Origin of the sequence: Granulicella sp. L56, from assembly GCF_009765835.1 — a bacterium.
GTDB lineage: Bacteria > Acidobacteriota > Terriglobia > Terriglobales > Acidobacteriaceae > Edaphobacter.
Genome location: NZ_LMUS01000001.1, coordinates 57,672 through 115,342, shown reverse-complemented (window position 1 = coordinate 115,342; position 57,671 = coordinate 57,672). Strand labels below are relative to the sequence as shown.

Here is a 57,671-nt window from a genome sequence, read left to right as displayed (position 1 = left end):
CGAGTGAAAATTGAAGTGTCAGGGATGCCACAGCAGTCCAACGCTCTGGCGAAGAAGTATGACGAACCTGCGATATGACCAAACTATCCTCGAACATAAAAGCACCTCTCCAACATCAGCGGATCAGGTGCGCATCTGCGAGGAATGCGTACTTATTACGTTAGACACCTGCGCACGGAAAATGTTCCGGGCTCGATGCGTTCAAACTTCTTGCGCAGAACCCGTTACCATAGAACTGCGACCGTGGTGTGCCGCGGCAGGAGAGGGAATTGGCTTACAACGATCTTCGCGACTGGATAAAGCAACTCGAAAAGGCCGGAGAACTGAAGCGCATCACCGCGGAGGTCGATCCGATTCTTGAGATGGCCGAGATTGCGGACCGCGCCGCCAAGCTGGGACGAGGTACAGCGAAGGCTGGTGGGCCAGCTCTACTATTTGAGAACGTCAAGGGCTATCCCAAGGCACGTGTGCTGATGAATCAATTCGGCAGCGAGCGGCGAATGAAGCTGGCGCTTGAGACCGACTCGCTCGATGACATTGCCGACCGCATTCGCGAGTTACTGCATCCTGTCTCGCCGACGAGCTTCATGGACAAGCTCAAGATGTTGCCGAAGCTGGCAGAGGTCGGCGGATTCTTCCCGAAGCTCATCGCTGCAAAGGACGCCCCCTGCAAAGAAGTGATCCATCGCGGCGACGAGGTCAATCTTCTCGATCTGCCTATTCTGAAGACATGGCCGCAGGATGGTGGCCGCTTCATCACGCTGCCCTGCGTGATAACGCGCGATCCGAAGTCGGGCAAGCGCAACGTCGGCATGTATCGGATGCAGGTGTACGACGGCAAGACGACAGGGATGCATTGGCAGCGGCAGAAGGTTGCTGCCGAGCACATGCGCGACCGGCTGCGCGCGACGACCCCTGATCTTGCAAGCGGTGTCGATCTGATGGCATTGACGGCTGGTGGAACGACCTCGGCTGCTTCGCTCGATACATTGAATGCGACGACACTGACGAAGATTCGCAACGATCGCATGGAGGTCGCTGTGGCGATTGGCACCGACCCTGCGACAACTTTCTCTGCGATTGTTCCAGCGCCGCCAGAGGTCGAGGAGTATCTGATCGCAGGTTTTCTGCGCCAGAAGCCGGTTGAGTTGGTGAAGGCGGAGACGGTTGACCTTGAAGTACCCGCTCATGCGGAGTACATCCTCGAAGGGTACGTGCAGCTCGGTGAGCTGCGCACCGAAGGCCCGTTTGGCGATCACACCGGCTTCTACACCATGCAGGATGACTATCCAGTTTTCCATGTGACTGCGATCACGCATCGCAAGCAGCCTGTCTATGCAGCCACCATCGTCGGCAAGCCGCCCATGGAAGATGCGTGGATGGGCAAGGCGGTGGAACGGATCTTTCTGCCGCTGATGCAGATGACGCTGCCCGAAATTGTGGATGTCAACCTTCCGCCCGAAGGTGTCTTCCACAATTTAATGATCATCTCGATAAGAAAATCTTATGCAGGTCATGCGCGCAAGGTAATGAACGGCATCTGGGCGATGGGACAGGCGATGTTTACGAAATGCATCATCATTGTCGACGAGGATTGTGATGTGCAGGACTTATCAGAGGTCGTTCTTCGCACGACAAATAACATCGATCCGGAAAGGGACATTCAATTCACGCTCGGGCCCGTAGACTCTCTCGACCATGCAAGTCGGCTGCCAAATTATGGGAGCAAGATGGGCATTGACGCTACACGAAAGTGGCCCGCAGAAGGATTTACGCGAGAGTGGCCCGCAATGCTTACGATGGAGCCAGAAGTAAAGGCTCGTGTCGATGCACTGTGGAAAAAACTGGGAATTGAGTAGCAACTTTCTGATTAGTTTGCACTTTTTATCTATTTGCACTTACAACTATTATTTTGATGGCTCGCTCATCGACGTCAAAAGAGGCGTGTTTTTTTGTTCAAAACCGAACATGCTAATTGTTGCTGGGCAACGTGTTACCCCTACCTCGCTTCTAAGTTCTTAGCGGGTTCTCCCGGAATCTCTGTTTGGAGGCATCATCTTGAAACGACATCAATTGATTGGCTTATTTATTTCTGTGTTCGGCTTGTCTCTAGCTGCCCACGCCCAGGCCGTTCCTATGGCCACGCGTCTGGGATCGATCCAGGTCGGTGCAGGCTTCAGCTTCGCCATACCTGACTATGGTCAGACTTACATTAAAGGCTATACGATCTATGGCGATGCCGACCTATGGCGTCGTGTTGGCCTTGAAGCCGATGTGCATCAGATCAACGTTCTTACGCCGACGGATATTGGCGAGGACACTTATCTCATCGGCCCGAGATTTACTCTTCTACGTCGGGACCGTGTTCGCGCTTATGCGAAGGTGCTCGGCGGAATAGGCCGGTTTGAATATCAGTCTGGTGTTCATCCTCATCCCTTCACTGATACCTTCGGTGTCCTCTCTGTTGGAGGCGGTATTGAGTTTCGTGCTTCTCAGCACATCAATATTCGCGCCATCGATATTGAAGCGCAGAAGTGGCCTGGCTATGGAACACCCGGCTTTGCGGCACATGGATTGACTCCATTCGTCACAACGTTTGGCGCGGCATACGCCTTCTAACTACTCCTCAAGCAGACAACAGTTCTCTTTTGAAGAGAAAATAATGAGGCTCCTCGATACTGAGGAGCCTCATTATTTTAATGATTGCATTCTGAATTGAATAAGCTTTGAAGCGCCTGCATTGCTAATGCGGAGCGACGTATGACGGATCACGCAGGTCAGACCTGCAAGACGTCTCCATCGCGAGCGACCATCTCGTACAGCACAGGGTTGACGAAAAATCCGAGGAAGAGTCGAGAGACCAAACCTGCGACGATCACGATGGCAAAAGGCTTCTGCGTGTCGGAGCCGATGCCGGTGGAAAGCGCCGCAGGCAACAGGCCCAGGCACGCAACCAGGGCAGTCATCATGATAGGGCGAAGCCGCAGCAGCGATGCTTCGCGCGTTGCTGTACGAATGTCCTTGTTCTCAAGCCGCAGCTTGTTGATATACGAGACCAGAATTACCGCCGTCTCAACTGATACGCCCATCAACGCGAGCAATCCCAGTGCCGATGAAACGCTGAACGGCGTGTGTGTCAGCTTCAGGGCGATGAGCGCGCCGACAGGCTCGGTCAGCAATACCCCAAGAGCGATGGTCAAAGGGAATTTGAAGTTGCCGTAAAGCGCGAACAGAATCATGAAAATGATAAGCAGCGCAAGCGGGCCGATGAATTCCATCTGATGCTTCGCTTGCAGAAATTCTCCATACTCTCCACCCCATGCGAGCCGGTACCCGGGGGGCAGCGTCTTTGTAATGTCCTCGATCGATTTTTGACCGGCGCGGACAGCGCTCTCGAGATCGCGACCGTCGATGCTGTACTGCACGCCGATGTAACGCGCGTTGTCTTCGCGGTAGATGAACGATGCGCCGCCTGCCTCGTGAATGTTCGCCAATTCGCTCAACGGAATTTGCTGTCCGGAAGGCGTGCCGACAAGCAGATTGCCGATCTGATTCGCATCTTCGCGGAACTCAGGTTTCATGCGGACGACAAGATCGAACAGCTTCTCTCCCTGAATGACCTGGGTGGCGGCCTGGCCGCCTACGGCCGCTTGAACGATCGCCTCTACATCAGCTACGTTGATGCCGTAACGAGCGATCTTGTCACGATCGACATCGATCAGCAGGCTGGGTTGGCCAAGCTCGCGAACAACAGTCAACTCCGAGAAGCCAGGCACCTTAGAGAGTCGCCGCTTGATCTCAAGCGCCTTGCTCTGGAGAGTATTGAGATCGGGCCCGTAGATTTTTACCGCCAACGCACTCTTGAGGCCAGTGAGCGCTTCGTCGACCGCATCCTCAGCAGGCTGCGTGTAGTTGAAGATGACGCCGGGGAATGCCTGGAGTTGCTTTTGAATGTCCTCGGTCAGCTCCGTCTTGTTGTGTATCGAACCGGTCTTCCAGGAGGCGTCATTGTAAGGCTTGAGGCCCACATAGAACTCATCGTTGAAGAAACCTGTAGGATCGGTTCCGTCGTCGGGCCGGCCAAGCTCGGAGCCAACATCGGTCACCATGGGATACTTCATCAGGATGTTGCGAACCTGCGGAGAAAACTTACTTGCAGTGTCGAACGAGACCGTATAAGGCATAGTTGCACGCACCCATAGCGCGCCTTCGTCGAGATGCGGCATGAACTCTCCGCCGATAAATGGAATGAGCAGGAGCGTGGCGCCGAAGATCAGCGTGGCTCCAATCATAGTGGCCTTCGGATGGTCGAGGCACCATTCGAGCTGGCCCGCATAGATGTTGCGCATCCACTCAAATGGCTTGTTCTCGCGCTCGCGCACACCTTTTTTGAACCAGTAGGCGCACATGACGGGAACGAAGGTGAGAGTAAGAATCAGTGCACCGACGAGTGCAATTGAGACCGTGTCAGCCATGGGCTTGAATAATTTTCCCGAGGGCCCGGTGAGCGCGTAGATGGGGAGATAGCCCGCAATGATGACAGCGACGGAATAAAAGATGGGACGATCTACATCCTTTGCTGCTGCCAGGATGACCTCCTGCAGGTCATAGCTCTGGCCTTCGCGCATACCTAGTTCACGGAAGACATTTTCGACCATCACCAGCGTTCCATCGATGAGAATTCCGAAATCAATTGCTCCAATGGAGAGTAGATTTGCAGCGATGCCTTGCGCATGCAGGAAGGTAAAAGAAAAGAGCAGCGCCAGTGGAATCGTGAGGGCTACGATCACCGCGGCCCGAATGCTGACCAGAAAGGCCATCAACACAAGCAGCACAAGGCCCATTCCCATCAGCATATTGTGTTCGACCGTGTCGATGGTCAACTGAACGAGATCGCTGCGGTCGTAGTAGGCATGCACTTTTACATCGGGCGGCAGGACGCCCTCGTTAAGTTGCCGGGTCTTCGCTTCGACAGCCTTCAGGACGTTCTGCGTCTGTTCGCCGCGCCGCATCATGATGACGCCTTCGACGGCATCGTCTGTTTTATTAAATCCAAACTCGCCCAGCCGAGGAGCATTTCCTATGACTACTTCGCCAATGTCGCGAATGCGCACCGGCACGCCATTTTGCGTTCCAACGATGACGTTGCCGATATCCGATGTGTCATGCATGAGGCCAAGGCCGCGGACATAATAGATCTGGCCGCCCTGCGAATAAAAGCCGCCTCCAGCATTCGAATTATTGACGGAGAGTTGCTGGATCACGGTCGGCACCGTGAGGTGGTAGGCATACAGCTTTGCCGGATCGAGAAGCACTTGGTACTGCATGACCGTGCCGCCGAAGCCGGAGTCGTCTGCAACGCCTGGAACCTGTTTATATTCCCGTTCGATCACCCAGTCTTCAAAGGTCTTCAGCTCTTGTGGGGTACGATCGGGACTCTCTAGCACATAGCGATAGACGAGCCCGGAGGGACTCGCCAGCGGAGCGAGTGTCGGCGTTACGCCAGTGGGGTAAGTCACCTCGCTCAGACGTTCGAAGACCTGCTGCCGCGCAAAATAATTGTCGGTACCTTCATCAAACGTCAGAATGACATCCGAGAGCCCGTACAACGAGATCGAGCGCATCACGGACATCTTGGGTACGCCGTTCATCTCCACTTCGGTCGGTACGGTGACGAGGCGCTCGATCTCTTCCGCCGCATGGCCGGGCCACTGGGTGATGATTTCCACCATCGGTGGAGCCAGATCGGGATAGGCGTCCACAGGCATGTGGTGAAACGAGAGCACTCCGCCGATGACGATGAAGAGCACGAACAGCAGAATCAGCAACCGCTGCCGCAACGCGAATTGGACGACATGATGAATCATTCGAAGCCGCCTTCTCAGTGTTGCAGCGAATTAGCAAACTGAAGAAAGAGGCTGCCATCGCCGACAACCCTTTCTCCAACGGAAATGCCCTTCAGTATCTGTGTCTGGCCATTCTGGCTTTCGCCCAGCTCCACATCGTGCCGGCCAAATTGATTTTCGCCGTTGGCCACGTAGACGAATGGCTGGTTCTCGTCATCGTGCAGAACTGACGAGTTGGGCACCGCGATAACGTTCGGCAACAAACCCGCAGTCACCGTGACGGTGCAGTACATATCCCTCTTCAACTTCTCGCCGGGATTGTCCACCACGATGCGCGCTTGCAGCGTTCTTGTGCCGGGATCAAGCGCGGGAGAGACATAGGAGATGCGTCCATGGAAGCTGCCGGGATAGGCGTCCGTCTGTACGACAACGCCATCGCCGCTGCGGATGGAGGCAAGGTCCGCCTGGTAGACATTCGCGAGCACCCACACCGTACTCAGGTCCGAGATGGTGAAGGCCTGCGTTTGACCAGCCTGCACTACCTGTCCCGGTGAGACTAGACGCTCGACGACTTCGCCGCTGATCGGTGCGAGCACTGGAATCTGCGCCGACGAAGGCGCCTTAGCCAGATCGGCAGGATTTTTTATTCCGAGGATCTTCATCCCCTGGTCGGCTGAGTTCAAATCTGCCTGCGCCTGGTTGCGGTCCGATTCAGCCTGTTCCAGATCGCGTTCCGCGATAGCGTGGTGCTGATACAGGTCTTGCGCCCGGGCATAGCTTTTGTTCGCCAGACGGTATGAATCCGCTGCCTTCAAATAAGAGCCCAGCAACTGGGAGTAATCGGGGCTGCTGACAGCGAGCATCGCTTGGCCTTCTTTGACATGCTGGCCCGGCACTACCAGAATTCGACTGACAGGGCCGCCGACCTGGGTGATGACCGGCGTAGTTTTAAAGGCGTTGTATGCGACAGTGCCGGTGAGCCGCAGCGTGCGGGTCAATGTAGTCGGCTCAATGGTGACCACCTGCACATGAGACATCTGGTCTTGCGGAATAGTGAAGAGCTCCGGCGTCGCGGACTTCGAGGCCTTCGCTGAAAAAGAAGTCATCTGGCTTGCATGTTCGCGGTCGCCCGAGCTACATGCCGTGAGCATCATTGCGAGGGCGAGCGCCGTCGCACCTGAAATCCTGTAGCTGAGGCGCTTGATGGGTGCGGTCGTCATGGTAGGCTCCTGGTTCCAACCGCCTCGCGAAGCTGTTCGAGCGCGAGCAGATAAGATGCGAGCGCCTGGCGGTAGCCGAGTTGGGTGGTGCGGTAGCTGCGCTCCGCATCGAGAAAGTCGAGCAGGCTCGCCGCGCCGCGCTTGTAGGCATATTCGCTGATGTCGCGCGACTGCTGTGCCTCGTCGAGATAACCCGAACGATAGAGGCCGACGATCTCGTCATTGGTGTGCAGGTTCTCGAATGCATCCCGCACGTCGGTTAGCACTTGCCCATTCGCGAATTTTTCCTGTTCCTCGGCCTGAGCGATGGCGAAGCCGGTGCGCGCAATCTCACCCTGGTTGCGATCGAAGATCGGCAGTTCCATTTGTCCAAACAGAGAAATATTGTTGGTGTAACCCAGATGCGTATAGCTGACTTGTCCGGTGACGTCTCGCTTGCCGATTGCTTTTTGCAGATCGTGCTGGCTGTTCGCAGCGACGACTCCCAATCGCGCCGCCTGTAAATCCGGCCTGTTCTGCAATGCGTTTGCCTGAAAATCTTCGACGTTGCCTTTGACCGGCTGGTAGTCGAATGAACTGGCCACGTCGAAGTCGGGAACGATGGATTCATATCCCAGCAACTGTCGCAGGTCCGAAAGCCCCTGCACCCTGGCGAGCTTCGCCGTGGACACGTCAGTCTGAAACTGAAGCATCTGCAGCTTGATCTTTAGCAGGTCGTCCTGGCTGATGTCGCCGGCTTTGTAGCGCACCTCGCCGATATCCACTGTGTTCTGGAAACTCTTCAGGTCCTGCGTTGCCAGAGCAAGCGTCGATTCGGCGAGTTCCACATTGATGAACTGAGAGGCGACACTGAAGGTAAGGCTGCGTGCATTGTCAGCCACCTGCGACCGCGTCACGGCTGTCTGATCTTTGGCAGCTTCAAGCCGGTGCTGTCGTTTTCTCCCCCGCTCGAATAGATAGCTGACGCCAAGATCGAACTGCGCTGTGTTGTCCAGATAATCCGCCGTGAATTGATCTGGCTGAAAGATCGGCAGAAATTGCGAATCGCCCATCAGCACCGGGTTGGGGCGCAGATTAGCGGTTGTCTCTGCCGCCTGGTTCTGCTCGATCTGGGTACGCGCGGCCAGCAGCGTGTGGTTATGTTGAAGCGCCATCTGAATCGCGTCGTCGACTGTGATGATGACCGCACCCGGCTTCTGGGCAAGCGTGTTCGCTTGTGGGGCTGGCTGGCTTTGCGCGGCTGCCGCTCCGAAGAGAAATGCGGGGACGAGAATAGTTGAAAAACACAGACGATATGGATGCATGAACGGTCAGCCTTCTTCAGCAAGGCGATACACTGATTGGCGTGCTGGAGCAGCACGGAAGACATGTGAAGGCTATGCAGGTGGGGCGCGTGCAGGAATGTTTCGCGGGGAGGAATCGACCATGAAGCGAATGTTCAGAGGTTCCAGCCCAATGCCCGTGGAAGGCAGGACGGATACATGAATCGCTGGTACGGAAGGCTCCACGACCAGATGGCTGAGGTGGCATATCGGACAGTTGTCGGGAGCCGTGTTGACATGATGGTGCCAGACCATACCGAGCGTTGTGCACATCAATAGAGCGAGGAGCGCTATTGGGACAACCATTCGCCAGATTCTCTTTTGCTCAGACATGGTTGAAATACTCTGATGGCCCTGCATATCTATGGGGTAAGTGTAGTCCAGAAATCGCTTATCTGGATATTGGCCGTCAATTTTTAAATACCTGTGGAAGGGTGCCGGGACTGAATGACAGCGAAGCACCCCAGCGGGTTTGGATGATGTCGTTGCGGCTAACCCTGCTATGTTTTGCTCTGTTTGCAGACATGAGGCGACTCGATTTCCCAAGTTCTCAGCCTGCGGGTACGAGACGATACTTCGTAAAAATGTTGGCCCGAAGTCCCATTTATTTCTGATAAGACTTGTTAGAAATAGCTACTCTCTGTGACTACCTTGGTATGAGAGGAGTTCAGAACATCTTGACCGGAGACGAAAGCCAGGATGCCCGTTATCAGGAAGCAGCGGAAAAATACGGCGCCTCACTTGAGCGGCTCGCAAGGGCCTATGAGGCCGATCCGGATAGACGCCGTGACCTTATCCAGGACATTCATCTTCAATTGTGGCGTAGTTTTCTGCGCTACGATTCACGCTGCTCCATGAGGACTTGGGTCTATCGCGTGGCACACAACGTAGCCGCTTCCTATGTCATGCGTGAGCGAAGGGTGTTCTCAAATCTGGTGAGTCTGGAGCAACTCGAAATGGCTTCGGACAACGCCACGGGGCAGGTGGCTGCAGACCATCGAATTAACCTGGACCGCCTGTCCGCGCTCATTCAACAACTCAAGCCCATCGACCGCCAGGTCATCATCTCTTATTTGGAAGATATGGACGCAGCATCGATAGGAGAGATCACTGGCTTGTCGCCAGCAGCGGTTGCCATGAGGATTCATCGCACCAAGAACGTTCTGGCAAAACGGTTTCGAGAAGGAGGAAACAACCATGCCGGATAATTCTCCGAACGATAACCCCAAACAGATTTGGCAAACACAACCTACAGAGGCTCTGAAAATGACGTTAGAGACGATTCAGCAGAAGGCAAATGAATCAAGATCAAAGACGCGCCGCGAACTTTTTGGGAGCATCGCCATGACGTTGATCGTAGTGGCGATCTCGGCTTTCGGCATTCTGCGAGGATCCGGTATTGGCACCCGCCTCGTATTCGTTCTTGCAACTACCTGGGCTTTTGCCGGACAGTTTCTCTTGCATCGCGGAATGTGGTCAGCGAGCCCGCCACCCGATCCGACTCTAAGCACTGGACTGGAGTTCTATCGGCACGAGATCGACAAGCGGCAACGTCTCGTGCGCAGAGTCCTGCAGTGGTCTTTCGGGCCGGTGATTCTGTCTATTGGCGCCCTGATTGTGGTGCTGGGCAAAATTGCGAAGGGAAGTAGCCTTCCGATCAGTGCGGTCATGCCATTCATCGCACTGATCGGAATCTGGATCATCGCATTCTTCGTGCGAAGGCTGCGAGAGCAGAGAAAGCTCTTGCTGGAAATTAATGAAATGAATGATATCGGGAAAGTGGGGACTCATTAACTATCAGGTCGAGTCCTATTATTTCGAGGGCAGCGCAGCCAGCGCCAATTGCAACCTCGCTCAGCGAGCGAGGTTGCAATCTGGCTTAGGTGAACTGCACCTTCAGCGCCGCCGCATAGTCAACCGGCGGTTTGTATCTCTCAGGCAGCGTCACGTTCAAACCCGCCGCGGTCTGCTTCCACTTCACCTTCTCGTCGGTCCCCAGCAGTTGAACATTCGTTATCTTGCCCGGCTTCGTCGCCGCGGAGCTCCCCAGCGACTCCACCACAAACTCCGCCGTTGGCCAGCCCAGCACAATCGTATACACAACCGTATTGGCCTTGTTCCGCGTAAACCGGATGTCCTTTTCCCCCAGCTTGGTGACGCTCTTACCCTGAAAAGATCCAGCCGTCACAGCATTCGGCCCCTCGCCATATACCTTCCATGGCCGGGTCTCGTAGATCGCTTCGCTGTATGTTCCCATCCACGACGTGATCCCATCCAGAACCGCGATCTCCTTGCTGTCGATCGTCCCGTCCGGCCTGCCCGGAATGTCCAGAATGAAGATTCCGTTCTTGCTCACCGCATCCACCATCCAGTGGATCGCATCTCTCGGCGGCAGATACCCGCCATATTCGCCGGGCTTGTCGTACAGCTTGCGGTCGTAGTGCCAGTCCCCAATGCATGTCTCCGACTGCCACACATACGGCATGATCTTGCTTGTGATCCCGCGCTCGTAGTCCGCTACCACTGCCTTTGCCAGATTGTCGGGCACGCCCTTCACATTGAGGATGCCCTCCACCTTCCCGCCATGCGTCTGCAGACTGCGGTTGTAGTAGTACGCGGCAATATTCATCCCGCCCCACCCTAGCGGAAACAGCGTGTTATCGAAGTACAAAAGGTCCGGGTCATGCTGATCGATCAGGTCGCGTGTCCGGTCATAAAAGTTCTTCACATACGAGATGTCCGGCAGCGCATTCAGCGGGTGCTTCGGGCCATAGAGCAGTTGCGGATCGAGACCCTCCCACCATGTATTTTTCCCGTCGGCCGCCGTCAATCGACCATCGTACGGAGCCCCTGCCATCGGGCCGGCCTTGTTCGCGCCATGCGAGGTCTGAAACCACCACCAGTTCCGCGCCTGATGTACGGTCACTCCAAATTTCATCCCCTGAGCGCGCGCCGCAGCCGCCCATCCGCCAACAACGTCACGGTGCGGCCCAATCGCGCCCGAGTTCCAAGGATGGTGCTTCGAGTTCCACGCGTCGAACCCGTCATGATGGTTCGCCAGCGTGATAAACAGCTTCGCGCCCGCCTTCTTGTATCGCGCAATCAACTCTTCCGGCTGCCAGTTCAGCAGTGTCCACTGCGCGCACAGGTCTTTGTACCCGAACTTGGACGGATCGCCATAATGTGCGAGTTGGTTTTTGTAGTCGTCCGATCCTTCGATATACATGCTGCGCCCGTACCAATCCCCATACTCCGGCACGCACTGCGGGCTCCAGTGCGCCCAGATGCCGAACTTCGCGTCCTGATACCACTCCGGTGTCTCATACTGCTGTAGCGAATCCCAGTCTGGCTTGTAAGGTCCCTCGCCAGCTAGTCCCGCAATCGGCCCGGTCATCGGCACCCCGTCCAAAGACCCGCCAGGAACCGGCAGCTTCGGCGGATTGCCCCACTCTGCGGGCCGCCAGGTGGCCTCATCCAGCTTGTTCTTGACGAACTGCCCATCCTTCAGCTCGAAGAACTCTCGCTGGGCCGCCGGTGTCGCACAGAATGTCGCATAGTCTTCGGTCAAGGTGTCGAAGCTCTTGAACGACGGCGTCTCAGCAACCTTCGCTGCCTCCTCGGTCGAGACCTCCGGAGCCTCCTGCTTTGCCTGCCCCGCTTCTGCCGTCGTAGGTACCGCCGTCGCCGCTGCTGCTCCCGCGATCATCTTGCAAAAATCTCTGCGTTCCATCGGTTGCTCCTGGGAAAAGGCATGGTTGAAAGTCGGGGAATTATTTCAGTTCTAATCCATCGAAGCAAGGGAGTAGCAAGCAACGCCCTGCAAATTATATTCAGCTCTTGCGTAGAACGCTGCGCTCAGATGCGGAGGTCGTCTGCTCGCCAGTGTTCGATGGCCTGCTTGATGGCCTTAGGTTCGAGGTTCTGGGTCAGGGTGCGCCGCGCCAGGGCAGGGAGCTCAGCGTCCGAAGCAAAGCGCAGGGCAATAAGCTGTGCCGTCGTGAATTCGCCGATGTGCGCCCGCTCGTCAAGCGGCAGAAGCGTGGCCAGCCGCAGACGCTCTTCGAGGCGGATGATGCGGTCCTGCGCCTTGACCGCCTGCATTCTGCCCAGCAGTGCCATCAGCAGGAAGGCGATGGACATGACGATCCACCAGTGGAAAAGATATTTGTGCGCGGGGTAGCGGTGGACCGTGTCGTAGATGGAGAAGATAAGGTTAAACACAAGGATGGGCATCAGCACGAAGTGAAAGGGCGGAAAGCGGCGCTTGTGGTTCTTATAGCTCTGAGGCTTGGACATAAGAAGTCCTTTCGACGAGGAGAGTGAGTTCGATGCAAGGTCCGCAGCAGCCCAAGGGACGGATCAGAATAGCATCCGACTGTGCCGGTGAGATTGGCGTGGGTCGATGAGTGGGGAGCTGAGCACGGGGCTTGCAACCCATCGAGCCGCAATATTCACCTGTGGAAAACCTCTCAGCTCAAATCGCATAAACCTCGCCAAATGATTCCTCCACGACCGCAAGCTCAACTCAGCCCAGCAGACTCTTGTTATCCTGACCTAAACCATGTCAAACAAACCGATCGTTCTTACCATCCTCGACGGCTGGGGCTACCGCGCCGAGACCAACGGCAACGCCATCGCCCTTGCGCGCAAGCCCGTCTACGACAAGCTGCTGGCCGAATTTCCCAACACCCTTATCCGCGCCAGCGAGCACTTCGTCGGCCTTCCCGACGGCCAGATGGGCAACTCCGAGGTCGGCCATCTTAACCTCGGCGCAGGCCGCATCGTCCGCATGGACATGACCCGCATCGACACCGCCATCGCCGACGAGAGCCTCTTTCGCGATCCCGTTCTTACGCATGCATTTGATCTCGCCGCATCACGCCAAGCTGGCCTCCACTTCTTCGGCCTGCTCTCCGACGGCGGTGTCCACTCGCACCAGCGCCACCTCTACGCATTGCTGCGCATGGCCGCGAAACACGGCCTCACCCGCGTCTTCGTCCACGCCTTCATGGATGGCCGCGACACCATGCCCAACAGCGGTGTCGGCCATCTGGAGTCGTTGCAGCAGCAGTTCCGTGAGATCGGTGTTGGCCAACTAGCCTCTGTCTCCGGCCGCTACTACGCGATGGACCGCGACCTCCGTTGGGAGAAGGAGCTGCAAGCCTTCGACGCTATGGTCACCGGCACAGCGCAGGGCGGCAGCTATCACGATGCCGTCGCACGCGTGCGCGAGCTTTACAACAACGACATCACCGACGAGTTCATCCCGCCATTCACCGTGACGAATGTGAGTGGCGACGCCGTCGGCCTCATCCGCGATAACGACGTCTGTGTCAACTTCAACTACCGCGCCGACCGCGCTCGCCAGGTCACTCGCCTCCTCGCACGCAACAGCGATGTCCCCGGCGGCCTCACAACGAACGACGCCAACGATCTGCCCAAAGCCGCTGAACTCGAAGCAGAAATTCCACGCTCCCGTGCGCCCAAGAACATCCACTACGTCTGCATGACGCAGTACGACAAAAACTTCAAGCTGCCCATCGTCATCCAGCCCGAGTCGATGGACAACCTTCTCGCCAACCTTATGGCGCAGGCCAACCTCCGCAACCTCCGCGTCGCCGAGACAGAGAAGTACGCGCACGTCACCTACTTCTTCAACGGCGGAATCGAAAAGCCATTCCCCGGCGAAGACCGCGCACTCATCCCATCGCAGAAGGTCGCGACCTACGATCTCGCGCCCGAGATGTCGGCATCAGGCATCGCCGACGCTGTGGTCAAAGCCGTCAACGACACTGCCTTCGACGTCATCATCGTCAACTTCGCCAACGCCGACATGGTTGGCCACTCCGGCAAGCTCGAACCCACCATTCGCGCCGTCGAGACGGTCGACACGCAACTAGGCCGCATCTATCAAGCCATCAAACAGCGCGGCGGATCGCTCCTCGTCACCGCCGATCACGGCAACGCCGAGATGCTTATCGACCCCGCAAGCGGCGGCCCGCACACCGCGCACACGACGAATCCAGTACCGTTCATCCTCGTCAACGACGAATTGAACACCAGCCATCACCGCATCCTTCGCCCCGGCGGAAGCCTGCGCGACATCTCGCCGACGATCCTGACCTTGCTGGGTCTTGAAAAGCCGAAAGAGATGACCGGCACAAATCTAGGCAGCTAGAAAATTCCCACGGTTCCTACGAGAAGAGAAGGCACGTCATCTCGACCGAAGCAGCGCACAGTTTCATCGTGCGCTGCGCAGTGGAGAGACCCCCTGTATTAGCAGTTGCAGTTGCCTGTTTTAAATCGGTGTCATCGGTGCAAATCGGTGTTAAGCCGCTTCAGAACTCCCGCCGACCTTCCATGGCCCGCGTCATCGTAACCTCGTCGGCATACTCAATATCGCTCCCCGCCGGAACGCCGGTTGCAATTCGAGTCACCCTCACCTCAGGCCGCGTCCGGTGTATCTCTCCGGCAAGATAACCTGCGGTCGCTTCACCCTCGGTCGTAGGCGAGGTAGCAAGAATTACCTCATCGACCTCAGGCAGTCGAACCAGCAGATTCGCAATCCGCAACTGCTCCGGCCCAACGCCGCCAATCGGCGATAGCGTGCCATGCAGGATGTGATAAACCCCGCTGTAGCTCCGCGTCTTTTCAATGGTCGCGATATTAGTCGGCTCTTCCAACACGCAGATCAATCGCTGATCTCTTAACGTACTTGTGCAATAGACGCAAGGGTCAACGTCGGTAATATTGTTGCAGATCGAGCAAAGCCGAAGATGCTCTTTCAACTCGCGAATCGCCGCCGACAGCTTGTCCGCGTCCTCAGCCGGAGAGCGCAGCACATGAAACGCCAGTCGCTGCGCGCTCTTTGTGCCGATTCCCGGCAGCTTGCGCAGCTCCTCAATCAGCCGCGTCATAGGCTCTGCAAACTGCGCCACTTAGGTTAACCCCGGAAGATTCAATCCGCCCATCATTCCGGCAACGCTGGCCTTGATTGCCTCGTCGGCGCGTCGTCCCGCCTCGTTCACCGCAGCCATAATCAGGTCTTCCAGCAGCTCAAGATCGCTGCCCGCGCTGCCGATGGCGGATTGTTCGATTTTGATCCGCAGTACTTCTTTCTTCCCATTCATCCGAACGGTGACAACACCGCCGCCGCTCGAGGCTTCGACCACAGTCTCAGAGAGCTTCCGCTCCATCTGCTCCTGCATCTGCTTCGCCTGGCCCATCATCTCTTTCATCTTGCCCAGATCGGAAAAATCCATTAATCCCCCTCGCGCAGATCGATCACATTGCGAATCTCCGCATCGAACAGCTTCTGCGCCTGTTGCACAATTGGATGCTCCATCGCCTTGGCCTGCGCGCTGCCGGACTTCGCCGCGCGCGGCTTCTTGGCTGTGGCAGCCTTTGCAGCTCCCGGCAAAAGCACCAGCTTCAACGCACCAGAGCCAGCCTCACGCAGCGCGGCACGAACAATCTTCTCTGCCTCGGCATTGACCACCATCGGCAGCATCGTCTTCGACAGCTCCGTCTGCACTCGTAGCTCGCTGCCTTCGATGCTCCACTCGGCATCGGCCAGCGCATCCGCCGCCGAACCCTGACTCTTCGCATTCGCCAGCGCCTCGGTAGCAACCCGCTGCAACTCCGCAGACTCCTGCGGCGAACTCACATCAAGAGTTGCAGCCGAAGTCGCAATATCAACAGACGGTGCTTCAACCTTGGGCGGTTCAGGCACAGCTTCGACGACTGGTTTAGGCGCAACTTCTTTCACCACAGATACGACTTCATTTACAGGAGGAGCAGCGACCTCAAGCGGCTTGACCGCAGCAGGTGCAGGCTCTACTAGCTTAGGTGCAGCAAGCACAGGAGCAGGAGTTGCCACAGCAGGCCTCTCCGCATCGCCGCCCTCAAACCGTTTGCGGCTCTTGTCCACTTCAAATGGAGAGAACGCAGGCTTCACAATCACTGGCGCAGCAGCAGGCGCACTCATCACACGATTCGCCACCGGACTCGGAGCCGCGACCCTCGCCTGTGCCGACGTACTCTGCGTTCGTGGCTGCCCGGCATTTCCTGTAACAGGGAACTGGCTCAACACCTCTTCCACCGGCAGAAGACGTCTCAGATGCACAAGCTTTAGCAGCCCAAGCTCGAAGTGAAACCGCTGCTCCTGTCGATAACCCAGCTCATCAAACGTTCGCAGCATTACCTGTAGAAACCGCGTCAATTCCTCTTCACCAAACAGCGCAGCCGAACGCCCCGCACGCCGCTGCTCGTCTGCGGAGATCTGCAACAGCTCGCCCGAAATTCCATTGGCATCGGCGCCATCCGATCCAATCCCGGCGATCTTCGCAATCACGCAGTTGCGCAGATAACGCACAAATTGCCGCGCCAGTTGGGCCGGGCTGTTTCCGGCATCGAGCAACTGGTTTGCAACTGTAATGACCTCGGCGCTGCGGTTCCCATCCACAGCCTCAAGAATCTTTTCAAACACCGCATTCGGAACCGTCCCCATCAGCTCGCGAATCTGCGAAGCGTCGAGCACTGGTCTTCCGTCCTGCACCGGAGCACTGGCAATCGCCTGGTCCATGATGCTTAACGCATCGCGCATCGATCCATCGCCAGCCTCGGCCAACAACGAAAGAGCAGCCTCATCGGCGTCCACACCCTCGCGCTCCGCAATGCCGCGCAGTTCGCCGAGAATGTCCACCAGCTTCACCGCATGAAAACTGAAGTGCTGGCACCGCGACCGCACTGTCTGCGGAATGTCCTCCGGCTGGGTCGTGGCCATCATAAAAATCATGTGGTCGGGCGGCTCTTCCAGCGTCTTTAGCAGCGCATTGAACGCCGCGTCCGTAATCTGGTGAGCTTCGTCGAGGATGTAAATTTTGTACTTGTCTCGCGCAGGACGATATCGTGCCGCATCACGCAGCTCGCGAATCTCGTCGATGCCGCGGTTCGTCGCAGCGTCAATCTCGATCACGTCGACAGCGTTGCCGTTGCGAATCTCGGTGCAGCTCTCGCACACCTCGCAAGGCTCCGCCGTTGGGCGCAACTCGCTGCCAATTGCATTGCGGCAGTTCAGCGCCATCGCCAGAATGCGCGCGATCGTGGTCTTGCCGATGCCGCGATGTCCGCTGAAGATGTAGCCATGGGCGATCCGCCCCTGGGTCAGCGCGTTCATCAGCGTGACGGTCACATGGTCCTGTCCCGCAACATCCGCGAAACGCTGTGGCCGGTATTTCCTTGCAAGAACCTGATATGCCATAAATGATGAGTGCGCTCTCGTCGCCGCAGGTTTGATCGTCCCGATCGCCGCTGGTTTTATTGTATCGTCCGCAGCCGAGTCAGTTCCGCTTCCCCGCCCGTGTCGATCTCTGCGCCACCCGAGCACGCCGCTTCACCTCGGCATCGCTGAACATCGTCCCTCGGCACTTCGCCGCGCCGCAGTAGCAATCCGCCTCCGCGTCGTCGCTATCGTAGAGATTGTACTCATACGTCAGCTCCTCTCCAGCGGCAATATTGCGAATGGCGACAACGTAAACCCGCCCCTCATGGTCCTCGGTCTCGCAGTTCGGATCGCACGAGTGGTTAATGAACATCGCCGTACCAAAGCCGTCGATCACCATGCCGTCATCCCCGCAGCTGAACAGGTAGGTAATAAAGCGATCCTGGTACCGGTCGTCGGCAACTTCCTTCGTAAACCGCGGTCCCTCGTACTCGCACACGCGAGTCCCTTTTTTGAAACTCCGCGTCGTATAGCAGCCCGCCGCATGAATCGACGAAGAACGAATAATGAGACCTTTAGACATGAGTTAGAAGATTTCCATCAAAATAAAATAAGCGGCACAACCACCCGATGCTGACTATAACAAACCCTCCCGCCATATCGTCAAAGCATCAGGAGAAGTAATCTATAAAGCGTTAGGAGAAATAAACGATCAACTGATGTCCGCGCGCACTTCAATCCGACTTTTGCTGGCCGCCACGGCACTCTCCACTGCCGCGTGCCTGGCCCAAGCCGCCTCTGCGCCCTGTCCGGCGAACCAGCCCGCCGCCACGCCTTGCGCGCCTGCACCCTCTTCCCAGCAACAGCCCTCGTCTCCCGCGCCAGCCCCGCAGTTCCCATTTCCCGGCGAAACGAGTACTCCTGCCACTCCCGCGACCAACGCCCCCAATCCCGCAGCCTCTGCCGCGCACCCGTTCCCCACAGAGGCTGCTCCCGACATGCCGGGCGAAGCCCCCAGCAGTTCCAGTCCGGATAGGAGCTCAGGCTCTAGTTCCAGTAGCAGTTCAAGCGGCGACGATACGGCGGATACGCCGGACACGCCCACTCCGACGCCCACTCGTCGCAGGCTGCCAAAGGTCAAAGATCTCCAAACCCCTGACGAGCGCGTAGACGAAGACATCACCGTCGCCAAGTTCTACCTCAACCGCGGCAGCTATATGGCGGCTTATCTGCGGAGCAAAGACGCGGTTAAAACCGAGCCTAATTATGCCGAGACCCATTTCTCGCTCGCCCAGGCTGCAGAGAAGATGAAGAAGACGGACGAGGCGAAGGCTGAATACAACGCGTACCTCAAGCTCTCCCCCGGCGGCGATAACGCGAAGACAGCTCAAAAGGCGCTCGAAGCACTCAAATAGCTATAGGGATCAGACAACCCCGCGCCGTCTTGAAATCACAGGTCTCCTCACCCCAGAAGTACGTCATCTCGACCGAAGCGAAGCGCAGTAGAGAGACCCCTGTATTTGTTTTTCGTCTGCCCCACAAGCACTAAATCAACGAACCTGCAGCACCACCACGGTCTCATCGTCGAAGTGCTCGATGCCGGACTGAAAGTCCGAAACAGCCTTCAGGATTGCCTCAACCGTCGATGCCGCCGTCGGCTCAACCTGCGACTCCAGCACCTGCCGCAGACGGTCGGTGCCGAACATCTCCCCGTCAGCGTTCTCGGCGTCGGGAATACCGTCAGAGAAGAAGACGATCATGTCGCCCGGCTGCGTTGACAGCGTGAACTCCTCGTAAGAGACGTTGGGAAAGAGTCCCAGGGGAAAGCCCTCGGCCTTGATCGTCTTCACCGTCACGCCTTCCGACGTGCGCGAGACGAACACCGGCTGCACCGATCCCGCGTTGGCGATCTGCAGCGTCTGGTTCGAGTCGTCCCACACTGCCATCAGCATGGTCACGTACTGCGAGGCCAGCTTGCGCTCCTGCAACTGATCGTTCAGCGCTGCCAGCATTGCGGCAGGCGAAAGCTGCTGCGGAGCCAGCGAGCGCAGAATTCCGCTTACCAGCGCAGCATACAGTGCCGCCGGAGCGGCCTTACCGCTGACATCTCCTACGGCGAGAGCGATTCGTGCGGGCATCCCCGGCGAGCCGTAGTCGAGAAAGTCGTAGACATCGCCGCCAATAGATCGCGCCGCCAAAAACTGCACCGCAATCTCGGCCCGCTCCAGCTTCGGCGGGCGCGAAGGCATCAGCCTCAGTTGCACCTTCCTCGCCATCTCCAGGTCGCGTTCCATGCGCTGTTCTTCCTCGTGGATGCGCTGGTAGAGCCGTGCATTGGCAATTGAAATAGCCACCTGCGCCCCTAGCGTCGAGAGCGTTCGCTGATGGTCTTCGTTGTAGTAATTGACCCGCGTATGTTCGAGGTCCAGCACGCCGATGACCTGCCCCTTGTTCAGCAGCGGCACCGCCAACTCCGAGCGCGTCTCGGGATTCTCGGCGACATAGCGCGCATCTTTCCGCGTGTCGGGGGAGAGTAGCGGTTCCCTCTGCTGCGCGGCGATCCCGATGATCCCTTGTCCCAGCGCAATCGTGCGTTCGCGGGTGATCCGTTCCCCGTAACGCGAGGAGAAGCGATGCTCAAACTGTTGCGTGCGCTCGTTCCACAGCAGGATGCTGAACATCTGGAAGTCGATGACGCGCTTGAGCAGTTGGCCGATGCGCTCCAACAGGTCATCGAGGTCGAGGATGCTCGTAATCTCGCGCGAAATTTCATTGAGCACCGTCAACGTCTGCGCCTGTCGCGAGACCCGCGTATAAAGCCGCGCATTCTCAATCGCGATCGACATGCGCGAGGCCACCAGTTCCAGCAGCCGCTGATGCTCCGTCGTAAAGTACCCCAGCGTCTCCGACTCGATATCGAGCACGCCGATGACCTTGTTCTTCACCAGCAGCGGCACCGCCAGCTCCGACTTCACATTCGGGTTCGCGCTGATGTAGTGCTCGTCTTTGGATACGTCGTCCACCAGCAGCGACTTGCGTTGCAGAGCCGCCTGTCCGATGATTCCGCGCCCAATCTTGATGCGCAGGCGCTCCACCTCGGGAGCATGTCCGGTCTGAAAGCGCATCCACAGTTCGTTGGTGCGGTCATTGACCAGCAGGATCGCAAAGATCCGATAGTCGATGACAGCGCGGACCAGGTCGGCCACCCGGTGCATCAGCGTATTCAGGTCAAGCGTGGAGTTCAGCGCATCCGCGATATTGTGGAGAAAATCCACCTGCAGAGGCTCCACCCGAATATTCGTAGGCCGTGCAACGGGAGCGCCCTCCTCCGCCGTGGGACGGTAGTCTCCTTCGAACTGGTGCTGCGGGGTCTCAACCGGCGCTGGCGCAGCGGGGGGAGTGGTTCGGCGCGGCTTGTCAGCGGTAGGCATGGGAAGAGGCGATGATACTACGGTGAGTCAGGGGAAGTGGAGTTTCAACTTTGGTGCAGGACGCAGCGCCGAACCTGTTTCTAATCGGTGTCATCGGTGTAAATCAGTGTTAAGCCTTCCTGATTGCCAGGTTAAGCGACCCCACCGGCAAGTTCAGCGATGATCTTCACGCTGGCACTGGCCCCAATCCGCGAGGCTCCCGCCTTCAGCATCGCGGTCGCATCGGCCAGCGACCGGATGCCTCCAGAAGCCTTTACGCCAGCCCGTCGTCCGGCCTGCCCGCGCAGCAAAGCAATGTCGTCTACCGTCGCTCCCCCGGTCGAAAACCCTGTGCTGGTCTTCAAAAAATCCGCTCCCGCGCTCAACGCCAGATCGGCGGCGCGCAGCTTCTCTTCAAAGCTCAAAAGGCAGGTCTCAAGGATCACCTTCACAATCGCTCCAGCCGCATGGGCCAGTTCGACCACGCCACGAATATCCTGCTTTACCGCCTCATAGTCGGCGGTCTGCCCGGACTTCAACAATCCGATATTGAGCACCATATCCACGTCATGCGCGCCCTGCTTAATGACGCGGGTGGTCTCATCGCGCTTCGAGCTCGACAGCGTCGCTCCCAACGGAAATCCAACCACAACGCCGACCGGAATTCCGGTGCCGCTCAGCGCGGCTGCCGCCAGCGAGACCCAGGTCGGGTTGACCATGGCGCAGGCAAAGCGATATTCGGCGGCCTCATGGCAAAGCTGCAGCACCTGGCTGCGCGTGGCGTCCGGCTTCAGGAGCGTATGGTCCAGCACTGCCGCAAGATTCTGCGAAGAAGAAAGGGTATGGGCGGCAAACGCTGCCGCGTCGAAGTGCTCAGGCCCACTGGGGAGGGGTTCAGCGATAGACAAGGTGCTCAATCATGCTCCTTCGGCAAAGGGGGAAGTCTCCCTGCCGCGTAATTTCTATCATACCGGGATAAAAACTGGCCGGAGATCGCCTGTGGAAGCCGTATGCCGTATCACCGCGACATCTCATTGACGCTCATAAGGATAGAGTGTCACCAACGCAGACAAGCAGCAATGTGTCCTTCAGCACCTCGAGACCATCCAATACCCATGGCAAAGGCCTTACAGCTCTCTATATTGGACCAATCACCCGTCCCCGCTGGAAGCACCCCGGCACAGGCTCTTCAAAACTCCGTCGAACTGGCCCGCAAGGTCGATCAGCTCGGCTACCATCGCTTCTGGATGTCCGAGCATCACGCCATGGACACCCTCGCCTGCACGGCGCCGGAGATTCTGCTCGCCCGCATCGGCGCGGAGACAAAGCAGATTCGTCTCGGCTCCGGCGGCATCATGCTGCCGCACTACACTCCGCTGAAGGTGGCCGAAGTCTTCCGCACTCTCCACGCCCTCTATCCCGGCCGCATCGACCTCGGCATTGGCCGCGCTCCCGGCGGCGGCCCCATGGAAGCCCTCGCCCTCAAGCGCGACCGCAGCACCAAGATGCTCGATGACTTTCCCGATCAGGTCAGCGAGTTGCTCGCCTTCCTCGCGCAGGACTTTCCCCAGCAACACCCGTTTGCTCGTATCCGCGTCTCACCGCAGATGCCCGGCGGTCCCGACGTCTGGATGCTTGGCTCCAGCTTGTGGAGCGCCTCCGCCGCAGCCGAGTTCGGCCTGCCCTACGCCTTCGCCCACTTCTTCAGCGGCGAGTCCTCCCGCGCCGCCATCGAGACCTATCAGCACCGCTTCACCCCCAGCCGCTACCGCTCCGAACCAGAAGCAATGGTAGCCGTCGGAGCCATCTGCGCCCCTACGCAGGAGGAGGCCGACTACCTGGCCACCAGCGTCCGCCTGCTGCAATGGCGCATCCGCCAGGGTGATCGCAGCCCCATCGCCTCTCCCGAAGACGCCCAGCGCGAGTTGAAGCTCCTTGGAAATCCCACAACCGAGTCCGGAGAATGGCCGCGCTACTTCGCAGGCACTCCAGCAAAGGTGAAGGCCAACCTCGAACACATGGCGGACGCCCTCGGCATCGCAGAGATCGTGGTGAATACGATCGTCTGGGACCACCCCACCCGCTTGCGAAGCTACGAGTTGCTGGCAGCGGAATTCGGCCTTATAGCTACTTCTTCTCAGGCGTAGATTCCTTTGTTTGTCATTCCTCTCGGGTGCGGCTTTTTCTTGTTTGTCATTCCCGAAGGGAATCTGCGTTTTACTCGATCCAAGTGCCGTTTCCCCCACAAATACACGTCATCTCGACCGGAGCGCAGCGCAGTGGAGAGACCCCTGTATTTCGCTTTGCCCTGGAGTGTAATTTCGGATAAAGCCGTTGATTCATCGAGGATGAGCGAAAGGAACGAACTTCGCGCTGAAGGCGCGGTCTATACCAGCATGGGGCGCAGCCCCATGAAACCTAAAAGGCAGGAAATTCAAGGGCTGAAAGCCCGACCTATGCGCCTTCCAGACAAGCCACAAATTAATGCCCAACAGCCTCTTCCGGAAAAAGCCGAATATCTTCCACATTCCTGTAGTGCTCGGCATAGTCCATGCCATAACCCACTACAAACTGATTTGGAATCTTAAACCCCACGTAATCGGCCTCAATCGGCACCAGCCGCCGCTCCGGCTTATCCAAACAAGTCGCAATCTTCAGCGAAGCCGGCTTATGCTGCAGCATCATGCCGCGCAGATAGCTCAGCGTAAGTCCTGTATCAAGAATGTCTTCGACCAAAATTACATGTTTTCCTTCAATAGGATTGTCGATGTCCTTGATAAGGCGGACGACTCCGCTTGAAATCTTGGCAGGCCCGTAGCTTGAGACCGCGACAAAATCGAAGGTGTTGTTCACCTTAATAGCTCGTGCAAGATCGGAAAGAAAGATGGCCGCGCCCTTGAGGACGCCGATCAGGACGATGGAGGTGTCGGCATAGTCAGCAGAGATCTGCTCGCCGATCTGGTGAACGCGATCGGCGATCTGAGATTTCGAAAAGAGGACTTCCATTCCGGAGGCATGGGGAAAAGCAGGAAAACTGTTGGCCATAATCGTCAGGTTAGCGCGAATAGGGCATTAGGGAAAGGGTCGATATACTTGAACCAGCGAGGCGTATGTATCCCTATATTGATATTGGCCCAGTGCATCTGGGCACGTTTGGATTGTTGTTGTGGCTAGCCGCGGTTGTAGCGACAGTAGTGCTGCACAAAAACTTTGTGCGAAATAAAGTCGATGCCGACGCCTTGACGGTCGTGGCCTTCGTCGTGATCGCAGGCATCCTCGGCGCTAAAGCCTGGCACGAGTTGGAGAACGTCTCCGAGCTTCGCGCGGCGATGGCACAGATCGTGGCTCCCGGCTGGGGCCATCCGCTCGATATTCTGGTCGATTTTCTGCACTGGTTTCAGGCTGGTTTTGCATGGTTCGGCGGCCTCACCGCTGGAATCGCCATGCTGATGTGGCAGGGCTGGGAGGCCAAACCGAGCGGCGCGAAGAAGTGGTTCGCTTCGGTGCGGATGCTCGATCTGGCGACGCCAGCGGCAGCCATTGGCTACGGTGTAGGCCGCATCGGCTGCCTCACCTCGGGCGATGGCGACTACGGAATCAATACCACGCTGCCGTGGGGAGTTCACATGGCGAAGAATGCGCTGGTGCCTCCTACTCCGCCGAATGCGCTGGTGCAGCCGACTCCGATCTACGAGCTTTTATTCGGCTTGGCGTTGGCGTGGCTGCTATGGAAACTGGGCAGCAAGCTCCGTCCTATCGGCTGGCTGACCGGGCTGTATCTCATTCTGAGCGGACTGGGTCGCTTTTTGGTCGAGTTCGTCCGCATCAATCCCAAGCTGTATTGGGGCATGAGCAACGCCCAGATGGCGGCGATCGGATCGATGGTTGTGGGTGGGGTGGTGATGCTGATTGCTCGGCGCAGCGCACTGAGGACGACGCCGGTCGTCGAAGTAAGTTCGTAGAGATTAAAGACAGGCGCGGGTGCTGGCATCTGCATGTAACCACTAAAATAGCAGTGGAGCGGTTACATTTTTATTTCTGTAACCTCTCCACTGCTATTTTAACGGTTACGGACTGCTGTCGCCCATTGTCATGTGGTTTTAGCCGCTAAGGGATGGGCTCACTCAGCGGCTGACCTTTTCTACCCTCGTGCCATCTCTTCGCGCACTGGCTCCTGCGGCGTGGCGAAGAAGAAGTTCGAGATAAGCCCGCCAATGATAGCCCCAAGGATCGGCGCTACCCAGAACAGCCAAAGCTGGCTGGTCGCCCATCCGCCGACAAACAAAGCGGGCCCCGTGCTGCGAGCAGGGTTGACCGAAGTATTGGTGATGGGGATGCTAATCAGGTGGATCAACGTCAGGCACAGGCCAATCGCGATGGGCGCGAAGCCTTTGGGTGCGCGTTCGTCGGTCGAGCCGAGGATGACCAGAAGGAAGAATGCCGTGAGCACGACCTCTGCAATAAAGCAGGCAGCCAGCGAATAGTGATCGGGCGAGTGGGCGCCGTATCCGTTCGAGGCAAATCCGCCGGCGAGGCTAAAGCCCTCTTTGCCGCTGGCGATCAGGTAAAGCACTCCGGAAGCGGCGATTCCGCCCGCCACCTGGGCGATGATATACGGCAGCAGATCGCGGGCAGCGAAGCGCTTGCCGACGTACAGGCCAATGGATACGGCGGGATTCAGATGGCAGCCTGAGATATGGCCGATGGCGAAGGCCATGGTCAGCAGGGTAAGGCCAAAGGCCAGCGCGACTCCGACAAAGCCGATGCCGAGCTGGGGATAGGCTGCAGCGATGACTGCGCTGCCGCAGCCTCCAAAGACCAGCCAGAAGGTACCGAAGAACTCTGCTGCTGCACGTTTCGAGAGTGGCATATTTCTACACCTCAGTTTTGATTTGAGTGACGGGGCCCAATGTCTAAACGCTTGAGTCGAGACACTTTGAAGTTCGCGAAATCGTAGCACGGCCAGGTTGGGGGTTGAGAAAAATTATGTTGATCTGCCAAGCGATGCCCCCGGCGTCCGGTTTGGCAGGAACGGGGAAGGCCATAAGCGCTTGTCCACTGCGCCGTGCGATAAACTGCGCGGCTTCGGTCGAGATGACGTAGTTTTTGAGTTTCGATGAAACTTTTAGAGTTTGTTAGACAGGTTCTGAGAGCGAACTACCGCACGGTTGAAGCTGATCGTACGAATGACAGAGCAGCCTGGGGCGATAGGTTCTTCGGTTTACGGCAAGGACATGCAAGAAATGATGGACGGTTAGGGATTTTTATTGCAATCTTTGTTTGAGTAATATATATACCTACCAGTAGGTATTTTATAAAGAGGTGACTTTGTGAGAACTCTGACCGGCGCTACCTTGCTGTTTTCTGTTCATGTTCTTTTGTTTGCTGTTTATCCGGTGAAAGCCGCCTCAACCCAACCTGGCCCAAAGGCCGATGACCCACAGTCTCAGGCAGTCGAATGGACCTCAGGTGGTGTCCAGCATATCTATGGTTTTCCTGACGCCAAGCCCAAGGACAAGGGAAGTTTGACCTTGTCGGCGGCCGGGCTCAGTTTTACGGGAAAAGCCAGCAGAGCCATGATTCCGAGGAACTCGGTCGTCTCGGTGAGTGCAGGCGACGAGAGGGTGGAACTATGGGGTAAAAAGGGGCAGATTCTGAGAGCAGTCATCCCAGACGGCGGCGGAGTTGCCGCGGCGATGGTGATGCACCATCGGGTCGATCTGTTGACGGTAGAGTTTACCGATGACCGGGGCGGACATCATGGAGCCGTCTTCTTTTTGCCAGCAAATGAAGCGGCCCGCGCGCTGGAGAGTTTTGCCAAGACGCCGATTGTTGCCCAAGAACCTCAAAACAACCTGTGCCAGGGTAGTTCTGTGCGCCCACATAGTGTGCTTCTCCTGACGCCGATCTGGAACCAGGTGGAAGTGCCTGCCGCGTATCGCACGCTCGTCTACGAACGCCTTCTTCACCAGCTTCAACAGGTAAAAGAAATCAACCATGTGTTTCGTGACGGAGAGAACAATGCCCAACTGGGATGCCCACAGGAGACGATGCAACTCTCGATCAGCGGGTTTCAGCGGGGAAGCGAAGTCAAGCGAGCCATTTTGGGGCCAGTCGGTTTCTTCGTGAGCACGACCCAGATGAAGTTCGAGGTCACCGTAACCGATCCTTTAGGCAGAGTTAAGATGCAGGAGCAGATTAAAGCGACCGTGCGTGGAGAGACAGAGAGCACTAATGTCGCTACCACTGTCGCCAAAAAGCTTGCCAAAAAATACTCTAAAGCGCTGAACAATAGTGCTGACAGCACTCTTTTAAAGTCGGCGACGAGCAATGCCTGCTGCGGAGGCATCCTTGAAAGCGCGTCATGAAAGACAGGGCCATTCCGTGATGGACAGTTTGTTGATGCAGTCTTGAACCGGCATCTCTGAAAGGGCTTTGTGAATCGATCCTCGCGTGGAAGTGGGCCATCGACGCGAGGATTGATTTCGCATGACGCCATTACCGGAACGGGAAGATGGATGTCGACCATGAGAGATGATGACTTTGAGAACGAGCGTTCTGAGATCGAATTGAGACATCGTCTCAAGAGGCTTCAGGAGATCACCTGTGACCTGCTCTCTCGCAATGAAGAGTTGCGGGCGAGGGTCCGCGAATTGGAGCGATTGCAGACACAGGCCCGAACATAAGATTTTAGTGCCGATACCTTTTGCCCGGAGATTTAGGATAGGAACCAAAGATGACGGATAAGAAAATTAATAAACACGAGCTCAGGACCAAAGAGACGCGAGAGCTGTTGCTGCAGTCCGCGGAGACGATCTTTGTGCGGGACGGATATGAGGGGGCGGAGCTGGGCGAAATTGCGTCGCTTGCCGGTCGTACAAAAGGGGCGATCTACGCTCATTTCAAGAGCAAGGAAGACATCTTTCTTGCGCTGATCGAACAGCGTACAAAGGGCTACAGAACGCAGATGGCGGAGATGCTTGCGAGATCGACAGGTACCGAAGAAAATCTTGAAGCTTTTCGGCAGTTTTACCTGAGGCTGACCGAAGACCCGGCATGGGCGCTGCTTTTTCTGGAGTTCAAACTCTTTGCAATTCGTCATCCGGAATCCAAAGAGAAACTTCAGAGATATTTTGACGAGGTGATACCGGGAAGCCGGGAGAAAGAGCTTATCGGACTTCTCGGGTCACCGGGGGAGGGACCTGATAGCCTGAATCGCTCGGTGGCGATTCAGGCGCTGCATCCCTTGTTGACCGCTCTTGCGGTTGAAACGAGGCTGATGCCCAATCTTCTGACCGACCATACTTTGAAGATGGTGGCGAATCGGATCTTCGACGCGCTCATGCTGCCACCTTCTCGCTGCGACAAAGACAAGATGGTATAGAAAGAGAAGCGGCAACAGCGAGTCCGCTGTTGCCGCTTCTCTTTTTCAGAACAGATTGAGGCTCCTCGATCGACATATCCCAAGCTGTCGCGGAGAACGCAACGATGCAGGATATGGATGGGATATAGCCCTGGCTTGGTTAGCCGTTATTGTCGTCCTTTTTTTCAAAGTGATCAGCGATGGCTCCGGCACCTTCAAAGCCGGCAACGGCTGCCGCGCCTTCGGTCAGGATCGATGCATTCGGATCCAACTTCTTGGCCCCTTCGACTGCGACCACAGCTCCCGCGATTTTTTCTGCATCTTCCAAAAAGCCCATGACTGAATCTCCTTGCTGCAACAGCGAATGAATTCTACCGGGATGGGTAGTGCGATTGAGAATATCACCTGGAGTTGCGCTGGCTGAATTCGAGTTTTCAGGCGGCCAACAAATACGACGAAGAGAAACAGGCTCTAGGATGGGGGAAAGAAGAGTTCTTTGGGGAGGGATGTTATGGCAGCGAATGTCGCACTTGTACCGCCGTTTACACATGAGATTGCGATCCAGAAGGTCCGGCTGGCAGAAGATGGATGGAATTCGCGGGACCCGCAGCGGGTTTCGCTGGCCTACAGCGTGGACAGCCGATGGCGGAACCGGTCGGAGTTCGTTACCGGCCGGGAGCAGATCGTCGAGTTTCTGGCGCGCAAGTGGGGCAAGGAGCTGGAGTATCGGCTGATCAAGGAACTTTGGGCGTTTGATGTTGACCGGATTGCGGTGCGGTTTGCGTATGAGTCGCACGATGTGGAGGGTGACTGGTTTCGTTCTTATGGGAATGAGAACTGGGAGTTCGATGAGAAGGGGTTGATGAAGGTTCGTCATGCGAGCATCAACGATGTGCCGATTTTGGAGTCGGAGCGGCTGTTTCACTGGCCGATTGGACGGCGTCCGGATGGACATCCGGGGTTGAGCGAGTTGGGGCTTTAGAAATTGTTTCTGGTGGATCGGAATAAGAGCCTGCAAAGGCAAAATACGGCCGCCTCTCCGCTACGGTGGCAAAAGCGCTGCCTTCGGTCGAGAGGGGCAGCGAGGGGGTCATTTGGATTGGGATGATTCTACCGGCCTAAAAGGTTTGTGTTTCAGGGCGGAAATGGGGTTGGTATACTTGGCCAGTTGAAAATCAGGCAAAGATTTGGCAGGTGCCGGGAACGAAGCGGCAGATGGGTGCGTATTACTGCCCATGTCCGGTTTGCCGAATCAAGGCTTTAGCTTTCTTTAAGAATCGAGTGGAACCGGCGGCGCGTCTTAAGTGAATTGGAAAAGTTGGAAGTAGAGGGTAGCCCTGTGGATTTTTGCCGGGTTGCTGAGGGTTGAAGGACTCCGGAGCAGTTGCCTGTGCAAAAGGGCAGCGCCGGGGGAAGAGCTGGCGAACGAGCCAGGGAAGAGTTGGAGAGCCATCGTGAGATTAAGGGACATGCAGGCGGCAGCGAGTATTGGACTGTTGCTGATGAGCGTGAATACGCAACTAGGACTGGCGCAACAGACGAATCCTACCGCACCGGCGACGCCACAGACGGTGGTGAACGACACGACCGGGAGGCCCGGATTGCCGCAGGCTCCGCAGCCGAAGCTGACCGAGCCGCTCTTTCTGCGGGGCACGAGCCATGACTACTCGCAGCCGAAGAGCCACTTCTGGAACCCGCTTGCACCTTATACGGCGACCAATGTGCCTGAGACTCGGCTGGAGAATACGTCGAACCTGGACGCGCTGATGCGGGACGGCAAGATCTATCTAAGCCTGTCGGACGCAGTGACGCTGGCGCTGGAGAACAACTACGATATCGCGATTGCGCGGCTTAATCTCGACATAGCAGATACGGATATTCTGCGGGCGAAGGCTGGCTCGTCGTTGCTTGGTGCTCCGGCAGGCATCGTGACGAACACGATCGGCGGTTCGGGTACGACGGTGACGTCGGGCGGCGGGCCGGGTGGAACCTCGGCTGCGGCTGGCGGGGCCGGCGCGGGCGCTTCGGGCCTGGTGTTGACCACGAACGGCGGAGGCCCGGCTCCTGAACTGCGCGACCCGGTGTTGACTGGACAACTGGAGTATGAGGACCTGAAGCAGCAGCAGAGCAATACGCTGTTCAGCGGTGGCCTTCCCCAGTTGACGACGGACACGGGGACTTACAACTTCGCATACCAGCAGGGTTTTGTTACAGGAACTTTGTTAAACGTGACCTTCGATAATACCCGGGTCACGACGGATAATCCGTTTTCAAGCTATAGCCCGCAATTGAATTCCAGCTTCCGCGCAACCGCGACCCAACATCTGTTGCAGGGGTTTGGCTGGGGGATCAATGGGCGCTTTGTCATACAGGCGAAGAACAACCGCAGGATTACTGACTCGGCCTTCCGGCAGCAGCTTTTGTATACGGTCAACCAAGTGGAGAACATCTACTGGGGGCTGGTGAGCGCGTATGAAGATGAGCAGGCGAAGGAACGGGCGTTGGCGCAGAGCACGCAACTGACCTCGGACAACCGGAAGCAGTTGGAGATCGGAACGTTGGCACCGCTGGACGTGGTGAACTCCGATGCCGCTGTGGCAACCGATAAGCAGGCGCTGGTCGCTTCGCAGTCGAACCTGGAGTATCAGCAGTTGATTATGAAGCAGGCGATTGCGCGGAACTTGAACGACCCGCAGCTTTCGAGCGCACCGGTCATTCCAACGGACCGTGTGAGCCTTGACCGTCTGCCTGAGGAAGATATGTCCGTGGAAGACCTGGTGAAACAGGCTTTCACCGATAATCCTCAGATCGAACAGGCCGTGCTGAATATGAAGAACAACGAAATCACCATTAAGGCAGAGAAGAACGGCTTGCTGCCGACCGTGGATGCGTATGCGTTCTACGGTGGAAGCGGACTTGGCGGTGCTCAGAATCCGACGCAGATTTGCAACTTCAGCGATCCCACCGCACCGTGCCCGCCGATGGCGCCGATCAGTTATAGAAATACGTTTGGCAGCATGTTCGACAGTTCGAGCCCGGACAAGGGCGTTGGCGTGAACATCACGATTACGCTGCGCAACCGGACGGCGCAAGCCGATCAGGCACGGTCGCAGATGGAGTATCGGCAGTCGCAGATGCGTTTGCAACAGCTTTATACGCAGGTCCGGATCAACGTCATCAACGGACAATATGCATTGACCAATGACCGGGCGCAGGTGAAGGCGGCGCAGGCAGGGCAGGACTATGCGCTGCAGAGCCTCGATGCCGAGCAGAAGAAGTACAAGCTGGGCGCTTCGACCTCGGCCAACGTGCTACAGCAGGAGCGGAACCTTGCGGTTGCGGTAAACACGCTGATCTCGGACACAGCGGTCTATGCGAAGGACAGGGCGGCGTTGTCGCAGCTTCTCTCGAACACGCTGGACAAGTACGGCATCAGCATTACGGACGTGGCGAAGGGCGATGTGGCGCAGGCTCCGGTGATTCCGGGGTTGACGGCCCCCAAGCCCCCGGCTACGGCGAAGCCGATTGTAGAGAATCCCGCTCCGCCTGCTCAGTAAGAGGTGGAGTGGAGAGGGTCCGGATTTCCGGACCCTCTTTTTTGTTAAGCTCAATCAAACGAAGTTGGGGCAGGCTGGCCATCTTCGAAATAAGAATCGACTGACGGTCGATGAGAGCATCGAATCAGATATGACGATGTTGCAGAACGCGAGACGATCGGGACAGAAGTTTCTGAACCCTGTGCTGACCAGTGTGGGAGAGTGGAGCACGATCCTGAAGGTGCTCCCGCTCTATATAAGAAACAAAGAAGAGAAGGTGCCTCGGCAGCCTCTTGGACCGTTCAAGACGGAGGTGGAGACGTATCGGCTGCCTCCGGCGAGTGGACTGCGGGTGACGTGGATGGGGCACTCGTCCGTGCTGGTTGAGATTGACGGAACCAATGTGTTGATCGATCCAGTTTGGGATGAGAGGGCGTCTCCGGTGCAATGGGCCGGACCGAAGCGATTTTTCGCGGCGCCGTTGTTGTTGGAGCAGCTCCCCCGCATCGATGTAGCCCTGGTGTCGCATGATCACTACGACCATCTGGGAGAGACGACGATTCGCAAGCTGTCGCGAATGGATTCGATGAAGCAGGCGCGCTGGGTGACCTCGCTGGGCGTTGGCGGGATCTTGCAGCGGTTCGGTGTGGAGAGAGAGCGGATATCGGAGTTGGACTGGACCGAAAGTGTAACGGTTGCCGACGGAGCGCTTGAGATTACGGCGGTGCCTGCTCGCCACTTCTCTGGCAGGAAGATGGGCAACCGGTTCGAGACGTTGTGGTCCGCGTTTGTGCTGAAGAGTGCGGCGCACAAGGTTTACTTTGGTGCGGACTCGGGGTGGTGGGACGGCTTTGCCGAGATCGGAGCGACCTATGGGCCATTCGATCTGACGATGCTGGAGATTGGGGCCTTCCACGAGCTGTGGGCAGAGATTCACCTGGGGCCGGACGGTGCAGCCCGCGCTTTTGCAGCGATGGGCGGCAAAGGGTTGATGATGCCGATCCACTGGGGGCTGTTCGACCTGGCGCTGCATGGATGGAGACAGCCGACAGAGAGATTGCTGGAGCTCGCCGCGCAGCAGGAGATCCTGCTATGGATGCCGGAACCGGGGCGTCCGACAGAGGTGGTGCAGGGGACTGAGGTGCGCTCGGACTGGTGGCGTTGATCGGAGTTCGCCATGGTTGAGGTCGCAAAAAAGAGGCTGCCTTTTGCAAGGCAGCCTTTGTGATGGAGGCTCCTCTTTAGGACGCGGGAAAGAGTTTGCGCCGCGTTGCGCCTGCCAGGCCCAGGATTCCTGTGCCCAGAAGAATAAAGGTGGAGGGTTCCGGCGTTGCTGCCGTAGCCACTGAAAAGGTTACGGGAACGGTTTGGGTGAAGTTGTCCTCGTCATCGAGATAGGCGAAGTAGCCGCTGCCGTCGTTGAAGATATTCACATCGTAGTGGTCGGGGCCGTTGATCTCGGTGAAGCTGAAGCCGTGGGAATCGAGGGTTGGCGTTGCTGAAGGGAAGAGCAGGTTGTCATTTCCGTTGAAGCCACCGGGTGCGGTCAAACCGGTGACGCCGGTGCCAGTGATGTCGGTGATCAGGTATTCGCCGCCGCCCTGAGGGGATGCGGTTAAAACTCCTGATCCGCTGAATGGGCCGGAGGAACCGGTGGCGGAGAAGTTGAAGGTGTCAGCATGGGCCGAGGCAGATATCACCAAGACACCCAAGAGGGCTAAGGAAGATAAAAGCGGGGAATAGCGCATACGCAGGCCTCGCGAAGTGGAGTTATGACTTAATGGAGCTATTTGCTGAGATGCTTTCTGCGATATGCAAAATGGGATCAATTTTGAGAAGGAATTTGCCACCTGGCAACGGGATGGCGAGCGAGTTTAGGAAATAAATTCGCATATTGAGGAGCGGTTTATAGAGAGACCTTCGTGGTGCTCTAGACTTTAGGTATGAGCGAGAAGAAGAATTCTTTGGAGCGGGCGGCTTCGGCCTATCTGCGGTCAGCGATGCATCAACCGGTGGATTGGCAGGAGTGGGGTGAGGCAGCGTTCGCAAAGGCGCAGGCTGAGGACAAGCCGATTCTGCTGGATATTGGCGCGGTGTGGTGCCACTGGTGTCATGTGATGGATCGCGAGTCGTATGAGAATGCGGAGACCGCGAAGGTCATCAATGAACATTTCATTCCGGTGAAGGTGGACCGCGATGAGCGGCCCGATGTGGATGCGCGCTATCAGGCGGCAGTGTCGTCGATCAGTGGACAGGGCGGGTGGCCGTTGACCGCGTTTCTTACGCCTGATGGCAAGCCTTACTTTGGAGGGACTTATTTTCCGCCTCAGGACCAGCATGGCCGGCCGGGTTTTCAGCGGGTGCTGCTGACGATGGCGGAGGCGTTTGAGAAGCAGCGCGATCAGGTGAATGAGTCAGCGGCGAGCGTGATTGCGGCGATTGAGCATAACGAATCGTTCATGGGACGGGCAGGGAATCCGGGGCCAGAGCTGGTGCAGAAGCTGGTGGAATCGGCGGTGAAGCAGTTCGATCCGCGGTCGGGTGGTTTTGGATCGCAGCCGAAGTTTCCTCATTCGGGGGCGATCGATCTGCTGCTGGATACGGCTTCGCGAGGCGGGGGAAATGAGGCTGCAAAGACGGCGGCGATGGTGACGTTGCAGAAGATGGCGCAGGGGGGAATCTATGACCATCTTGCGGGCGGATTTCATCGCTACTCGGTCGATGAGGGATGGGTGGTGCCGCACTTCGAGAAGATGGCCTATGACAACAGCGAATTGTTGAAGAACTATGTTCATGCGTACCAGACATTTGTCGAGCCGGAGTCTGCGCGGGTGGCGCGGGAGATGATCCTGTGGATCGATGAGTGGCTGAGCGACCGCGAGCAGGGCGGATTTTATGCTTCGCAGGATGCCGACTTTTCGCTTGAGGATGACGGCGATTACTTTACGTGGACTCGCAATGAAGCGGATGCGGTTCTCACTGCAGAGGAGTTGGCTGTTGCGGGCGCGTATTACGACATCGGCGAGATTGGTGACATGCATCACGATCCGCTGAAGAACGTGCTGCATGTTCGGGTGACGCTGGAGGATGTGGCGCGAGCGAATAATGTGACGGTGGAGGTGGCGCGGGAGCGGTTGGCTTCGGCGAAGAAGAAGCTATATGCGGCGCGGCTGGAACGGCCCACTCCTTATGTAGACAAGACAGTTTATGTGGCGTGGAACGGGATGATGATCTCTGCTTATCTTGAGGCGGGGCGTGTGCTCGATCTGCCGGAGGTGAAAGCATTCGCGCTGAAGTCGCTGGACCGTGTGCTGCGCGAGGCGTGGGATGCAGGCAAGGGCATGGCGCATGTGGTGGCGTATGGCGAGAGTGGCGGTAGTGCTGCGCGTGTGGCCGGGGTGCTCGATGACTATGTATTTGTGGGGCACGCTGCTCTCGATGCGTGGGAGGCTACTGGGGAGTTGCGCTATTACACGGCTGCCGAAGAGATTACGGCGAGCGCGGTGGCGCGGTTCCATGACAAGACGGGGCTGGCGTTCTTCGATACCGAAGCTCCGGCGGAGGGAGAGGTCCGGCTGGGCGCTCTGGTAACGCGGCGTAAGCCATTGCAGGATTCTCCGACGCCTGCTGCGAACCCTGTGGCGGCGGCTTTGCTGTTGCGGCTGGCGGCGCTGAATGACCGCGAGGAGTATGCGGTGATGGCGCTGGAGACGCTGGAGACATTTGCTGGCGTGGTGGAGCACTTCGGGCTCTATGCCGCGAGCTACGGTCTGGCTTTGCAGCGGCTGTTGCTGGGGACGGTGCAGGTCTGCGTGATCGGCGACGACGATGAGGCGCGGCGGCTGGAAGCGGTGGCGCTGGCCCGGTATGCGGTGAACAAGAGCGTGGTTCGGCTGCGCAGGGAGCAGTTGAGCGCTCTGCCTCCAGCGCTGGCTGAGACGCTACCGCATCTGCCTGGAATCAATGATGGAAGTGTTGCGGTGATCTGCACGGGGAGAGGTTGCCTGCCTCCGGTGCGCACGGTGGATGAGTTGATCGCGGCGATGAATCATGCGTTATAGGGGGCGTAATTGGATACTGGTGGTGATGAGCAGCGTGCTTGGCGCGGAGAAGACGACCGTGCTTGGCGCGGAGAAGACGACCGTGCTGGGCACGCTGGAGCTGAGAACAGCGAATAGCTCAGGGAGCTACGGCGACTACGGTTTTTCCGTATCTCAGGGCAGATGGAAGGGATGGGTTGTATGCCTGTTCGGCCTCTTGCAAGGGCACGACCGTCTTCACAAAGGTCTGTAGCTTTCCGGCATCGAGAAGGCTGGCGATCTCGTCCAGCCGTTTGCCGTCGGGGTGAACGAGAAAAAAAGCGTCCTTGATTTTTTGTGGAGCGTCGTCCGGGATGCTGGATACGGCTGTTACGACGCGTCCGCCAGCACGAAGGACGCTCCAGGAGCGGGCAAGCATCTCGCCGCCTACGGTATCGACGACGAGGTCGATATCGCGGAGTTCCTGATCGAACCGGGTGGCGCGATAGTCGAATACCTGATCGGCACCGAGGCCTTCGACAAATGGAACGGTGTCTTGAGATGCCGTTGCGATGACGTAGGCGCCGAGCGACTTTGCGAACTGCACGGCAAAGAAGCCGACGCCGCCTGCTCCGCCGTGAATCAGCACGCGCTGCTGCGGCTGGAGATGGCCTTGCGTGGTGAGCGCCTGCCATGCAGTGAGGGCTCCGATGGGTACGGTGGCTGCTTGCTCGTACGATAGTGATTTTGGCCGCAGAGCGATGGATGTGGCTGGGGCGACGGTGAATTCGGCGAGCGCGCCCTCCTGATACCAGTCGTTCATGCCGTAGATGGCTTGTCCTTTGGAGAATGAGCTAACGCCTTCGCCGCACGCTGCGATGTCGCCTGAGAACTCATGCGTGGGGATGGCGTTGGTTCGTGGTGATCCATCGGCTTTGTGCGTCGTCGGTTGCCAGAGCAGCTCTGCCGTGATGACTCCGGCTGCGCGCACGCGAAGGAGCACTTCTCCGGGACCCGGCGTTGGCACGGGATGTTCGGAGGCTTGCAGCATCAGACCGCTTGCGGTAACGACGGTTTGCATTACCTTCATCATTTCCTCCGGTCTGTACCCTCTAGCTGCCGATGAGGGGCTGCTGCGCGGGTGGTGCGGTGGGGTTGGGTGCGCGCAGGATCAGCATGTTGGCGGGATCGTTGCCCAGCGGGATGCCTTCCTTCTCAAAGGCGATGATGATGCGGCGGCGCAACTCGCGGAGGATAGGATCGCGCTGGTTGGCGCGAACGCGGATCTGGACGGGATAGGTGACGGCTCGGCCTTCGATCTTGTCGACGCCGAGGATATTGGGATCGGCGATGGCGATATCTCGGAACGCGGAGTCGTTGCGGACGCTGGTGGCGACGGCGCGGAGGACGGCGATGACTTTATCGGGATTGGCGCTGGCATCGACGCTGACGTTGAGCGTGGCAAGGGAGTAGTCGCGGGAGAGGTTCGATACTGTGGCGATCTGGCTATTGGGGACAATATAGAGGGTGCCGTCGCTGTCGCGGACGCGGGTGAGGCGCAGGGTAAGGTCTTCGACAGTGCCCTGAAGTCCGGCGATTTTTACGACTTCGCCTACGTTGTACTGATCTTCCACGAGGATGAAGATGCCATTGAGCATGTCCTTGAAGATGGACTGCGCACCGAGGCCGATGCCGACACCGAGGACGGCGGCAGAGCCGAGCAAGGGCATGAGATTGATGTCGAAGACCGACAGCACATGCAGAAGGACGATGAAACCAATCAGGCTATAAGAAGTAGCCCTGACGATGGCCGCCACGGTACGAAGCTGGGCGGCGCGCTGGGCGTTGCCTATCTGCCTGTCGGCGCGAAGACGCATCCGGTTGACGAAGAACAGGACAATTCGTTGCAGGATGAATGCTAGAACAAGGATGAAGACAAGACGGGGCAAATCTTTGCTGACAAAATTGATGACATCGTCGTGCCAGTCTTGCGCGAGGACTTTGGAGATGCGTTCGTCTTGCAGTGGCAGTGCCTGGAGGAGCATGATTGTGGCGTCTCGCTTTCGTGACTGACTGTTATCGATCAGAATTACTGGAGCTTCTATAACAGAATGCTTGAGCTGTAGATAGGATGCAATTTGCCCAGAAATAATAGGATGCAATTCCACAGGGGATCGTGAGATGAGGGGGCGGTATGAAACTTCTTCGTACGGCGGCGATTGGCATTGTTTTTTTGATAGGGGCTTCGGGAATTCTTTGCAAGGGACAAATGACTCCGCAGGTTCCGTCAGATCAGCAGGCATCCCCAGCACGTCAGGGCCCGGAGATGCCTCCCATGGGGCCGTCTGTGTCGCCGCAGATGCAGGAACAACAGGCCCGGTCGCGCAACAGCGATCGCCAGAAGAAGCTGGTAGAGGATACGGACAAGCTGCTGGCCCTGGCAACACAACTTAAGCAGGATGTGGACAAGACGAATAAGGATGTTCTTTCATTGGACGTGATTAAAAAAGCCGATGAGATTGAGAAGCTCGCCCATAGCGTGAAAGAGCGGATGAAGGAATAAGGATTGTTCAAGCTGTCAGTGCAGATTATGGGTGTGGAGATAAAGAACAGACAACGTCAAGGACAACGGCGAAATACAGAGGTCTCTCCACTTCGCTTAGCTTCGGTCGAGATGACGTTCGTTATTTAGGATTAGCAGCTTTAAGGAACTGCCAGGGCGGCTGCGGCGTTGATCTGGGGGACGGGCAGCGAGGCGGAGGAAGTTGCGGTGGCGCGCAGGGTGGCGATGATGGCGGCGGCGGTCCAGTTCGGATGTGCGGCACGCAGCAGCGCAGCCGCACCGGCGGCGAGAGGTGCGGAGGCGCTGGTGCCGATGGCCTGCACGTAAGGCGTATGGCCAAAGCTGAAACAGCCGAAGCTGTGGGAGCTGTCTGTCGGCGGCCCGTCGAGGGTGGAGGGTTTGCCGGAGCTGCAGGCTCCGCGTACCCACCCACTGACGGCGAGGTCGCCGCCTTCGGGGTAGCTGCCTCCGGGGGCGGCGAGGGCGTTGAATGGAGCTCCGTAATTGTTGTAGTAGGCGAGTGCGATGGGGCCGGGCGTGCAGGTGGCTCCGGCGGCAGTATTCTGAGCGCAGTTGGGGTTGGTGGAGGCTTCGATGGCGAGCACACCGCTGGACTGTGCCGGAAGCTCGGCGTAGCGCGGGTTGGAGAGATCGAGGCCGTCGTTGCCTGCCGAGGCTACGACAACGATGCCTGTCTGGGCGGCGTCGCTGGTGACCTGATCGAAGGCTGCCTTTAGCCCGGCCCCTTCTCCGGTGGTGAGATCGACGGTGGCTCCAATGGAAAGGGAGATGGTGTCGGCATGATTGTCGATGGCGTCTTCGATGCCTTGCAAGACCCAACTTAATAAACCACTGGCCTGACCGCTCGTGCATTGGTCGGAGATAGAAGCGCTACTTCCTGCGCTGGTGTCGGGCATGCGCTGGAGAACCTTGATGTTGAGCAGGGTCGCTGCGGGGGCGACGCCGATGACCTCTCCGGTGCCGGGACCGAGGGCTCCGGCGGCAAGCGAGGCGGTCCAGGTGCCGTGGCCGTCCTGGTCTTGAGGTGTGCCGTCGTCACAGGGGCTGGGGTAGTCCGCCTGATCGATTTCACTGAGGTTTAGATCGAGATTGGGGGCGATGTCGGGGTGGTCTTCGTCAACGCCACTGTCGAGGATGGCGATGCGGACGCCCTTGCCCATGGTGGTGTCCCAGGGGCCGTGAGCAGGGCCTCCGGGAACGTTGTTGCCATAGCCGCCTACCTGCTGGACGGCCCAGCCCTGGGGGGATGAGGTGTAGAAGGAATCGTAAGTTTCAGGTTGGGTGGTTGAACCAATAATGACACTGAAGGTGGCTGGGACCGCCTGTTTGAGGGTAAGCCGGTCGGCGGTCACGATGCGATCGTGCAGGACGTACTGGACATCGGGTTGTGCGGCCAGACGGCGCATCGTTTCGGCATCGCTTTGCGCTGCGGCGAGGCTGCTGTGGGCGCGGACAGGAGTGGTCGCGGCGAGGGATTGGGCGGCGGCGATGCCCAGACGCTCGTTGCGATGAAGCAGGCGAGCCCCGGCGGTACGGGTGCTTGTTTCTGCATCGATCGGGATGGCATGGTTGCGATAGACGACGATATAGCGGTTGGGAACGATGGGAGCGGTTGCGGCTTGTGCGTGAAGTTGAGGCGAGAGGAGGAGCAGAAGAATGGCCATTGACAGCGCAATGCCGGATGGGCGCGGAGACGCTGTCCTGGTGATGCCGTCGTGGGTGAGAGGGGTATTGCTGAGACCGGACAACGATGCACCTCGCAGTTGCGTTGATGTCTGCATCGGCACGTCGCGGAAGAAAGACTAGCGTTTGATTGGAGCGTACTGTTACTTTGGTTTACCGCGCGGAGGAAGAGGCTTTGGGAATGCTCACTGCGTGGTGCATTGACCCTGTTGGATTGCACATGCTCTAATGGCCGCCTTTGTGAAGCTGGTTGCAGATTGAAGTTCTAAGGAGACCTTTGCATGGACGTAGTAAGCCTTCTGGGTGTGGTCGTTCAGGTGCAAGTTCCAGCCTCATCCGCTGGCATTTCGGGCGATGGCGGGGCTGTTTGCCTCTGGATGGCGATAGCCGTCGGTGTGCTGGCGCTGCTTGCAGCCTGGATGCTGGCACGGCATGTACTTAGCTGCGATTCGGGAACTCCGGAGATGCAGTCGATCTCGAACGCGATTCGTGAAGGCGCCGAGGCGTTTCTAAAACGCCAGTACAGGACCATCGGAGCAATCGCGGTCGTTCTGGCGATCCTGCTGTTTGCGGGATATCACATGTCTGCGCGAACGGCTCCGTTTGCGATGAAGACGGTGATCAGTTTTCTGGTGGGTGCGGTGTGCTCGGGGCTGGCTGGCTATACAGGGATGTATGTTTCGATTCGCGCAAATATTCGGACGGCCTCGGCAGCGCGTGGGAGTTTGAACAAGGCGCTGCAGATCGCGTTGCGTGGCGGCGCGGTGACTGGGTTGGTGGTGGTAGCGCTTTCGCTGATCGGCGTAGGGGCGCTGTTTCTTCTGTTCGGCGGGTTGTCGCATCCGCAGACGGTTCCGTATCAACTGGTTGGATTTGGATTCGGGGCTTCGTTGGTGGCGTTGTTCGCGCAGTTGGGTGGCGGAATTTATACCAAGGCTGCGGATGTCGGCGCGGACCTTGTAGGCAAGGTAGAGGCTGGGATTCCGGAAGATGATCCGCGCAACCCCGCGGTCATCGCGGACCTTGTGGGCGATAACGTGGGCGACTGCGCTGGCCGCGGCGCGGACATCTTTGAATCGACCGCAGCGGAGAATGTGGGCGCAATGATTCTGGGTGCGGCGCTCTATCCGGTGTTTGGTGTGAAGGGAATCCTGTTTCCGCTGATTGTCCTTGCGATTAATTTGATTGCGAGTATCGCTGGGGTCTTCGTCGTGAGTGCGAACGAGACGGAAGATCCGATGCGGGCGCTGAATCGCGGCTTCTATCTGACCTCGGTCGTAGCTCTGGCTGGATTTGCCATCGCGGTGTATACGATGCTCGATGGACCGATGGTGAAGCCGCTGTGGCTGCTGGGCTGCGGCGTGGTTGGGTTGATCACATCCTTCCTGTTTGTGTGGATTACGGAGTACTACACGGAGTCGCGCTACAGACCGGTACAGTCGATTGCCGCCGCTTCGCTGACCGGACCTGCGACGAACATCATCAGCGGGCTGGCCGTGGGCATGGAGACGCCTGCGCTTCCGGTGATTGTGATCTCGGCGGCGCTGCTGTTGAGCTACTACTTCGGCGTGCAGGGCCTGGGTGACGTCGCAGGCATTACCGATTACGCAAAGGGAATCTATGGGACGGCGCTCGCGACCATGGGAATGTTGAGCTGTGCGGCCTACATTCTGGCGATGGATACGTTTGGGCCAATCACGGATAATGCTGGCGGGATTATCGAGATGTCGAACCAGCCGGAGTCGATTCGCGAGCGGACGGACAAGCTGGACTCGGCGGGAAACACGACCAAGGCGCTGACTAAGGGCTATGCGATTGGCTCGGCTTCGCTGGCGGCGTTTCTGCTGTTCTCGGCTTATCTAGAGGAGATCAAGGTCATCGTGACGGACAAGGTCCATCTTGCAGGCGGGTATATGCCGCCGGGGTGGAGCTTCACGAACATCAATCTTGCACAGGTGCCCGTGTTCGTCGGCGCGCTGCTGGGAGCGATGCTGACGTATCTCTTTAGCTCGATGGCAATCAAGGCAGTCGGACGCACGGCGCAGATGGTCGTGAAGGATGTTCGCGATCAGTTCAAGGAGAATCCGGGGATCATGGCCGGAACTTCGAAGCCGGACTATGGGCGATGCGTCCACATCGTGACCGGGGCGGCTCTGAAAGAGATGGTGATGCCGGGGCTGCTGGTGGTTTGCATGCCGGTTGCGGTGGGATTGATCTTCCGGCACTTCAGTGCGAGCTATCAGGCGACGTCCGAGATCTATGCTCCGGGAACGATTCTGCCGGTGCCTGCGATTGGGGGGATTCCGGTGAACCTTGCTGGAGCGGAGTCGGTTGCCGGGCTGCTGATGGTGGGAACGATTGCCGGAATTCTGCTGGCGATGCTGATGAACAACGGCGGCGGAGCCTGGGACAACGCGAAGAAGTTCATCGAGACCGGGCAATATGGCGGCAAGAAGTCGGAGGCGCACAAGGCTTCGATTGTTGGAGATACGGTTGGCGATCCCTTCAAGGACACGGCGGGACCAAGCCTGCATGTGCTGATCAAGCTGCTGGCTACGATTACGCTGGTGCTTGCGCCGCTCTTTGTTTGAATTCTGTTACATTGCTTGACACCGGGGCCGCCTTGATGAGAGGCGGCCCCGATGTGTGGGATGGAATAAAGCAGGCTCAAAACAGTACAATCACTGCTTGACAGAGGCAATCTACGATGGCTCGGAACATGGTGTCCAATTCGGTTGAAAAAAAGGTGGCGGAAGGGGAACTGACGCCTGAGCAGTTGATACAGTTCTATCGACTGATGTACCTGTCGCGGCGGACGGACGATCGTGAAATTGTCCTGAAACGGCAGCAGAAGACGTTCTTCCAAATCTCGTGTGCGGGCCATGAGGCTTTGCTGGTGGCTGCTGGGATGGCGATGAAGCCGGGGTACGACTGGTTCTTTCCGTACTACCGCGACCGTGCGATCTGCCTGGCTTTGGGCAATACGGTGGAAGAGCAGTTGTTGCAGGCGGTCGGTTCCGGCGACGACACGGCCAGCGGTGGACGCCAGATGCCTTCGCATTGGACGAGCCGAAAGCTCAACGTGGTGACGCCGTCATCGGCGACCGCGACGCAGTGCCTCCATGCCATCGGCTGTGCCGAGGCGGGACGATATTTTTCGCATCACCCTGAAGCCGCGGCCAAGCACGAGGGCGACTACCGCGAGTTCAAGGATGTGACGTTCCATGGCGACGAGGTGGTGTATGTCTCGATCGGCGAAGGCTCGACGAGCCAGGGCGAGTTTTGGGAGTCGCTGAACACGGCGAGCAACGGCAAGCTGCCCGTCGTGTACGTGGTCGAGGACAACGGCTATGCGATCTCGACGCCGGTGGAGGCGAATACTCCCGGCGGAAATATCTCGCGGCTGATCGCGAATTTTCCCAACTTCCACTTTGCCGAGATTGACGGCACCGATCCCATTGCCAGCTATAAGGCGATGGTGGAGGCGGTGGCCTATTGCCGCGCCGGACATGGCCCGGCGTTGGTGCATGGGCATGTCGTGCGGCCTTACTCGCACTCGATGAGCGAGGATGAGCGCGACTATCGCGCGCGCGCGGAGATCGATGCGGATGCGCTGCGCGACCCGATCTCGAAGATGCAGGTGTGGCTTCTGCGCGAGGGAATTCTCGATGCTGAGGGGATCAACCGATTGGAGCGGGAGGTCGATGAAGAGGTGCTGCGGGCGGCAGACCGCGCAATAGCTGGCGCGCCTCCGGTCACCACGCGAGAGGCGATTCTGCGTCATGTTTATTCGGAGGATTTGAAGCCTACGGATGTGCGCTTTGCGTCAAAGCCTCCTGTGGCGGCCGACTCCAAAGAGCAGGTCGAGCGGACGATGGCCGACCTGATCAACACCTGCCTGAAAGACGAGATGCGGCGCGACGAAAGGATCGTGGTCTTCGGCGAAGACGTCGCCGATGCGACACGCGATCAGGCCATGCGTGCGGGCGAGATCAAGGGCAAGGGCGGCGTCTTCAAGCTGACGTCCGGCCTACAGAGAGAGTTTGGCAACGATCGTTGCTGGAACTCGCCGCTGGCGGAGGCGAACATCGTTGGCCGCGCCATCGGCATGGCGGTGCGCGGATTGAAGCCCGTGGTCGAGATTCAGTTCTTCGACTACATCTGGCCCGCGATGCACCAGATGCGCAATGAGCTGTCGGTGATACGGTGGCGGTCGAATGGCGGATTCAATTGCCCGATGGTGATCCGGGTTCCGATTGGCGGCTATATTACAGGGGCGATCTATCACTCGCAGTCCGGCGAGAGCATCTTTACGCATACGCCGGGAGTGCGCGTGGTGATGCCGTCGAATGCTCTCGATGCGCTGGGGCTGCTGCGAACGGCGATCCGATGCGACGATCCCGTGCTGTTTCTGGAGCACAAGCGGCTGTACCGCGAGACCTATGGGCGCGCCGCTTATCCTGGGCCGGACTACTGTATCCCGTTCGGCAAAGCGAATATTGTGCGTCCGGGCAAAGACCTCACCGTTGTTACCTATGGTGCCGTGGTGCCGCGTGCGTTGCAGGCAGCGCAGAAGCTGCATCGCGAAAAGGGCGTGGATGTCGAGTTAATTGATCTGCGCAGCCTCTCTCCTTATGATTGGGAGACGATTGCGGAGAGCGTGCGTAAGACGAATCGCGTGATCGTCGCGCATGAGGACATGATGAGCTGGGGATATGGTGCCGAGATCGCCGCGCGGATCGGAGATGAGTTGTTCCACGATCTTGATGCTCCGGTGAGACGTGTGGCTGCGATGGATACGTTTGTGGCCTATCAGCCAATTCTCGAGGATGTGATTCTGCCGCAGCCGGATGATCTGTACCGGGCGATGGAAGAGCTGGCCGCTTTCTAAGACTTGCTGCTCTGTTGAGGGAAGACAAATACAGGGGTCTCTCCACTTCGCTGCGCTTCGGTCGAGATGACGTGCGGTTGTGGTAAGAAATCAAGGGCAATCGCAAAAAAAATGCCGAGCAAAAAAATGGGGTCCGCATTGTGCGGACCCCCAAAGCGTTTGGGATAGGTTATGCGGGTTGGAAAGTGGCGGCGGGATGCATCTCCGACGTTTTGGGGGAGCGCATCAGCCGCGAGTCTGCGGGAGACTGAAGCCGGAAGCGGTCGACCTGTTGCTCGAGTGCGACAGCGGTGCTGCGCAGCGATTCGATGCCCGCTGCCGTGGTTGCCATCTCGGTAAGGTTCTCGTGGCTGAGCGAGTGGATGGAGTCGAGGCTTGCGCTTGACTGGTCCGCTGCGGCAGCCTGTTGCGAGGCTGCGATGGCGATCTGCGCGATCATGCGGTCGACGCGCTCTGCCATGCCGATGATTTTTTCGAGCGCCTCTCCAGCCTGCGTGGTGGTGACGACGCCTTGCTGCACCGTCTCCGTGCCGCTCTCCATGCTGGCAATCGCGGTGCGGGTGCGGTCTTGAATGCCCTGAATCATGCTGGCAATCTCGCCGGTAGCCTGCGCGGTACTCTCGGCGAGGCGGCGGACCTCTCCGGCGACCACGGCGAAGCCACGACCCTGATCTCCGGCGCGTGCGGCTTCGATGGCTGCGTTGAGGGCAAGCAGGTTGGTCTTGCGGGCAATCTCGTCGATGACGGTGACGATCTGGCTGATGCGCCGGGAATCGTCGCCGAGGAGCGTTACCGTGGATGAGGTATCCCTGACGGCGGTAGCGATGGAGTGCATGTTGCCCAGCACTTCTTTGACGATGGTGCCACCGTCGCGTGCGGTCTCGGCAGCGTTGCGTGCGGTCTCGGCGGCGGATTGTGTATGCCGCGAGACCTCGGCGATCGAGGCGGACATCTCCTGCATTGCGGTTGCAGCCTGTTGTGTCTGCTGGCTCTGCTGGTCGATGCGGCGGTGGATCTGGTCGCTGGCCGTGCGCATGGAAGCCGCGCTGCCAGTAAGCGAGCCGGAGGTATGGACCACGGTGCCGATGATGCTGCTGAGGCTGGTCTGCATCTGCTGCATGGCGGTGGCGAGCGAGCCGATTTGGTCCTGACTCTTCAAGTCGAGCGCGTCACCGGTAAGGTCACCGGCAGCAATGGCGTTGGCGCGTTCGGCGACGAGGTCGACGCCTTTGGTAATGCGGCGTGCAAGGAACGTGGAGATGAGGCCGCCGACGATCGCGCCGAAGATGGTCGCCAGCCAGAGCGTCAGCAGCGTGGAGCGGTTGGCGCGGCGCAGTTGAACAAGCTCTTCGTTGGTCTGCGACATCTGCGACTGGGCCAGGTCGGTCACCGTGGTGAATAACGATCTTTCGAGCGGCAGAATCTGGTTCTGCAGCGTGTCATAAGCCTGCGCGGTGCCCTGCGAGGTCTTGGTCTCGTTGAGCGCTTCGACTTTTTCTTCGAGCGGCTTGAGCCTTGCCAGCCCGGATTCCAGCATGGCGAGGCGCGAGGAGTCGGCACCGAGATCGAAGTGGGTGCTGTCCTGGCTAAGCTTGGCTACGGCTGCTTCGGCCATCTCAAACTGCTGCTTGCGCGCCTCGCGGAAGCTGGCTGAGGTAGCTGGGTCGAGGCCGAAGAGCATGTAGGACTCAAGGCTGCTGATGGTGCGGGTGAGGTGTGAGTCGACATCGCGGCTACCCATGATGATGGGAAGGCGGCTGGTGGTGACGACATCGGAGAGGTGGTTGGCCTCTTCGATACGGACATGCGCCGTATAGGCGCTGAGGAACATGGCGATGATGAGAAAGCCGGTGCTGAGGCCGAGCTTGGATTCAAGTTTCATGATGGTCCTTACCTGTACGGTGGTCGCCGGTGGGGAGTGGCTACTGTAGGTCGCTTTTGAAGTTGACTTCGATCTCGGACTCGGAGGTGTCGGGGCCGGGCTCGAAGCGCCAGCGCTTGACTGCGTCCTCTGCGGCGGCGGCCAACAGGGGATGGCCTGACTCGACCTTGGTCTTCAAAACGGCACCGTCGGGCTGGACGGTGACCATAAGAACGACGGTGCCGCCGACGTGCATGCGGCGCGCGAGTTCGGGGTAACTGGGGGCGACACGGGTAACAACGGCTCGATGGACGTTGCCGGCAAAGGCGGCTCCGGCGCAGAGGAAGAGACTTCCTACGACGAGAAGGGGGCGCGAAGAACGGAATGAGACTGCCAAGTAAAACCTCCGGGGTACAGAGGTTGTATCGGCGGAGATGGCGAGAGCTTTAGCGGGGAGTGAGGACCGGGGTAGAGATAGCGGCGAAGGTGAGGTCTTCGGCGGGGCTGCCGGTGCGCTGCTTCCAGTTGAGGAAGAGCGTGCCGTAGCTGTCGGTGATGCAGGTGGCGGAGTCGATCTTCAGCTCGGCGAGAGTTCGGTCGATCCATTCGGGAGGGCCTTCGAGCTCGACGTAGTTGCCGATAGGGGTCTCGTCGATGACGAGATGGGCGGAGCGTTCGGGGTTGTGGGACCACTCGGTCCGAAACTTTTCGTAGGTAAAGACAGGAGCGTAGCCGAGTTGCTGGAAGATCTCAGAGAGTGCGGGGCCGTCGGCGACGGTGGTTTCGGTCTCGATGCGGATCTTGTAGCGGGTGGTGTCGATGGAGGCACGATCAGGCTGGCGCTTGTGGGTGACGGTACAGAGTTCACCGTACTGGCGGATGCGAAGGAGCTGTTTTTTTGCGCGGAGGTCGCGGGTGGGCGTGTCGTAGAGGGTGTTGTGCTCGAAGGTGCGTGGTGTGTCGAGATGGAAGCCAAGTTGGGGAAGACGGGCCTGAAGTGCGGCGGGATCGGAGATGGGGAATTTGAGTTCGATCTCTGCGCTTTGCATGGGTTGAGTATACGAGCTACTTGGTGCGCGCCGCTTTTTCGAGGCGGTCGCGGATGGCGAGGCCGACTCCGCTGGCTTCGGGTAGCGGACAGAGGATGGTGGTGACGCCGCGGGTGTCGAGGTCGCGCAGGCCAGCGAAGAGACGCTGGGCCAAGGCTTCTCCGTCTTCCCACGAGGCCCAAGGGAAGACTTCTGTGGAAGGCTTTAGTGTCCAGCCTTGCGGGAGCAGAACTCCGATTTTTTCTCCTGCGTGCCGTTCTTCCTGCTGGTGCAACTCCTCTTCGCTGGTTACGAGGATGAGCTTTGCGCGAGGCGCGTAGTGACGGATTCCAACGCCGGGTGAGGGAAGGCTGGCTGGATTTTCCTGCTGGGCAGCGATGGGTTGGAAGATGCGAACGGGGCCGGCGACCTGCTCGATCATCTCGGGTGTGATCGCTCCGGGGCGATAGATCAGCATGGGGCTTTGGTTAGGATCGAGGACGGTGGATTCGACTCCGACTGTTGTTGGGCCGCCGTCGAGGATGGCGTCGATGCGGCCGTCGAGGTCTTCGAGGACGTGATCGGCTGTGGTTGGACTGGTGTGTCCGAAGCGGTTGGCGCTGGGCGCGGCGATGGGAACTCCGGCGGCGCGAATGAGGGCGAGCGCGAGCGGATGCGATGGCATTCGCACGCCGATCAGAGGTCTTCCGGCGGTGATTGCGTCGGGAACTTCTGGGGTTCGCGGCAGGAGCAGTGTTAGCGGGCCCGGCCAAAAGCGTTGGATGAGATTATGTGCTTGAGGTGTTGATATAGCTACCTTTGCTAGCATCTTTTGATCGCTGACGTGGACGATCAGAGGGTCCCAAGAAGGGCGGGCTTTGGCAGCGAAGATTTTTGCTATGGCTGCTTCGTCTAGCGCGTTGGCTCCGAGGCCGTAGACGGTTTCGGTGGGGAAGGCCACTGTGCCGCCTTCGCGAAGGATCTTTGCGGCTTGCTCGACCTCGGAGGGTTGAAGGCGAAGTGTCATCGGGCTGAGAGGGCTAGTTGTCCGGCGAAGGCGTCGAGGGAGAGCGAGCGAAGCAGGTTGCGGCGGAGGCCGCTGTAGACCTGATCGAGGCCGCGGGCCGCGCCTTCGATCCACTGGAAGGAGAGGGTCTGCGAGAGGCGGTCGAGTTCGGGTCGAAGGTCGGTGTTGCGGATGAGCTCGGGCGTTCCGGCTCCGAGCAGGAGAAGGTCTTCGAGCAGAAGCGATAGGGAGCGCAGCAGAGCGGTGGTCTTATGCTGGCCTTCGGCTCCGGCGCGATAGGTCTCGGTCATCTTGAAGAGAGCGGTGTGATCGGGCTCGCTGGCGGCGTTGCGGAGGAGCAGGAGAGCGTCGGCTCGCGCGGCGGTGTAGGCGGCGAGGTCGAAGCCGAGGGCTTTGCCAGCGGCTCCTTGAGCGAGGCGGGCGATGAGAGTGCGCTGTTTGGCGGGAACGTCGGGGCGACGGTCGGCGAGCAGCATCTCGATCTCTTCGACTGGCAGTGCGCCGAGACGAACGGTGGCGCAGCGGGAGCGAATGGTGGGCAACAGTTCGCCGGGGTTTTCGGCCAGAATGATGATGTGGACAGTTTCGGGCGGCTCTTCGAGGACTTTGAGCAGGGAGTTGGCCGCTTCTTTCATGAAGCTGGCGGCGGTGAGGATGAAGATCTTCCTGGGCGCTTCGGAGGGAAGGTAGTGCGAGCGCTGGATAACGGAGCGGACCTGTCCGAGTTTGATGAGGAGCTGCGGCGGGTCGGGAGGGATGATGAGAACGTCGGGATGAGGCTGGACTAGGACGCGGGTATCTTTTTTGTCGGCGTCGCGGAGTTCTTCGCGGGCGGCTACGGCTTTATCGACCTCTTCTTCGAGGTTGGCGGCAGAGGCGATGCGGGTGCAGTTGTGGCAGACTCCGCAGAAGCTGGCGAGGGACTGGCCGTTGGACCAGAGGTCGCGGGGCTGGCGCTCGCACTCGACCGCCATGGCCAGCATGAGGGCGAGGGTGTACTTTCCGGCTCCGCTGGGTCCGGCGAGGATGAGCGAGTGCGGCAGGCGACCGGCGGCCATGGCGGTGCGCAGGTGCTCGATGGCACTGGAGTTGCCGAGGAAGTCGTTGAAGGTGGTGGGGAAGCCTGCGGTCTGCGTCATCTTTGGTGTGGTATCCCCCTCCCCCATACTTAAGTACTAAAGTCTTCAAAAGAAAGAACCTAAGTCCGGACTTTGGTCTGTAGCTAGTCAGTACTTGATTTTAGCTTGGGTTAAATGAAAAGTCCCGGCGATGGGCCGGGCTTGTCTCTTCCTGCTGAGTTAATTATAGCGGGGGTGTCAAGGGTTGGTGGGGAGGGTTATGGCATTTTTCTTACTCGAAGGCGACTTCAAGCCATCATTCGATGAGTGCATTGGCGAGTTTGTGATAGAACTGGCACTCACAAGCATCGTCAACTTTCATTTGAGGTTTGGATCGCGTGCCGGAAACTGAAGAGATAAATGCGCCTTCGTGGCGAGCATTCAAATTTTTGGCACTCCTTTTGGGAACGGCGACCGCGGGTCTGATCGTTGCAATGTGGGTGCCCTCCAGCACGGTGAAGGCGATATCCGGTCAAATCGTTGCGACCGCACATCTTCCAGAGGGCAAGTCAGCCACTTCGGCTACCGATGAAAAAGGGACGCAATATTTTGCCGACGAAATCTCCAAATTGGCGCAGGAAGTTGAGACTCAGAGCGCGACCTTTTCAGCCGAAAAAGATGAACTGGACTATCTGACTCGGATTGTCGTGCTCATGATGACTGCAGTCGGTCTATATACGATCATCCTTGGTGTGGTCTCATGGAAGGCGCTAGATGGTCAGAGGAAAGAATTTGAGCGAGCATCAAAGGGCTCCTTGGCGAACCTCGAACGACTGCGGGATGAGCTTGAATTGGACTTTCCGATGCTTGGTCGCATTCAGAGGAATTTCAAGAGCATCCTTGCAAACCTGCGCACTGAGTGCGAATCATTGGCTCCTCGGGATGCTCCAGATAATAGCTTCAGCTCGCTAGAGCCAGCTAGGATCCAGCGGATTCTGTTTTACGAGGGGGCTGTCACTACGGCGCTGCTGCTGAACACGAAGGGACACGAGAAAGAGTTAGCTGAAATCTATCAGCTGCTTGGAGTCTTTTATGGAAGCAAATTCTATTCGACTACTAATGGCGGTGACGAATTCGAAAAGAGCAAAAACCCAGAACATTTCTATCGGGCACAGTTCTACTTCGATCGCGCATCCGACCTTGATCCTGACAACTACACTCTCCTGATGCGGGCTGGAAATTTTTCGCAGTATTACGACAACAAGACTGTTGCGAGCATCTCGCGGAGTTACTTTGAGAAGGCGAGTGGCGTCGGAACGCAATTCCAGAAACCTCTAGTCTCTATCGCCCTCATCGAGTTGGAAGCGTTTAAGAATCCATTGTCGGCTAGGGATGCTCTGAAAAGGGCCCACTCGCGGAAGCACTACGATGAAGGCAGAGAGTCCCCTCAACTCGGATACCTTGCGTACCTCGAATGCTGCGCATTATGTCTCTCTGCTCAAAGAGAAAATGGGACTGAGCGGCAATCCACTCTAAGGAGCGCAGCTGAAAAGTTGGCAGATGTAGCGAAAACGCCCAGTAAGGACTGGATCGCGATCCGTGGTTATTTTGCTGAGGACAGGAGCAAATATTTTGCAATTCTCGAGAACGAGCCGCAGCTTGCGCAAGGAGTCGCTGAGTCTATCCAAACGCTTGAGTCATTCGTTTTCGATGAAATCAAATCTCCCTGACCTGGAGATATTCATCGATGCCTCAAATATGATGATCGAGCTGCGAGGATGGGGCTGAATCGGTACTTAGAATGCTGATTAGCAATCCTATTTAGGCCATCGGCGCGAACTGCGCAGCTCGTGGGCCTCTCCTATCGGCAACCGGTTGAGGCTGCCCGGTTTTCGGAAACTACAATTCTCGGTTATTGAGAACGGGCCTATGCACTCATCGTACTTGCTTGCAGCGGATCAATGCATGGGAAGTATCGATAAACGCGCTTTCGGAAGCAAATGAAGGCATGCACGTTACTTCTGGGCGCTCTCGTTTATAGGTGGAAGGGAACTGAGGTAGCGTACCAGGGTATCCAGGTCGTCTCCTGCGATTCTTCCTGCGTAGGGAGGCATTGGGTTGGTGTCGATGATCGTGAACAGGGTGAGGCCTGACTTGGAGTAGGTGGCGATTTTTCTTGACATGCCCATGACCTGCACGTTGTTATCGTCCTGGCTCAGGATACGGACTGTAACTGTCTGAGAACCAATGCTAGAAGACAGCGGACACTTAACCACAATACAGTTGGCCAACTCAGCAGGCTCCCGATCGAAGCGAAAACGTCTGGCTAAGTCTGATCCGGATCACTTCGCGTTGGCCGCATTCAACGGCTGCCACAGCTCGATTGCATTGCCTTCCGGATCATGCAAGCGTGCGAAGCGGCCGTATGGATAAGCCATAGGGTCCACCTTCACCGCGATGCCTGCGGCCTCAAGCTGTGCGGCCATCTTATCCAGATCGCCCACGCGAAAGTTGATCATCCACTGCTTGGTGTCGTCGCCAAAGTATTTAGTCTTCTCGGAAAAGGGTGTAAAACTCGTCGGTCCGGCCTGCTGATTCCACACAGGATCGTCTTTGCTCTGCGGAGTTACAAAAATGCCGAGGTGGTCCTGATACCACTGCGCCAGGGCTTTCGGATCATGCGCGCGAAAGAAGAAACCGCCGATACCAGTCACGCTTTCCTTCGCCGGAGCTTTCGTTGTGGCCGTTGGCTCCGCGACCGCAAAAGAACCCGGCAGCAATGCTGATCCGGCGGCGGCGGTGAGCACTCCAAGCACTTCACGGCGTTGCATCTTCATGGTGTCCCCTTATATTTGACCAGATTATACGGTTAGCCCAGCAGAAATACCCTTCTGCCTGTTAGATCCCTTCCGACAAGCCGACTTATGAGTTGTCGACAAAGGGATACCAGTCGAGAGGCAAATTGATACTTCAAGCAAATCCGCTTGTGTACACTGTAACGGCGATGAACGCGAAGAATATAGGATCGCGGATGTCTAATAGCTGCATTCCGATGTTGCTATGCGTGCTAGCGCTCTTCTCTCTTGATTCAACGGCGCATGCGCAGGTGGAGTCGCCTCAACAGGAAGTGTCGTTTTCCAATGATACGTGGCACGTGAGTGCTTCTCCGTATCTGTGGCTTGCGGGATTGAATGGGAATTTGACTCTCCTGGGGCATGATGCGGCGGTACACCAGTCGTTCGGCGACATCTTCAGCAACCTGAAGGTCGGTTTCATGGGATTGGGAGAAGTGCGCCGCGGCCGTGTGGGCGTGCTCACCGATCTTCTATTTGTGCGCGTAGGCGATCAACAGGCAGTCCCGGTGCCGCAGCTTCCGTTCCCCGTGCAGGTGAAGCTGACGACGACTACCTTTACGCTGACGCCGCAGTTTGCCTATCGCGTTTATTCGCAGAAGCACTTTACCGCGGATGTGCTGGGGGGATTCCGCTACTACCATCTCGGCGCGAACTCGAATTTCGATGCTGGACCGCTTGGCCAATTCTCCTATGCAGGTACGAATAATTGGGCCGACGTTACGGCAGGCGCGCGTCTGCTGGCGAGTGTGACGCCGAAGATTGGAGCATTCCTGATTGGCGATGCCGGAGGGGGTGGCTCCAGCCCGACGTGGGAGATTGCTTATGGCGTAGGGTACAAAGTGCGGAAAAACGCGACGGCGCAGATTGGATACAAGCGCCTGTACTTCAACCGCCAGGATGGAAACACCTTTGGCCTGGAAGCTACGCAGCAGGGGCTCGTGCTGGGGACGACGATTCGCCTTCGCTAGGCGCTATTGCAGAAGGTCCTTGTAGATCTTTCCGTTCTTCATAATCACGACGAAACTGGTTTCTGGCGTCTCGATCAACTTGATGTTCGCAACCGGATCTCCCTGAACGAGGAGCAGGTCGGCGAGCGCGCCTTCCTGAACCACGCCTAATTTGCCGGGGTAGGGATTACGCGGACCGGAGAGCGCGAGCAACTCAGCGTTGTCGTGCGTGGCCATTTGGAGGACCTCGGCCGGTGTGTACCAGCGGGTGAGTTTGGTGAGCTGCCGGTTCTGATTGAGGGCGCCGGTGGCGGAGAACAAGGTGTCTGTGCCCCAGGCGGTCTTTATCTTGTATTTTTTTGCCAGGCGGTATGCATTTTCTGTGCCGTTGCTGACCTCGAGCTGTTTGGCGCGCGAGTCGGGGTTGACCTGTTTGTTGGCGTCTTCATCGTCGAGGAAGGGCTGGAGGCTCCACCAGATTCCTTTTTCGGCCATGAGCTTTGCGGTGGCTTCATCGGCGAGCTGACCGTGCTCGATGCATTTGACTCCGGCACCAACGGCCATCTGGATAGCCGCAGGCGTATAGGCATGGACGGCGACGTAGGTGTTCCAGTTATTTGCGGCTTCGACGGCGGCATGGATCTCTTCCGGGGTGTATTGCACCGCGTCCAGGGGGTCATAGAGAGAGGCGACGCCGCCCCCGGCCATGAGCTTGATCTGACTTGCCCCGAGCATGAGCTGCTCCCTGGTGCGCTTGAGCACCTGATCGGGCCCGTCGGCGATCATCGCGACGCCTTCCAGCTCGATATGACTGAGCGGACCGCCGATGGTGGAGGGAACCTCGTAGGGCATGCGGAAGTCGCCGTGTCCGCCGGTCTGGGAGATCATGGCGCCGGAGGGATAGATACGCGGGCCGGGATAGAAGCCTTGGTCGATGGCACGCTTGAGGCCGAAGGAGGGGCCGCCCATGTCGCGGAGGGAGGTGAAGCCGCGCAGGAGGGTGGCCTGCGCCTCTTTGGCAGCGACGAGATTGATATAGCCGATGTCGGCGGTGAGGGCGGCCTGCATGGGCATCGCGGCTAACATGATGTGGGCGTGGGCGTCGATGAGGCCGGGCATCAGGGTGCGTCCGGTCCCATCAATCACCTTTGTCTCTGAATCGGGAGTTATCGGCGTAGTGGAGATCTTTGCGATGGTGTTTCCCTGAACGAGAACATCGGCGGGTCCCCAGATGTTGTCTTTGACACCGTCGAAGATATGGACGTTGTGAAAGAGAACAGAGGGGGGCTGTGGTGTGGGGGCGCCGGTGTTCTGGGCAATCAGGAATGGAGCGAGGAAGAGAGTGACCGTGAGGACTGTGAGCCAGCGAAAGGCTTTCATTGTTTCCCTCCTTGAATCAGTGTGCATCTGGAGCGGGAAGCAGCATGATTTCACCGATGTATCGAACATTGCGGATGATTCCACCAAGTCGAGTTCACTATAAACCAACGAAGACCGAAATCACATCAACAGAAGACGAGAAGCTTTTCGTTATGCATTTGACAAAAACATACATAAGTAGTAATTCTACCTACGCAAGTATGTAGGAGGAGAATTTGTCGGCACCTAAGTTGTCTAAGCTGGAGTATCAGATCATGGAGGTTCTCTGGGAGAAGGGAGAGCCGTCCCTCCGGGAGATTCAGGAGTCCTTCCCGGAAGAGCAGCGCCCCGCCTATACCACGGTTCAGACGATGGTTTACCGGATGGAGGCAAAGGGGATCGTGCACCGGGTGAGGAAGGTCGGCAACTTTCATCTTTTCTCCGCCGCGATTACGCGGGACGCGGCCCAGCGCCGTCTGGTTGACGATCTACTGGCGCTGTTGGGCGGGGGCTCGCAATTGTTGATGTCTCACCTGATCAAAGGCGGCAAGTTGTCTCTTGCGGACGTGAAAGAGGCCGAGAAGATGTTGCGCCAGCTTTCTTCGAAGGAGAAACGGCCATGATGCCCAACGGATTCTGGAACGAGAGTTGGACGGCCGCGATCTTCAATCATTTATGGCAATCCTCGCTGGTCATCCTGGTGGCGTGGCTGCTGACGCTGGTGTTGAGACGCAACCAGGCGCGAACACGCTACTGGGTATGGATGGCAGCGTCGCTGAAGCTTCTGCTTCCATTCTTTCTGCTGACTGCAATGGGTGGTTGGTTTCGGCCCGCCAGCGTATCCACGACAGAGAGCCCTCAAATCCCCAGCGCCATGATCAGGATGGCGCATCCTCTTTTGTGGAGCATGGAGGGAACTGACCCCGTTGCAGGTGCTCTGCCTTTGTCGGCTGCTGTCGCCTCATCTTCGCACCATGTTGGTCCTTCTGAGTTTTTTATTCTCTTGTGGCTGTGCGGATTGCTCTTCCTGCTCTTCCGCTGGTCGCGCGGTTGGTGGTCGATTCGCACGATGCTGCGGGGGGCATCTCGTGTGTCCCTGCCGATGGATGTGCCGGTGCTGTTGACCTCACACAGAATCGAACCTGGAATCGTCGGCATTGTCCGCCCCGTGCTGCTGTTGCCGGAGCAGCTTATAGAGCGGCTTTCGCGTGCGCAACTTCGTAGCATTCTGGCGCATGAGAGCTGCCATGTGCGGCGGCGCGACAATCTAACCGCTGCCATGCACATGGTGGTCGAAGCGATCTTCTGGTTTCATCCGGCGGTTTGGTGGATTGAGCGGCGCCTGATCGAAGAGCGTGAGCGGGCCTGCGATGAAGCCGTCCTACAGCTCGGCAATGAAGCGGAGGTCTATGCGGAGAGCATTCTCAATGTCTGCAAGTTTTATACCGAGTCTCCCCTCGCATGTATGTCCGGCGTTACGGGTTCGGATCTGAAGCAGCGCATTTTTCGAATCATGGCGAAGCAGGTTGCGCTCAAACTGGACTTGAGCCGGAAACTTCTACTCAGCGCCGTTGGGATCATGGCGGTCTCGGTCCCGGTGGTTTTCGGCTTACTGCATATTACGGAGGTCCGCGCGCAAACCGCACCTGCGGACCCAGCCAGTCATATCGCCGCAACATGGCAGGGAATATTGCACGCCAATCGGGACCAGCGCTTCGTGATCAAAATCATTAAGGGAGATGGTGGGGCCCTCCGGGCGACCTTTTACAACATTGATGGGGAGCCTGGGGGCATACCTGCTATTTCCACAACGCTTAATCATTCTTTGCTGAAAGTTGAACTTCCTTTTGCCACCTACCAAGGCACTTTGAGCGCCGACGGCAGCGCTATCACAGGGACGTGGAGGCAACGGCAGAATTCGCAGCCGCTCAATTTTGCGCGCGCCACGAACGAGACCGAGTGGACGATTCCTCAACCTCCTACGCCTTTAGCTCCCATGGCTGCGGACGTGAATCCAGCATTTGAAGTTGCCACCATCAAACCCAGCGGTCCCGATGAACACGGTCCGAGATACGACTTTCAGGGTCACCGTTTTTCAGTCATTCATGCTTCACTGAATGACCTCATCAAGTTCTCATATGGCCTTCAACAAAGTCAGATCGTGAAGGCGGAGGATTGGGTCAATTCAGAGAGCTACGATATCTCCGCTGAGCCGGATGGAGAAGGCGAGCCAAGCATCAAGCAGTGGCAATCGATGGTTAAAAAGTTGATGGCGGATCGGTTTCATCTCAAATTCCATCTCGAGAAACGAGAACAATCCGTGTACGTGGTCACAGTCGTCAAGACCGGTCCCAAACTCACGAGGAGTGAGAGTGATCCTGGCGCGTCTGTGGGGCTGGGATTCGGACCTGGAAACTTTGGCGCGACCAACGCAACGAT

At 57.9% G+C, this 57,671-nt stretch carries 49 protein-coding genes (1 of these 49 only partly in view); 22 read left to right on the top strand and 27 right to left on the bottom strand.

Annotated features, from left to right (window positions below):
• Positions 1-269: 269 nt before the first annotated feature.
• Both GSQ81_RS00485 and GSQ81_RS00480 read left to right on the top strand, forming a co-directional pair.
• Positions 270-1,859: a UbiD family decarboxylase gene (locus GSQ81_RS00485; protein ID WP_158908801.1), complete on the top strand. Its 1,590-nt coding sequence runs from the start codon at positions 270-272 to the stop codon at positions 1,857-1,859.
• Between the two features lie 199 nt (positions 1,860-2,058).
• Entirely contained in the window at positions 2,059-2,619 is a 561-nt protein-coding gene (locus GSQ81_RS00480) for a hypothetical protein (RefSeq protein ID WP_158908800.1), read from the top strand.
• Between the two features lie 158 nt (positions 2,620-2,777).
• Here the strand turns inward: GSQ81_RS00480 and GSQ81_RS00475 are convergent, their stop codons facing one another.
• The 4 genes from GSQ81_RS00475 to GSQ81_RS00460 all read right to left on the bottom strand — a co-directional run bounded on the left by GSQ81_RS00475 (position 2,778) and on the right by GSQ81_RS00460 (position 8,694).
• Entirely contained in the window at positions 2,778-5,867 is a 3,090-nt protein-coding gene (locus tag GSQ81_RS00475) for an efflux RND transporter permease subunit (RefSeq protein ID WP_158908799.1), read from the bottom strand.
• Between the two features lie 14 nt (positions 5,868-5,881).
• Entirely contained in the window at positions 5,882-7,066 is a 1,185-nt protein-coding gene (locus GSQ81_RS00470) for an efflux RND transporter periplasmic adaptor subunit (protein WP_158908798.1), read from the bottom strand.
• Positions 7,063-8,370 carry a TolC family protein gene (locus tag GSQ81_RS00465; protein WP_158908797.1) on the bottom strand — a complete coding sequence of 436 codons (1,308 nt, stop codon included), beginning with the start codon at positions 8,368-8,370 and terminating at the stop codon, positions 7,063-7,065. The genes GSQ81_RS00470 and GSQ81_RS00465 overlap by 4 nt, the downstream gene beginning before the upstream one ends.
• A gap of 72 nt (positions 8,371-8,442) precedes the next feature.
• A complete protein-coding gene (locus tag GSQ81_RS00460; protein ID WP_158908796.1) occupies positions 8,443-8,694 on the bottom strand; it encodes a hypothetical protein in 252 nt (83 codons plus the stop codon).
• Between the two features lie 371 nt (positions 8,695-9,065).
• Between GSQ81_RS00460 and GSQ81_RS00455 the strand changes: the two genes are divergently transcribed.
• Positions 9,066-9,596 carry an RNA polymerase sigma factor gene (locus GSQ81_RS00455; RefSeq protein WP_216846348.1) on the top strand — a complete coding sequence of 177 codons (531 nt, stop codon included), beginning with the start codon at positions 9,066-9,068 and terminating at the stop codon, positions 9,594-9,596.
• A gap of 136 nt (positions 9,597-9,732) precedes the next feature.
• Positions 9,733-10,182 (top strand): hypothetical protein, encoded by a 450-nt coding sequence (locus tag GSQ81_RS00450; RefSeq protein ID WP_158908794.1) that lies wholly within the window; start codon positions 9,733-9,735, stop codon positions 10,180-10,182.
• Positions 10,183-10,267: 85 nt separating this feature from the next.
• On the opposite strand, the gene GSQ81_RS00445 is transcribed toward GSQ81_RS00450, so the two are convergent.
• Positions 10,268-12,118 carry an alpha-L-fucosidase gene (locus tag GSQ81_RS00445; protein WP_158908793.1) on the bottom strand — a complete coding sequence of 617 codons (1,851 nt, stop codon included), beginning with the start codon at positions 12,116-12,118 and terminating at the stop codon, positions 10,268-10,270.
• A gap of 125 nt (positions 12,119-12,243) precedes the next feature.
• Positions 12,244-12,684, bottom strand: a complete 441-nt coding sequence (locus GSQ81_RS00440) for a DUF6526 family protein (RefSeq protein WP_158908792.1) — start codon at positions 12,682-12,684, stop codon at positions 12,244-12,246.
• A gap of 265 nt (positions 12,685-12,949) precedes the next feature.
• Here GSQ81_RS00440 and gpmI point away from each other — a divergent pair, with 265 nt between their 5' ends.
• The gene (gene gpmI / locus GSQ81_RS00435) at positions 12,950-14,566 is read left to right on the top strand and encodes a 2,3-bisphosphoglycerate-independent phosphoglycerate mutase (RefSeq protein ID WP_158908791.1); all 1,617 of its coding nucleotides are present in this window, start codon (positions 12,950-12,952) and stop codon (positions 14,564-14,566) included.
• 160 nt (positions 14,567-14,726) lie between these two features.
• Here the strand turns inward: gpmI and recR are convergent, their stop codons facing one another.
• From recR to GSQ81_RS00415, 4 genes are all read right to left on the bottom strand, one after another.
• On the bottom strand, positions 14,727-15,326 hold the full coding sequence (gene recR / locus GSQ81_RS00430; protein ID WP_256369647.1) for a recombination mediator RecR: 600 nt from the start codon (positions 15,324-15,326) through the stop codon (positions 14,727-14,729).
• The gene (locus GSQ81_RS00425; protein ID WP_158908789.1) at positions 15,327-15,650 is read right to left on the bottom strand and encodes a YbaB/EbfC family nucleoid-associated protein; all 324 of its coding nucleotides are present in this window, start codon (positions 15,648-15,650) and stop codon (positions 15,327-15,329) included.
• Positions 15,650-17,650: a DNA polymerase III subunit gamma/tau gene (gene dnaX, locus GSQ81_RS00420; protein WP_158908788.1), complete on the bottom strand. Its 2,001-nt coding sequence runs from the start codon at positions 17,648-17,650 to the stop codon at positions 15,650-15,652. The genes GSQ81_RS00425 and dnaX overlap by 1 nt, the downstream gene beginning before the upstream one ends.
• Before the next feature lie 79 nt (positions 17,651-17,729).
• A complete protein-coding gene (locus tag GSQ81_RS00415; protein ID WP_158908787.1) occupies positions 17,730-18,194 on the bottom strand; it encodes an SET domain-containing protein in 465 nt (154 codons plus the stop codon).
• 136 nt (positions 18,195-18,330) lie between these two features.
• On the opposite strand from GSQ81_RS00415, the gene GSQ81_RS00410 reads away from it, so the two are divergent.
• Entirely contained in the window at positions 18,331-19,026 is a 696-nt protein-coding gene (locus tag GSQ81_RS00410; RefSeq protein WP_158908786.1) for a hypothetical protein, read from the top strand.
• 135 nt (positions 19,027-19,161) lie between these two features.
• On the opposite strand, the gene GSQ81_RS00405 is transcribed toward GSQ81_RS00410, so the two are convergent.
• Complete coding sequence (locus GSQ81_RS00405) at positions 19,162-21,042, bottom strand: SpoIIE family protein phosphatase (protein WP_158908785.1); 1,881 nt, start codon at positions 21,040-21,042, stop codon at positions 19,162-19,164.
• Positions 21,043-21,173: 131 nt separating this feature from the next.
• Entirely contained in the window at positions 21,174-21,938 is a 765-nt protein-coding gene (deoC, locus tag GSQ81_RS00400; RefSeq protein WP_158908784.1) for a deoxyribose-phosphate aldolase, read from the bottom strand.
• Between the two features lie 198 nt (positions 21,939-22,136).
• Between deoC and GSQ81_RS00395 the strand changes: the two genes are divergently transcribed.
• Entirely contained in the window at positions 22,137-23,168 is a 1,032-nt protein-coding gene (locus GSQ81_RS00395) for an LLM class flavin-dependent oxidoreductase (protein WP_254059905.1), read from the top strand.
• 334 nt (positions 23,169-23,502) lie between these two features.
• On the opposite strand, the gene hpt is transcribed toward GSQ81_RS00395, so the two are convergent.
• On the bottom strand, positions 23,503-24,066 hold the full coding sequence (hpt, locus tag GSQ81_RS00390) for a hypoxanthine phosphoribosyltransferase (RefSeq protein ID WP_158908782.1): 564 nt from the start codon (positions 24,064-24,066) through the stop codon (positions 23,503-23,505).
• 65 nt (positions 24,067-24,131) lie between these two features.
• Between hpt and GSQ81_RS00385 the strand changes: the two genes are divergently transcribed.
• Positions 24,132-24,983: a prolipoprotein diacylglyceryl transferase gene (locus tag GSQ81_RS00385; protein WP_158908781.1), complete on the top strand. Its 852-nt coding sequence runs from the start codon at positions 24,132-24,134 to the stop codon at positions 24,981-24,983.
• A gap of 179 nt (positions 24,984-25,162) precedes the next feature.
• On the opposite strand, the gene aqpZ is transcribed toward GSQ81_RS00385, so the two are convergent.
• The gene (aqpZ, locus tag GSQ81_RS00380) at positions 25,163-25,891 is read right to left on the bottom strand and encodes an aquaporin Z (protein WP_158908780.1); all 729 of its coding nucleotides are present in this window, start codon (positions 25,889-25,891) and stop codon (positions 25,163-25,165) included.
• A gap of 484 nt (positions 25,892-26,375) precedes the next feature.
• Here aqpZ and GSQ81_RS00375 point away from each other — a divergent pair, with 484 nt between their 5' ends.
• The gene (locus tag GSQ81_RS00375) at positions 26,376-27,389 is read left to right on the top strand and encodes a hypothetical protein (RefSeq protein WP_158908779.1); all 1,014 of its coding nucleotides are present in this window, start codon (positions 26,376-26,378) and stop codon (positions 27,387-27,389) included.
• A 368-nt stretch (positions 27,390-27,757) separates the two neighbouring features.
• On the top strand, positions 27,758-28,405 hold the full coding sequence (locus tag GSQ81_RS00370) for a TetR/AcrR family transcriptional regulator (protein ID WP_158908778.1): 648 nt from the start codon (positions 27,758-27,760) through the stop codon (positions 28,403-28,405).
• A 139-nt stretch (positions 28,406-28,544) separates the two neighbouring features.
• Here GSQ81_RS00370 and GSQ81_RS19685 read toward each other — a convergent pair whose 3' ends face one another.
• Positions 28,545-28,721 carry a hypothetical protein gene (locus GSQ81_RS19685; protein WP_174237920.1) on the bottom strand — a complete coding sequence of 59 codons (177 nt, stop codon included), beginning with the start codon at positions 28,719-28,721 and terminating at the stop codon, positions 28,545-28,547.
• A 174-nt stretch (positions 28,722-28,895) separates the two neighbouring features.
• Between GSQ81_RS19685 and GSQ81_RS00365 the strand changes: the two genes are divergently transcribed.
• From GSQ81_RS00365 to GSQ81_RS00355, 3 genes are all read left to right on the top strand, one after another.
• Positions 28,896-29,366 carry a nuclear transport factor 2 family protein gene (locus tag GSQ81_RS00365; protein ID WP_158908777.1) on the top strand — a complete coding sequence of 157 codons (471 nt, stop codon included), beginning with the start codon at positions 28,896-28,898 and terminating at the stop codon, positions 29,364-29,366.
• A gap of 487 nt (positions 29,367-29,853) precedes the next feature.
• Positions 29,854-31,941 carry a TolC family protein gene (locus GSQ81_RS00360; protein ID WP_158909822.1) on the top strand — a complete coding sequence of 696 codons (2,088 nt, stop codon included), beginning with the start codon at positions 29,854-29,856 and terminating at the stop codon, positions 31,939-31,941.
• 136 nt (positions 31,942-32,077) lie between these two features.
• A complete protein-coding gene (locus GSQ81_RS00355) occupies positions 32,078-33,085 on the top strand; it encodes an MBL fold metallo-hydrolase (protein ID WP_254059904.1) in 1,008 nt (335 codons plus the stop codon).
• A gap of 76 nt (positions 33,086-33,161) precedes the next feature.
• Here GSQ81_RS00355 and GSQ81_RS00350 read toward each other — a convergent pair whose 3' ends face one another.
• On the bottom strand, positions 33,162-33,620 hold the full coding sequence (locus tag GSQ81_RS00350) for a PEP-CTERM sorting domain-containing protein (protein ID WP_254059903.1): 459 nt from the start codon (positions 33,618-33,620) through the stop codon (positions 33,162-33,164).
• 243 nt (positions 33,621-33,863) lie between these two features.
• Between GSQ81_RS00350 and GSQ81_RS00345 the strand changes: the two genes are divergently transcribed.
• Positions 33,864-35,981 carry a thioredoxin domain-containing protein gene (locus tag GSQ81_RS00345; protein WP_158908774.1) on the top strand — a complete coding sequence of 706 codons (2,118 nt, stop codon included), beginning with the start codon at positions 33,864-33,866 and terminating at the stop codon, positions 35,979-35,981.
• Between the two features lie 118 nt (positions 35,982-36,099).
• Here the strand turns inward: GSQ81_RS00345 and GSQ81_RS00340 are convergent, their stop codons facing one another.
• Positions 36,100-37,020 (bottom strand): NADP-dependent oxidoreductase, encoded by a 921-nt coding sequence (locus tag GSQ81_RS00340; protein WP_254059902.1) that lies wholly within the window; start codon positions 37,018-37,020, stop codon positions 36,100-36,102.
• Positions 37,021-37,051: 31 nt separating this feature from the next.
• Positions 37,052-37,984, bottom strand: a complete 933-nt coding sequence (locus GSQ81_RS00335) for a mechanosensitive ion channel family protein (protein ID WP_158908773.1) — start codon at positions 37,982-37,984, stop codon at positions 37,052-37,054.
• Positions 37,985-38,133: 149 nt separating this feature from the next.
• Here GSQ81_RS00335 and GSQ81_RS00330 point away from each other — a divergent pair, with 149 nt between their 5' ends.
• Entirely contained in the window at positions 38,134-38,502 is a 369-nt protein-coding gene (locus GSQ81_RS00330) for a hypothetical protein (protein WP_158908772.1), read from the top strand.
• A gap of 140 nt (positions 38,503-38,642) precedes the next feature.
• Here the strand turns inward: GSQ81_RS00330 and GSQ81_RS00325 are convergent, their stop codons facing one another.
• Positions 38,643-40,304 (bottom strand): S8 family serine peptidase, encoded by a 1,662-nt coding sequence (locus GSQ81_RS00325; protein WP_158908771.1) that lies wholly within the window; start codon positions 40,302-40,304, stop codon positions 38,643-38,645.
• Between the two features lie 183 nt (positions 40,305-40,487).
• Here GSQ81_RS00325 and GSQ81_RS00320 point away from each other — a divergent pair, with 183 nt between their 5' ends.
• Entirely contained in the window at positions 40,488-42,797 is a 2,310-nt protein-coding gene (locus GSQ81_RS00320) for a sodium-translocating pyrophosphatase (RefSeq protein WP_158908770.1), read from the top strand.
• 116 nt (positions 42,798-42,913) lie between these two features.
• A complete protein-coding gene (locus tag GSQ81_RS00315) occupies positions 42,914-45,097 on the top strand; it encodes a thiamine pyrophosphate-dependent enzyme (RefSeq protein WP_158908769.1) in 2,184 nt (727 codons plus the stop codon).
• A 169-nt stretch (positions 45,098-45,266) separates the two neighbouring features.
• Here GSQ81_RS00315 and GSQ81_RS00310 read toward each other — a convergent pair whose 3' ends face one another.
• From GSQ81_RS00310 to GSQ81_RS00290, 5 genes are read right to left on the bottom strand one after another with little or no spacing between them, the layout of a single operon-like run.
• Positions 45,267-46,979 (bottom strand): methyl-accepting chemotaxis protein, encoded by a 1,713-nt coding sequence (locus GSQ81_RS00310; protein WP_158908768.1) that lies wholly within the window; start codon positions 46,977-46,979, stop codon positions 45,267-45,269.
• Positions 46,980-47,019: 40 nt separating this feature from the next.
• Positions 47,020-47,355 (bottom strand): energy transducer TonB, encoded by a 336-nt coding sequence (locus GSQ81_RS00305; RefSeq protein ID WP_158908767.1) that lies wholly within the window; start codon positions 47,353-47,355, stop codon positions 47,020-47,022.
• Positions 47,356-47,404: 49 nt separating this feature from the next.
• A complete protein-coding gene (locus GSQ81_RS00300) occupies positions 47,405-48,007 on the bottom strand; it encodes a class IV adenylate cyclase (protein WP_158908766.1) in 603 nt (200 codons plus the stop codon).
• Between the two features lie 16 nt (positions 48,008-48,023).
• The gene (locus GSQ81_RS00295; RefSeq protein ID WP_158908765.1) at positions 48,024-49,013 is read right to left on the bottom strand and encodes an L-threonylcarbamoyladenylate synthase; all 990 of its coding nucleotides are present in this window, start codon (positions 49,011-49,013) and stop codon (positions 48,024-48,026) included.
• The gene (locus GSQ81_RS00290) at positions 49,010-50,152 is read right to left on the bottom strand and encodes an ATP-binding protein (protein ID WP_158908764.1); all 1,143 of its coding nucleotides are present in this window, start codon (positions 50,150-50,152) and stop codon (positions 49,010-49,012) included. The genes GSQ81_RS00295 and GSQ81_RS00290 overlap by 4 nt, the downstream gene beginning before the upstream one ends.
• A 199-nt stretch (positions 50,153-50,351) precedes the next feature.
• Between GSQ81_RS00290 and GSQ81_RS20205 the strand changes: the two genes are divergently transcribed.
• Entirely contained in the window at positions 50,352-50,483 is a 132-nt protein-coding gene (locus GSQ81_RS20205) for a hypothetical protein (RefSeq protein WP_256369646.1), read from the top strand.
• Complete coding sequence (locus GSQ81_RS00285) at positions 50,470-51,801, top strand: hypothetical protein (RefSeq protein ID WP_158908763.1); 1,332 nt, start codon at positions 50,470-50,472, stop codon at positions 51,799-51,801. The genes GSQ81_RS20205 and GSQ81_RS00285 overlap by 14 nt, the downstream gene beginning before the upstream one ends.
• Before the next feature lie 285 nt (positions 51,802-52,086).
• Here the strand turns inward: GSQ81_RS00285 and GSQ81_RS00280 are convergent, their stop codons facing one another.
• Positions 52,087-52,254, bottom strand: a complete 168-nt coding sequence (locus tag GSQ81_RS00280) for a hypothetical protein (RefSeq protein ID WP_158908762.1) — start codon at positions 52,252-52,254, stop codon at positions 52,087-52,089.
• Between the two features lie 159 nt (positions 52,255-52,413).
• Positions 52,414-52,908, bottom strand: coding sequence for a VOC family protein (locus GSQ81_RS00275; protein WP_158908761.1), 495 nt, complete (start codon positions 52,906-52,908; stop codon positions 52,414-52,416).
• 317 nt (positions 52,909-53,225) lie between these two features.
• Here GSQ81_RS00275 and GSQ81_RS00270 point away from each other — a divergent pair, with 317 nt between their 5' ends.
• The gene (locus tag GSQ81_RS00270) at positions 53,226-53,894 is read left to right on the top strand and encodes a hypothetical protein (RefSeq protein ID WP_158908760.1); all 669 of its coding nucleotides are present in this window, start codon (positions 53,226-53,228) and stop codon (positions 53,892-53,894) included.
• Between the two features lie 3 nt (positions 53,895-53,897).
• Here the strand turns inward: GSQ81_RS00270 and GSQ81_RS00265 are convergent, their stop codons facing one another.
• Positions 53,898-55,253 (bottom strand): amidohydrolase family protein, encoded by a 1,356-nt coding sequence (locus GSQ81_RS00265; protein WP_158908759.1) that lies wholly within the window; start codon positions 55,251-55,253, stop codon positions 53,898-53,900.
• 215 nt (positions 55,254-55,468) lie between these two features.
• Here GSQ81_RS00265 and GSQ81_RS00260 point away from each other — a divergent pair, with 215 nt between their 5' ends.
• Both GSQ81_RS00260 and GSQ81_RS00255 read left to right on the top strand, forming a co-directional pair.
• The gene (locus GSQ81_RS00260) at positions 55,469-55,855 is read left to right on the top strand and encodes a BlaI/MecI/CopY family transcriptional regulator (protein WP_158908758.1); all 387 of its coding nucleotides are present in this window, start codon (positions 55,469-55,471) and stop codon (positions 55,853-55,855) included.
• A protein-coding gene (locus tag GSQ81_RS00255; protein WP_158908757.1) for a M56 family metallopeptidase crosses the window boundary here: on the top strand, positions 55,852-57,671 show its 5' portion. It continues 253 nt past the right edge of the window; 1,820 of the gene's 2,073 nt are visible here — the first part of the coding sequence; it begins with the start codon at positions 55,852-55,854; its stop codon lies off the right edge, out of view. Before GSQ81_RS00260 ends, GSQ81_RS00255 begins: the two co-directional genes overlap by 4 nt.

Bases quoted from the DNA above. Each gene is read 5' to 3' on its own strand.
- GSQ81_RS00310 (WP_158908768.1), bottom strand. From the start codon at position 46,979: ATGAAACTTGAATCCAAGCTCGGCCTCAGCACCGGCTTTCTCATCATC.
- GSQ81_RS00470 (WP_158908798.1), bottom strand. From the start codon at position 7,066: ATGACGACCGCACCCATCAAGCGCCTCAGCTACAGGATTTCAGGTGCG.
- gpmI (WP_158908791.1), top strand. From the start codon at position 12,950: ATGTCAAACAAACCGATCGTTCTTACCATCCTCGACGGCTGGGGCTAC.
- GSQ81_RS00320 (WP_158908770.1), top strand. From the start codon at position 40,488: ATGGACGTAGTAAGCCTTCTGGGTGTGGTCGTTCAGGTGCAAGTTCCA.
- GSQ81_RS00295 (WP_158908765.1), bottom strand. From the start codon at position 49,013: ATGACACTTCGCCTTCAACCCTCCGAGGTCGAGCAAGCCGCAAAGATC.
- GSQ81_RS00445 (WP_158908793.1), bottom strand. From the start codon at position 12,118: ATGGAACGCAGAGATTTTTGCAAGATGATCGCGGGAGCAGCAGCGGCG.
- GSQ81_RS00415 (WP_158908787.1), bottom strand. From the start codon at position 18,194: ATGTCTAAAGGTCTCATTATTCGTTCTTCGTCGATTCATGCGGCGGGC.
- GSQ81_RS00345 (WP_158908774.1), top strand. From the start codon at position 33,864: ATGAGCGAGAAGAAGAATTCTTTGGAGCGGGCGGCTTCGGCCTATCTG.
- GSQ81_RS20205 (WP_256369646.1), top strand. From the start codon at position 50,352: ATGGCATTTTTCTTACTCGAAGGCGACTTCAAGCCATCATTCGATGAG.
- GSQ81_RS00440 (WP_158908792.1), bottom strand. From the start codon at position 12,684: ATGTCCAAGCCTCAGAGCTATAAGAACCACAAGCGCCGCTTTCCGCCC.
- GSQ81_RS00405 (WP_158908785.1), bottom strand. From the start codon at position 21,042: ATGCCTACCGCTGACAAGCCGCGCCGAACCACTCCCCCCGCTGCGCCA.
- aqpZ (WP_158908780.1), bottom strand. From the start codon at position 25,891: ATGCCACTCTCGAAACGTGCAGCAGCAGAGTTCTTCGGTACCTTCTGG.
- GSQ81_RS00340 (WP_254059902.1), bottom strand. From the start codon at position 37,020: ATGCAAACCGTCGTTACCGCAAGCGGTCTGATGCTGCAAGCCTCCGAA.
- GSQ81_RS00355 (WP_254059904.1), top strand. From the start codon at position 32,078: ATGTTGCAGAACGCGAGACGATCGGGACAGAAGTTTCTGAACCCTGTG.
- GSQ81_RS00460 (WP_158908796.1), bottom strand. From the start codon at position 8,694: ATGGTTGTCCCAATAGCGCTCCTCGCTCTATTGATGTGCACAACGCTC.
- GSQ81_RS00425 (WP_158908789.1), bottom strand. From the start codon at position 15,650: ATGGATTTTTCCGATCTGGGCAAGATGAAAGAGATGATGGGCCAGGCG.
- GSQ81_RS00465 (WP_158908797.1), bottom strand. From the start codon at position 8,370: ATGCATCCATATCGTCTGTGTTTTTCAACTATTCTCGTCCCCGCATTT.
- GSQ81_RS00360 (WP_158909822.1), top strand. From the start codon at position 29,854: ATGCAGGCGGCAGCGAGTATTGGACTGTTGCTGATGAGCGTGAATACG.
- GSQ81_RS00335 (WP_158908773.1), bottom strand. From the start codon at position 37,984: ATGCTCCTCCAGGCACTGCCACTGCAAGACGAACGCATCTCCAAAGTC.
- GSQ81_RS00365 (WP_158908777.1), top strand. From the start codon at position 28,896: ATGGCAGCGAATGTCGCACTTGTACCGCCGTTTACACATGAGATTGCG.
- GSQ81_RS00450 (WP_158908794.1), top strand. From the start codon at position 9,733: ATGACGTTGATCGTAGTGGCGATCTCGGCTTTCGGCATTCTGCGAGGA.
- GSQ81_RS00280 (WP_158908762.1), bottom strand. From the start codon at position 52,254: ATGTCAAGAAAAATCGCCACCTACTCCAAGTCAGGCCTCACCCTGTTC.
- GSQ81_RS00290 (WP_158908764.1), bottom strand. From the start codon at position 50,152: ATGACGCAGACCGCAGGCTTCCCCACCACCTTCAACGACTTCCTCGGC.
- GSQ81_RS00315 (WP_158908769.1), top strand. From the start codon at position 42,914: ATGGCTCGGAACATGGTGTCCAATTCGGTTGAAAAAAAGGTGGCGGAA.
- GSQ81_RS00395 (WP_254059905.1), top strand. From the start codon at position 22,137: ATGGCAAAGGCCTTACAGCTCTCTATATTGGACCAATCACCCGTCCCC.
- GSQ81_RS00300 (WP_158908766.1), bottom strand. From the start codon at position 48,007: ATGCAAAGCGCAGAGATCGAACTCAAATTCCCCATCTCCGATCCCGCC.
- GSQ81_RS00385 (WP_158908781.1), top strand. From the start codon at position 24,132: ATGTATCCCTATATTGATATTGGCCCAGTGCATCTGGGCACGTTTGGA.
- GSQ81_RS00275 (WP_158908761.1), bottom strand. From the start codon at position 52,908: ATGAAGATGCAACGCCGTGAAGTGCTTGGAGTGCTCACCGCCGCCGCC.
- GSQ81_RS00265 (WP_158908759.1), bottom strand. From the start codon at position 55,253: ATGAAAGCCTTTCGCTGGCTCACAGTCCTCACGGTCACTCTCTTCCTC.
- GSQ81_RS19685 (WP_174237920.1), bottom strand. From the start codon at position 28,721: ATGGGCTTTTTGGAAGATGCAGAAAAAATCGCGGGAGCTGTGGTCGCA.
- GSQ81_RS00475 (WP_158908799.1), bottom strand. From the start codon at position 5,867: ATGATTCATCATGTCGTCCAATTCGCGTTGCGGCAGCGGTTGCTGATT.
- dnaX (WP_158908788.1), bottom strand. From the start codon at position 17,650: ATGGCATATCAGGTTCTTGCAAGGAAATACCGGCCACAGCGTTTCGCG.
- GSQ81_RS00370 (WP_158908778.1), top strand. From the start codon at position 27,758: ATGACGGATAAGAAAATTAATAAACACGAGCTCAGGACCAAAGAGACG.
- GSQ81_RS00325 (WP_158908771.1), bottom strand. From the start codon at position 40,304: ATGCAGACATCAACGCAACTGCGAGGTGCATCGTTGTCCGGTCTCAGC.
- hpt (WP_158908782.1), bottom strand. From the start codon at position 24,066: ATGGCCAACAGTTTTCCTGCTTTTCCCCATGCCTCCGGAATGGAAGTC.
- GSQ81_RS00410 (WP_158908786.1), top strand. From the start codon at position 18,331: ATGTCCGCGCGCACTTCAATCCGACTTTTGCTGGCCGCCACGGCACTC.
- GSQ81_RS00330 (WP_158908772.1), top strand. From the start codon at position 38,134: ATGAAACTTCTTCGTACGGCGGCGATTGGCATTGTTTTTTTGATAGGG.